At 47.4% G+C, this 45032-nt stretch carries 38 protein-coding genes; 18 read left to right on the forward strand and 20 right to left on the reverse strand.

The window, feature by feature from the left end; all coding sequences use genetic code 11:
* Positions 1-87 precede the first annotated feature (87 nt).
* A complete protein-coding gene (locus tag H4O21_RS20325; protein ID WP_182810733.1) occupies positions 88-339 on the reverse strand; it encodes a hypothetical protein in 252 nt (83 codons plus the stop codon).
* 675 nt (positions 340-1014) lie between these two features.
* On the reverse strand, positions 1015-1875 hold the full coding sequence (locus H4O21_RS20330) for a LysR family transcriptional regulator (protein ID WP_182810734.1): 861 nt from the start codon (positions 1873-1875) through the stop codon (positions 1015-1017).
* A 105-nt stretch (positions 1876-1980) separates the two neighbouring features.
* Between H4O21_RS20330 and H4O21_RS20335 the strand changes: the two genes are divergently transcribed.
* Complete coding sequence (locus tag H4O21_RS20335) at positions 1981-2601, forward strand: LysE family translocator (RefSeq protein WP_182810735.1); 621 nt, start codon at positions 1981-1983, stop codon at positions 2599-2601.
* 159 nt (positions 2602-2760) lie between these two features.
* Here the strand turns inward: H4O21_RS20335 and H4O21_RS20340 are convergent, their stop codons facing one another.
* Positions 2761-3477, reverse strand: a complete 717-nt coding sequence (locus H4O21_RS20340) for a ZIP family metal transporter (protein ID WP_182810736.1) — start codon at positions 3475-3477, stop codon at positions 2761-2763.
* Between the two features lie 300 nt (positions 3478-3777).
* Here H4O21_RS20340 and H4O21_RS20345 point away from each other — a divergent pair, with 300 nt between their 5' ends.
* The 3 genes from H4O21_RS20345 to H4O21_RS20355 all read left to right on the forward strand — a co-directional run bounded on the left by H4O21_RS20345 (position 3778) and on the right by H4O21_RS20355 (position 7615).
* Positions 3778-5112 carry a dihydroorotase gene (locus tag H4O21_RS20345; protein WP_182810737.1) on the forward strand — a complete coding sequence of 445 codons (1335 nt, stop codon included), beginning with the start codon at positions 3778-3780 and terminating at the stop codon, positions 5110-5112.
* A gap of 363 nt (positions 5113-5475) precedes the next feature.
* Entirely contained in the window at positions 5476-6450 is a 975-nt protein-coding gene (locus tag H4O21_RS20350; RefSeq protein ID WP_182810738.1) for a DUF1852 domain-containing protein, read from the forward strand.
* A gap of 136 nt (positions 6451-6586) precedes the next feature.
* Complete coding sequence (locus tag H4O21_RS20355) at positions 6587-7615, forward strand: methionine synthase (protein WP_182810739.1); 1029 nt, start codon at positions 6587-6589, stop codon at positions 7613-7615.
* 222 nt (positions 7616-7837) lie between these two features.
* Here the strand turns inward: H4O21_RS20355 and H4O21_RS20360 are convergent, their stop codons facing one another.
* Complete coding sequence (locus tag H4O21_RS20360) at positions 7838-8728, reverse strand: LysR family transcriptional regulator (protein ID WP_182810740.1); 891 nt, start codon at positions 8726-8728, stop codon at positions 7838-7840.
* Positions 8729-8839: 111 nt separating this feature from the next.
* Between H4O21_RS20360 and H4O21_RS20365 the strand changes: the two genes are divergently transcribed.
* Positions 8840-9574 carry an SDR family oxidoreductase gene (locus tag H4O21_RS20365; protein ID WP_182810741.1) on the forward strand — a complete coding sequence of 245 codons (735 nt, stop codon included), beginning with the start codon at positions 8840-8842 and terminating at the stop codon, positions 9572-9574.
* 161 nt (positions 9575-9735) lie between these two features.
* On the opposite strand, the gene H4O21_RS20370 is transcribed toward H4O21_RS20365, so the two are convergent.
* Both H4O21_RS20370 and H4O21_RS20375 read right to left on the reverse strand, forming a co-directional pair.
* Complete coding sequence (locus H4O21_RS20370; RefSeq protein ID WP_255487393.1) at positions 9736-10794, reverse strand: phosphotransferase enzyme family protein; 1059 nt, start codon at positions 10792-10794, stop codon at positions 9736-9738.
* Entirely contained in the window at positions 10791-12095 is a 1305-nt protein-coding gene (locus H4O21_RS20375; RefSeq protein ID WP_182810742.1) for an aspartate aminotransferase family protein, read from the reverse strand. The genes H4O21_RS20370 and H4O21_RS20375 overlap by 4 nt, the downstream gene beginning before the upstream one ends.
* A 288-nt stretch (positions 12096-12383) precedes the next feature.
* Between H4O21_RS20375 and H4O21_RS20380 the strand changes: the two genes are divergently transcribed.
* A complete protein-coding gene (locus H4O21_RS20380) occupies positions 12384-13127 on the forward strand; it encodes a substrate-binding periplasmic protein (RefSeq protein ID WP_182810743.1) in 744 nt (247 codons plus the stop codon).
* Between the two features lie 192 nt (positions 13128-13319).
* On the opposite strand, the gene H4O21_RS20385 is transcribed toward H4O21_RS20380, so the two are convergent.
* Positions 13320-13859: a carboxymuconolactone decarboxylase family protein gene (locus tag H4O21_RS20385; protein ID WP_182810744.1), complete on the reverse strand. Its 540-nt coding sequence runs from the start codon at positions 13857-13859 to the stop codon at positions 13320-13322.
* A gap of 164 nt (positions 13860-14023) precedes the next feature.
* Here H4O21_RS20385 and H4O21_RS20390 point away from each other — a divergent pair, with 164 nt between their 5' ends.
* The gene (locus H4O21_RS20390) at positions 14024-14905 is read left to right on the forward strand and encodes an AraC family transcriptional regulator (protein ID WP_182810745.1); all 882 of its coding nucleotides are present in this window, start codon (positions 14024-14026) and stop codon (positions 14903-14905) included.
* 187 nt (positions 14906-15092) lie between these two features.
* On the opposite strand, the gene H4O21_RS20395 is transcribed toward H4O21_RS20390, so the two are convergent.
* The gene (locus H4O21_RS20395) at positions 15093-15740 is read right to left on the reverse strand and encodes an HAD family hydrolase (protein ID WP_182810746.1); all 648 of its coding nucleotides are present in this window, start codon (positions 15738-15740) and stop codon (positions 15093-15095) included.
* Positions 15741-16031: 291 nt separating this feature from the next.
* Here H4O21_RS20395 and H4O21_RS20400 point away from each other — a divergent pair, with 291 nt between their 5' ends.
* On the forward strand, positions 16032-16904 hold the full coding sequence (locus H4O21_RS20400; RefSeq protein WP_220495770.1) for a DMT family transporter: 873 nt from the start codon (positions 16032-16034) through the stop codon (positions 16902-16904).
* A gap of 146 nt (positions 16905-17050) precedes the next feature.
* On the opposite strand, the gene H4O21_RS20405 is transcribed toward H4O21_RS20400, so the two are convergent.
* The 5 genes from H4O21_RS20405 to H4O21_RS20425 form a co-directional block, all read right to left on the reverse strand.
* Positions 17051-17587 carry a cysteine hydrolase family protein gene (locus tag H4O21_RS20405; protein ID WP_182810747.1) on the reverse strand — a complete coding sequence of 179 codons (537 nt, stop codon included), beginning with the start codon at positions 17585-17587 and terminating at the stop codon, positions 17051-17053.
* Positions 17588-17806: 219 nt separating this feature from the next.
* Positions 17807-18538, reverse strand: a complete 732-nt coding sequence (locus H4O21_RS20410) for an SDR family oxidoreductase (RefSeq protein ID WP_182810748.1) — start codon at positions 18536-18538, stop codon at positions 17807-17809.
* Positions 18539-18664: 126 nt separating this feature from the next.
* Positions 18665-19621 (reverse strand): response regulator transcription factor, encoded by a 957-nt coding sequence (locus H4O21_RS20415; protein ID WP_255487397.1) that lies wholly within the window; start codon positions 19619-19621, stop codon positions 18665-18667.
* 83 nt (positions 19622-19704) lie between these two features.
* Positions 19705-23370, reverse strand: a complete 3666-nt coding sequence (locus tag H4O21_RS20420; protein WP_182810750.1) for an ATP-binding protein — start codon at positions 23368-23370, stop codon at positions 19705-19707.
* Positions 23371-23710: 340 nt separating this feature from the next.
* Complete coding sequence (locus tag H4O21_RS20425) at positions 23711-25249, reverse strand: serine hydrolase (RefSeq protein ID WP_182810751.1); 1539 nt, start codon at positions 25247-25249, stop codon at positions 23711-23713.
* 133 nt (positions 25250-25382) lie between these two features.
* On the opposite strand from H4O21_RS20425, the gene H4O21_RS20430 reads away from it, so the two are divergent.
* The 5 genes from H4O21_RS20430 (at position 25383) to H4O21_RS20450 (ending at position 28985) form a co-directional block, all read left to right on the forward strand.
* Positions 25383-26279 (forward strand): LysR family transcriptional regulator, encoded by an 897-nt coding sequence (locus H4O21_RS20430; RefSeq protein WP_182810752.1) that lies wholly within the window; start codon positions 25383-25385, stop codon positions 26277-26279.
* A gap of 89 nt (positions 26280-26368) precedes the next feature.
* Positions 26369-26692 carry a DUF7352 domain-containing protein gene (locus H4O21_RS20435; RefSeq protein ID WP_182810753.1) on the forward strand — a complete coding sequence of 108 codons (324 nt, stop codon included), beginning with the start codon at positions 26369-26371 and terminating at the stop codon, positions 26690-26692.
* A gap of 252 nt (positions 26693-26944) precedes the next feature.
* Complete coding sequence (locus tag H4O21_RS20440) at positions 26945-27832, forward strand: phytanoyl-CoA dioxygenase family protein (RefSeq protein WP_182810754.1); 888 nt, start codon at positions 26945-26947, stop codon at positions 27830-27832.
* On the forward strand, positions 27811-28332 hold the full coding sequence (locus tag H4O21_RS20445) for a GNAT family N-acetyltransferase (protein ID WP_182810755.1): 522 nt from the start codon (positions 27811-27813) through the stop codon (positions 28330-28332). The genes H4O21_RS20440 and H4O21_RS20445 overlap by 22 nt, the downstream gene beginning before the upstream one ends.
* Positions 28333-28445: 113 nt before the next feature.
* The gene (locus H4O21_RS20450) at positions 28446-28985 is read left to right on the forward strand and encodes a deoxycytidylate deaminase (protein WP_255487394.1); all 540 of its coding nucleotides are present in this window, start codon (positions 28446-28448) and stop codon (positions 28983-28985) included.
* 121 nt (positions 28986-29106) lie between these two features.
* Here the strand turns inward: H4O21_RS20450 and H4O21_RS20455 are convergent, their stop codons facing one another.
* Together H4O21_RS20455 and H4O21_RS20460 are read right to left on the reverse strand one after the other, a co-directional pair.
* Positions 29107-30432, reverse strand: a complete 1326-nt coding sequence (locus tag H4O21_RS20455; RefSeq protein WP_182810756.1) for a hypothetical protein — start codon at positions 30430-30432, stop codon at positions 29107-29109.
* A 201-nt stretch (positions 30433-30633) separates the two neighbouring features.
* A complete protein-coding gene (locus H4O21_RS20460) occupies positions 30634-31779 on the reverse strand; it encodes a trans-sulfuration enzyme family protein (protein WP_182810757.1) in 1146 nt (381 codons plus the stop codon).
* A 285-nt stretch (positions 31780-32064) separates the two neighbouring features.
* Between H4O21_RS20460 and H4O21_RS20465 the strand changes: the two genes are divergently transcribed.
* Together H4O21_RS20465 and H4O21_RS20470 are read left to right on the forward strand one after the other, a co-directional pair.
* The gene (locus H4O21_RS20465; protein ID WP_182810758.1) at positions 32065-32463 is read left to right on the forward strand and encodes a Fur family transcriptional regulator; all 399 of its coding nucleotides are present in this window, start codon (positions 32065-32067) and stop codon (positions 32461-32463) included.
* A gap of 277 nt (positions 32464-32740) precedes the next feature.
* Positions 32741-33736, forward strand: coding sequence for a cytochrome-c peroxidase (locus H4O21_RS20470; RefSeq protein ID WP_182810759.1), 996 nt, complete (start codon positions 32741-32743; stop codon positions 33734-33736).
* A 103-nt stretch (positions 33737-33839) separates the two neighbouring features.
* On the opposite strand, the gene H4O21_RS20475 is transcribed toward H4O21_RS20470, so the two are convergent.
* Complete coding sequence (locus H4O21_RS20475) at positions 33840-34757, reverse strand: LysR family transcriptional regulator (protein ID WP_182810760.1); 918 nt, start codon at positions 34755-34757, stop codon at positions 33840-33842.
* Between the two features lie 262 nt (positions 34758-35019).
* A complete protein-coding gene (locus H4O21_RS20480) occupies positions 35020-35967 on the reverse strand; it encodes a LysR substrate-binding domain-containing protein (RefSeq protein ID WP_182810761.1) in 948 nt (315 codons plus the stop codon).
* A gap of 65 nt (positions 35968-36032) precedes the next feature.
* Between H4O21_RS20480 and H4O21_RS20485 the strand changes: the two genes are divergently transcribed.
* The 3 genes from H4O21_RS20485 (at position 36033) to H4O21_RS20495 (ending at position 40706) form a co-directional block, all read left to right on the forward strand.
* Complete coding sequence (locus H4O21_RS20485) at positions 36033-37001, forward strand: carbon-nitrogen hydrolase family protein (protein WP_255487395.1); 969 nt, start codon at positions 36033-36035, stop codon at positions 36999-37001.
* Positions 37002-37185: 184 nt separating this feature from the next.
* Entirely contained in the window at positions 37186-39339 is a 2154-nt protein-coding gene (locus H4O21_RS20490; RefSeq protein WP_182810762.1) for a 4Fe-4S binding protein, read from the forward strand.
* A gap of 326 nt (positions 39340-39665) precedes the next feature.
* Positions 39666-40706, forward strand: a complete 1041-nt coding sequence (locus tag H4O21_RS20495; RefSeq protein WP_182810763.1) for an SEL1-like repeat protein — start codon at positions 39666-39668, stop codon at positions 40704-40706.
* Positions 40707-40791: 85 nt separating this feature from the next.
* Here H4O21_RS20495 and H4O21_RS20500 read toward each other — a convergent pair whose 3' ends face one another.
* The 3 genes from H4O21_RS20500 to H4O21_RS20510 form a co-directional block, all read right to left on the reverse strand.
* Entirely contained in the window at positions 40792-42180 is a 1389-nt protein-coding gene (locus H4O21_RS20500; RefSeq protein WP_220495771.1) for a DUF3482 domain-containing protein, read from the reverse strand.
* Between the two features lie 28 nt (positions 42181-42208).
* Positions 42209-43690, reverse strand: coding sequence for a DUF2868 domain-containing protein (locus H4O21_RS20505; protein ID WP_182810765.1), 1482 nt, complete (start codon positions 43688-43690; stop codon positions 42209-42211).
* 214 nt (positions 43691-43904) lie between these two features.
* The gene (locus H4O21_RS20510; RefSeq protein WP_182810766.1) at positions 43905-44585 is read right to left on the reverse strand and encodes a hypothetical protein; all 681 of its coding nucleotides are present in this window, start codon (positions 44583-44585) and stop codon (positions 43905-43907) included.
* Positions 44586-45032: the final 447 nt, after the last annotated feature.

Raw genomic sequence — 45032 nt, forward strand, 5'->3', positions numbered from 1 at the left:
GAGCAGAAAATCAGTTGGCTTTATTTCCTGGAGCAATAAAGCCAACCGATGCTCGGTTAGATAGAAACCTGACTTTTTCAGGGCTGACTACCTACACTGCGATTTAATCACCGCATCCAGCATCGTCTGAATATCCGTCATTTCATTCAGCATATCCTCAACGAAATATGATGCGCCCAGTGCCGCCTCTTTGTTATGAGGCAGTTCATCTTCAAAAGCGATATTTTCCAGTGCAATCATCAAAAAAGCACAGCGATGGCTGAAGCTTTCAAAATGACTGTTCATCTGAGGGGCTTTTGAAGCCGCTATGGATTGCACGGTATCTGTATTCTTTTCCATCGTTCTTTCTCCCTGTGTTCAAGGTTCCTTTCATTGCACGGTATGGGTGCTCTGATCTGTCTGTTCACTATATGACACTGAACTAATCGGATGCCGTGTTCGCCATAGGTGAGCATTAGGAGAGATACGTTTCAGCCAGTAAACAGGCCGGGATAAATGCGGATTGGAGTAACCCGGATTATAAGGTGCCGAACGCTTATCCGGACGATTTCGTCGAATGAAAGGAGGAGAAAATCCTGAATCACAGGCAGAAAAAATCGCGGTGCCAAGTCTATGTTTTTGGACCGTAAGTTGTTGATAAAGATAGATAAAATTTTCTTTTGCCGAGCTAAAGTCTGGCGTATGATCTCTTGTAGCCATCAATTGATACCTTGTATATCGGTTATGGTTAGCTGCCTCTGACGTGTTGCCGCACTCAGGGGTAGCGCTTCGTTTAAAGGTTTAAGTACTTGCGATAAGCAAAACTCCGAATTTTATTTATAAGCAAGTCATAAAACAATAAATACCGGTTCAACGCAACCGGTATTTATTGTGCCTTTGTCCTGCTATTTGTAGCCTCGCTGACTGATATAATGTCTTCTCTTAGTGGTTCCTGCTGATTCTGACTACTGTTAGCCATTTTCTTGCGACGCTATGTTTCTTGTCTGGATCTGTTCATCTTTTTACAGTGCAGGGTTATGAGTTATTTAATGCCTCTTTCAGCCAGTGCACAAAGCTAAGCAGTGTGTCATCTCGCTGAATATCTTTAAGCGATAGCGCTACGTATTCCACATCGGTTTCGACAAAACCAAAAGGAGCTACCAGGTGTCCCATACGAATATCGTCTGCGACCAGTGGTTCTGCTCCTATTGTCATACCAAGTCCGGCAACCGCCGCCTGTAAACTGAAATAAAAGTGGTCAAAGTAGCTTTCTTTCTGGCTTACGATGAATGCTTCTGATTTGTCCTGCCAGTCTTTCCAGGCGGATGGCCGTGTGCGGGTATGCAGCAAGGTCGCTTTTTGCTGCTGCATTGTGCTCAGATAATCCGGGTGGCATACCGGGCCGATGCGTTCTCTGGTCAGTGGGGTTACCCAGTAATCATCCGGCCAGTTAAAGTCTGACCGGCGAATTGCCAGATCCAGTTGTTGAGCCGCCAGGTCAACCGGCCCACCAGCGGTGGATAAGTGGACTTCTGTCGTGTCAGAGAATTGCGTCAATCGGGGCATCAGCCAGCGCATGGCCAGCGAGGGCTCACAGGATACTGCCAGATGTTGTCCACTGGGCTGCTGGCGAATCTGCTCACTGACAGCTTCCAGATCCTTCAGCATGATTGAGGCCTGATTGGCCAGTAGCTGACCTTTTTCTGTCAGGTAAACCCGACGACTCCGACGGTAGAACAGCGGTTGTTCAAAATGTTGCTCCAGTTGCTGCACTGCCCGGCTGATTGCGCCGTGGGTGAGATTCAGTTCCTGCGCTGCTTTGGTAAAACTCTGATGTTCTGCTGCAGCACAAAAGCTGACTAGAGGGCCTAATGGTGGCAGGTTACGGCGCTTCATATCTGTGATTTTTCCTCACAATATATCCCATTAACATTCGATCGTTATTTACCAATACCCCATTAATAATAGCCTCATCATTATTTAATACGAGGTACAGATACGATGGAGTGGTTAACAGTCGTCACAATAGTCAGTATTGTTTTACTGGCGGTGATCAGTCCGGGGCCTGACTTTGCGATTACCACTCGCAACAGTCTGTTATACGGTCGTCGATCAGGGTTACTGACTGCAGCGGGGATCGCATGCGGGGTGTCTGTGCATATTCTGTATACCCTGTCTGGTCTGAGTTATCTGATGGCTCAGTCTCTTTGGCTACTGGAATTACTGCGTTATCTGGGGGCGGCTTATCTGATCTGGCTAGGATGTCAGGCGTTTATATCAAAGAAGACAGATAACATCGCCAGGGAAGAGGCCTATACGTCGACGCTATCTGACGGGAATGCTTTTCGAACCGGCTTTTTATGCAACGCCCTTAACCCTAAAACAGCGCTGTTCTTTATCGCTTTATTTACTCAGGTGGTGACGCCAGGCACAGGGGAAATGACTCAGCTGTTGATTGGTTTATTTATCTCTGCGGCTCATCTTGTCTGGTTTGCTGTGGTCGCTATTTTGCTGTCTCATCCCCGTTTTCAGTCTCGATTTGAAGCCGCTAAACATCGAATTGAGAAGCTGACCGGCCTTTGTCTGATGGGGCTGGGGGCTAAACTGGGGCTGAATTTGTAGGGGAGGGCTATCAGCCTTAAACCCGCTGACGATAGATGTTGTGCCTGACAGGAACGATCAGGCACGACAGAAGATATTATGGTACGCGATAACGGCGGCATTAAATTACGCAGGATTAGCTTATTTCAATGCCGGTGCCAGATACGCTGAGTACCCGAATTAATGCCCTGTCATCATCGCGCCTGCCATCCCCAATAGAAATCCCATCACAGCGCCTAACGATGGTGCCCAGTGTTTATCCAGTTTGGCCTGAGGGGCTATATCCTGAAAAATCAGGTAGAGAATCCCTCCTGCCGCAAACAACATGATGCCTGAGAGTAATGCGGGGTAGCCTGACAGGTAATAAAAACCGATTACGCCACACACAGGTCCCAGCAATGCCATAAGGGTGAAGATACCGACAATATTCCTGGAGCGAAAGTGTGTTGAGCTGCGCAGTTCACGGTACGCATTAAAGCCTTCTGGCAGATTCTGTAATGCGATAATCATAGCAAGTAAAACACCGACAGATGCCGAGGTTGCAAAGGTTGCCCCTAACGCAATCGCTTCAGGAATAAAGTCCGATAGCATGGCAACCAGCTGGCTGGCAGAGGTTTGCTGGCGTGTTAAATAGATATCCAGCCCCATTAAACAGATCGCTCCGGCAGTGAAAGACAGTACGACCATCCCGAGGGACAAGCCTTTCATACCTTCTGGCACCAGCACCAGGGCAACAGCGGCCAGCAACGCGCCGCCGCCAAAAGCAATCACAAAATGCCGGAATTCATTCTCCAGCCAGCGAGGTCTGATATTTTCGATACGGGCTAACAAAGCTCCCAGAGGCATCGCCAGACCCGCCAATAATGTCAGCAACACTATTTCCACTAGTTCAATCATGTTGGTGAGATATCCTTACAATGACATATGACACACATACCCGGTTGAATTATGTCTGATTAAATCACGCCGGATGAATCCAGACTCAGTTAAAAAGGGGCTTGCCCATGCCCTGGATTGTACTCCGATAATTCAATAGATACAGGTCTGTAGAGAGGCCGATAACTTGCCTGTAGGAGACACCGATATGTCAGCAAATGCCGGAGATTAAATTGATTAGCGTTAAAAATGTTATAGTATAACATTAGATGTTTTTCTGGCTTAATATCCACGACTTATCAGACAACTCAGGCGCGCTACATGACCGATACTTTGATCAAAAATGCCGTTATCGTAAACGAAGGCACTATCCAGCAGGCTGACCTGCGTATCAGACAGGCACGGATTGACCAGATCAGTGCTGAGCTGAATGCTCAGCATAATGAGCAGATTATTGATGCCGATGGCTGCTGGTTGGTTCCTGGTATGATTGATGATCAGGTGCATTTCCGTGAACCGGGTTTAGTTCATAAAGGCACCATTGCCAGTGAATCTGCTGCTGCGGTGGCGGGTGGTATTACCAGCTATATGGAGATGCCGAACGTTTCTCCGGCGACAACAACTCAGCAAGCGCTGGATAATAAATACGACATTGCCCGTCAGGGATCTCAGGCTAACTATGCTTTCTATCTGGGAGCGACAGAAGATAACCTGGAACAGATCAAAGCACTGGACCCTGCGTCAGTATGTGGCGTAAAGGTCTTTATGGGAGCATCCACAGGGAATCTGCTGGTGGAAAATCCTGTGGCGCTGGAAGCCATTTTCCGGGATAGCCCGGTACTGATTGCCACTCACTGCGAAAGTGGCCCGGTCATTAAACAGAATTTTCTGCCGTTTGCTGCTCAGAACCGGGAACCGACAATCACGGATCACCCGATTATTCGTGATGCTGAAGCCTGTTATGCCAGTTCTTCTTATGCTGTTGATCTGGCAAAAAAATTCGATAGCCAGCTGCATGTACTGCATATCACCACGGCTAAAGAGTTAAGTCTGTTCGAAGCGGGACCCACGGCCGGTAAGCGTATTACTGCTGAGGCCTGTGTACATCACCTCTGGTTCTGTGACGAAGATTATCCTCGCCTGGGTAATCAGATTAAGTGTAATCCGGCAATTAAGACTGCACACGATCGTGCGGCACTTTTGCAGGCTCTGCAAACTAATCAGATCGACATAGTGGCCACCGATCACGCCCCGCATACCAGGGATGAGAAACAGCAGCCGTATCCAAAAGCACCGGCAGGTCTGCCATTAGTAGAACACGCATTACTCAGCATGGTGGATCAGGTTGTAAACCAGCACCTTAGTATTGAACAGGTTGTGGAAAAAACAGCCCATAACCCGGCGATTCGTTACGGGGTGCAGGAGCGGGGCTTTATTCGTGAGGGGTATTTTGCCGATCTGGTACTGATCGATCCGAATCAATCAACCGATGTCAGTCACGACAACTGCCGTTATCACTGTGGCTGGACACCGTTTAACGATCATCGTTTTTCCAGCAAAATCCTCAGTACCTGGGTGAACGGGTATCAGGTGTTTGACGGTGAAACGATCAGATCAAACCCAGAGGCCGCTATGGCTCTGCGCTTTAAACGTTAATGTGATTCAAAATAGCACTAAAACCTGAACCGATTACCGGGAAAAAACATGCTAAGAAAAAATCCTTCTGGCCATTATCCGCAGGTTTCTGCCAGATTATGCTCTGGCTTACATGTTTTCATGAATTATTTTCAGTTTAAATTAAAATAAAGTCACTTTTATTCAATTAAAGATCGCTGTATAAAATACGCACTGCTCTTAACTTCAGACCAGATTACTGTTGATTGCTGACTGAACCATCAGGCAAAAACCGAATGGCTGTGAAGGCTACTGGCCGGTAAATCAGAAAAGAAAATTGGATCATCCAGAAAGAGCAAGGAACACATTCAGGCTTTATCTCAGATAACAGGACACCGGATCGCCATGACGACAGATTTTACATTTACCATCAAAAGCATTTGTCTCGATGAACACTATCAGCCTTCAGACAATACGCGTATCACCACTAATTTTGCGAACCTGGCGAGAGGAGAAAGCCGTCAGGAGAACTTACGCAATGCGTTAAGAATGATTGATAACCGTTTTAATGCGCTGGCACACTGGGATAACCACAATGGAGATCGCTATTCTGTTCAGCTCGAAATTATTTCGGTGGATATTGATGTCCAGGGCCGTGGCCAGAGTTTTCCATCCATTGAAGTGTTAAAAACCAACATCATCGATCATAAAACCAATGAGCGTATTGAAGGCATTACGGGCAATAACCTGTCTTCTTATGTGCGGGATTATGATTTTAGCGTATTACTGCTGGACCATAATAAAGATCAGGCTCAATTCAGTATTCCGGATAATTTCGGTGATCTGCATGGCAAGCTCTTTAAGTATTTCGTTAACTCAGAGAGTTACAAGCAGCACTTTAATAAACCACCGGTCATCTGCCTGAGTGTGTCAGATAACAAGACCTATCATCGTACCGACAATCAGCATCCGGTATTGGGATTTGAATACCAGCCTGATGAAGCCTCTTTAACGGAACAGTACTTCAGAAAGATGGGCCTGGATGTCCGTTATTTTATGCCACCGAACAGCGTGGCACCGCTGGCGTTCTATTTCTTTGGTGATCTGCTGAATGATTACACCAACCTGGAGCTGATAAGCACCATCAGTACGATGGAAACTTTCCAGAAGATCTATCGACCTGAAATTTATAATGCCAATGCGGTAGCAGGAAAATGCTACCAGCCCAGTTTGAAGAATCTGGATCATTCATTGACTCAGGTGATTTATGACCGCGAAGAACGCAGCAAATTAGCCGTTGAACAGGGAAAGTTTGCTGAAGAACACTTTATAAAACCTTACCAGACGCTTCTGGAGAACTGGTCTGCACTGCGTACCTGAAGCTAAGACATGTAATACATACCAGAACAGAAGTATTTCAGTATTCTCCAGTCAATGACTGGATAATACGGCAACGTTCAGCAGAAAGCTTTTGTTCAGAAACTTAATTAAAAAATAAAAGATTACTGCATTTATTATGAAAACATTATTACCAACGTCCACTGCAGGCAGCTTACCAAAACCATCCTGGCTGGCAGAGCCAGAAGTACTCTGGTCTCCCTGGAAACTGCAGAATGAAGCATTAACTGATGGTAAACAGGATGCTCTGCGGGTGTCATTACACGAGCAGCTACAGGCGGGTATTGATATCGTCAGCGATGGCGAGCAAACACGTCAGCATTTTGTCACTACCTTTATTGAGCATCTTGATGGCGTTGATTTTGAAAACCGTCAAACGGTCAGAATTCGTGATCGTTATGATGCAAGCGTACCGACAGTCGTTAGCGCAGTAAGCCGTCAGAAACCGGTCTTTGTTAAAGATGCTGAGTTCTTGCGCCAGCAAACTGATCGGCCTATTAAATGGGCTTTGCCTGGGCCGATGACAATGATTGATACCCTGTACGATGACCACTATAAAAGTCGTGAAAAACTCGCCTGGGAGTTTGCCGGTATTCTCAATCAGGAAGCCAGAGAACTGGAAGCTGCCGGTGTGGATATTATCCAGTTTGATGAACCGGCGTTTAATGTGTTTTTTGATGAGGTCAACGACTGGGGCATCGCCTGTTTAGAAAGAGCCATTGAAGGCCTGAACTGTGAAACCGTAGTCCATATTTGCTATGGCTATGGGATCAAGGCCAATACCGACTGGAAAAAGACACTGGGCTCTGAGTGGAGACAGTATGAAGAGGTGTTTCCCAGACTGCAGCAATCTGATATCGATATTATCTCTCTGGAATGTCACAACTCCCGTGTTCCGGTTGAATTAATTGAGCTGATTCGGGGCAAAAAGGTGATGGTTGGAGCTATTGATGTGGCTACCGATCGCATAGAAACACCGGAAGAGGTTGCTGACACCCTGCGAAAAGCACTTGAATTTGTGGATGCGGATAAGCTTTACCCTTGTACCAACTGCGGTATGGCACCTTTGTCCCGCCAGGTCGCAAGAGGTAAACTGAATGCTTTAAGTGCTGGTGCGGACATCGTCCGAAGAGAGCTTCTGGCCTGAGACTGGTCGTGATGCATACCTGAGTGAAAGTATTGTGATATTTTTTGGTCATTGTCTGGATAGTATGACCGCTTTTTTGCAGATAGCTTTTGTTCAGGTGTCTGATCATATGTATTAATTTATAAATCAAATTGATCAGGGTTAAATACAGTATCTGATCAGAGTCTTAACCATAATATCTGTTATTGCTTTGACATTTTTTTGCTATGAATCTCAGCGTTCTCAACAGATCGTACTTAAATGGTCAGTCAGCCAATCGATAAATACTCTGGCTCGGGATGTCAGATGCTTTGTTTTTGGATACAAAATAGAGATGGGCATAGGGCTAAGTTCAAAATTATTTAATAACTCGATTAAGTTTCCTTTTTTTATCTCAGATTCAAGGTGATATCTGGGAACCTGAATAATCCCCAGACTACCTAACGCTGCGGCGGTGTACATTTGTGCACTATTCACTGTAACCAATGACGACATAGACACATCGATCTCACCAGCTGTTGTTCTGAATGAAAGTGTTGATGGCCGATGGCTGGTATCAAGGCCATATCCAACAGCAAAGTGCTTTTTAAGATCTTCAGGTTTTTCTGGTCGTCCGTACATTTGAAGGTATTCGGGGCTGGCCAGAGTAACTTGTTTCATTTCTGCGACTTTTCGGGCTATCAGTGTGGAATCTGGGAGAGGACCGGCCCGCAAGACACAATCTATACCTTCTTTCACCAGATCTGCATATCGATCATCTTCGAATATCTGAATATGAATATCAGGGTAGCGATTAATAAAGGTCTTCAGATAAGGCATCACAAAGTGACGGGTAAACGTACCTTGTACGTTAATAACCAGCATCCCTTTAGGTATGGTGTTTGAAAATAGGTGCTCAGCTTCATCTATTTCTGCAAGTAGCTTTAAACAGCGCTCATAGAAAATTTCACCCTCATTGGTCAGGTCAACTTGCCGGGTTGTTCGATTAAATAATTGTACCTTTAATCTTTTCTCTAACTGTTTTACCTGATTTGTAACCGTCGCTCTGGGTAACAGCAGGTCATCAGCTGCTTTCGTAAAACTTTTGCGTTCAGCTACTCTGGCAAATATTTGCATCTGTTTAACTCTGTCCATAGCCTGCTCATTGTTATCAAAAATGGAATAATCAAAACAGATATCAGATCATTATCAAAGATATTTCAGACTCTATACTGCTTTTCGTAATGAATTAGCGTATCGGAGAAGATGATGAATAAGAGAGTTGCATTGGTTACAGGAGCTTCAAGGGGCATTGGAGCATGTATAGCAAAACGTCTTGCAAGAGATGGTTTTGATGTTGCTGTGAATTATTCTCGCAGTGAACAGAGTGCTCTTACCGTTGTACAGGAGATTATTCAGGATGGAGGGCAAGCCATAGCTATTCAGGCTGATGTCTCTGATACCGAATCAGTTCATCAGATGTTCAACGCAATAGAACGTAAAATGGGCACTGTTGATGTTGTTATTAATAATGCAGGGATAATGAAACTGGCGAAGTTAGCCGAAACGACTGATGAACACTTCGATTCCCATATTGATACCAATTTGAGAGGGACATTTAATACTTTGAGAGAGTCGGCTACCAGAATAAATAATGGTGGCAGAATTGTTAACCTCTCCACCAGTGTGGTTGGTCTGAAACTTGAGTCTTACAGTATCTATGCTGCTACTAAATCTGCAGTTGAAACTCTTTCTGCCATTTTTGCGAAAGAGTTAGCAGGACGGAATATTACAGTGAACTGTGTTGCACCGGGACCAACTGCTACTGATTTATTTCTGACAGGAAAGCCAAAGGCTGTTATTGAGAAACTTGCCTCTATGGCCCCGCTTAACCGGCTTGGAGAAACGGATGATATTTCAAGTGTTATAGCATTTTTAACAAGTGAAGATGGCCGATGGATAAATGGTCAGACAATCAGGGCAAATGGAGGAATAATCTGAAATAACTAATTTAACCCTGACCAGAAAAGAGTAACTGTTATGTATAATATAAATAATGATATTACTGTGAATTCAGGCCAGAGCAGAACGGGCCTGTCGTTATTGGCAGACCCGAATGAGCTAAAATAGTTACTTCTTATGTATTGCTGTACCTATAAAACTCAAGGGCAGCTATCCAGTGCCAGGTAACGCTCTGCCTGACGGCAGGCACGGCGAATCAGATCCGGTGTCATCTCTTTTGCCGTTTCGGTTTCCTGGCGACTGCGAATCCAGCCCAGATAGGTAAATCCTCTCAGGGTTAAGAACAGCTCCAGGTGAGCCAGATCTTCCAGCTCAAGCGGTCGTTGCTCATGATACCCCCAGAGCAGTGCGGTTTTAGCGGTATCGTAACAGGGTTCTTCCTGAATAAAATACAGTGCTGTGGCCAGCTCGAACAGGTGCCAGCCAAATCCGGCATCATCAAAGTCCAGCAGCCGAATATTTTCACCGTCTGTCATCAGGTTTTCGGGCACAAAATCAGCATGGATCAGGCCATAATTGAGTGGTGTTTTCTCAAGCTTTGCCAGTGCATCATGAGCTTTTTCCCGCGCCTGTTCTAATAGCTGCTGTTGTTCTGGTGTCAGGCTTTCCAGCTCCCAGAAACGCCCCCAGAAAGGGGTGTCTCCTACCAGGCCTTCAAGATCCCATGCATGACGTTTAAACCCGGTGGGTAAAGGCCATTCACTCGCCTGGTTATGCAGTAGGGCAGCGATAGTGCCAATCGCGTGGTAGATTTTAGCCACCTGAACCGGGTCATGGTTCAGACCCTGTTCTATCGAACCCAATGGCTGACCATCAACCCAGGCAAACAGATCAATCTGGCGAGCCTCTGGTATTTCGGGTACACGGACAGTAACCATCAGTTGCTGATCTGTTGTGGGTATCACTTCTGGTATTTGTACGCCGCTATCAGCCAGGGCGGCCATCCACTGCAGTTCTGAACGTAAAGCATCATCATCGTGATAACCTGGTCGGTGAATGCGCAGGGCATAGCGCTCTCCGTTGCTGGCATGTACACTGAAGACTGCATTTTCCCGGTATTTGATCAGGCTGATGCTGTCAGCGCTTATCTGCCAGTGACTCAGAGCCTGGCGGGCCATCGCCGCCAGCCTCTGGCTCTGCTGATCTGGAGTCAGCTGATAAAAATCTGCTGATAGTTGCGCCGTGTTCAGTGAACTCATCCCAGTGCCTCCAGCTGACAAACCTGTTGAAACACCCGGTCCAGAGTCTCCAGCAACAAGTCGGCATGTTCAGGCTGGAACGGCATTGGCGGGCGTAGCTTCAGAATATTGTCGTAAATACCGATCCGGCTGATCAGTACACCTTGCTGCTTCATCAGGTTCATGATCTGTTCAGCCTGCTCTGGAGCGGGTGTTTTTTGCTGGCGATCACTGACCAGTTCAACGGCAAAGAACATACCCAGGCTGCGAATATCACCAATCAGTTCATATTTGTGCTGCAGCTTTTTCAGCCCCCGGACAACGTAATCTCCGGTGCTGATCGCGTTCTGTAAAAGCTGGTCCTGCTCCAGGCTATCCAGCACCGCCATGCCGACAGCTGCCGATACGGGATTACCACCAAAGGTATTAAAGTACATGGCCTCTCGGGTGAATTCTTCGATCATATCCGGCCGGGCCACAACTCCGGCCAGAGGGTGGCCATTACCCATCGGCTTGCCCATAGTGACAATATCTGGGGTGATATCATATTGTTGATGAGCCCAGAAGTGATGACCACTGCGACCAAACCCGGCCTGAACTTCATCTGCAATCAGTACACCGCCCGCCTGACGCACCATCGCTGTTGCTTTTTCCATAAAGCCTTTGGGCACATTCAGCAGGCCTTCATTGGCAAAATCAGGGCACACCAGCATCCCTGCCAGTTTGATACCTTCCGCTTCAAATTCATCAATGGCCTGTTGCACCTGAGCGGCATACACATCAGCCAGATCATCCTGAGAGACGCCTGCCAGCCCCCGATAGCTATCTGGAATACTGAATACTTTCACCCGCTTACTGTTTTTCGCTTCAGGCATAAAGCCGGTGCCAATCTCAGCCACCGCTGAAGTGTTCCCATGATAAGCCGCCTCAGTCACAATCACGCCTTCACCACCGGTGCAATGACGAGCCATACGCAATGCCAGTTCATTAGCTTCACTGCCTGTACAGGTCAGCATCGCCATTGACAGACCTTCATCGAAGGTTGCTGTCAGACGCTCGATATACTGTACGACATTTTCATTCAGATAACGGGTATGAGTATTCAGAGTGGATGCCTGACGATGCAGGGCTTCGACTACTCGCGGGTTGCAGTGGCCCACATGAGGCACATTGTTGTACACATCCAGATAACGCTGCCCTTCATTGTCGAACAGCCAGACACCTTCTCCCCGTACCAGATGCAAAGGCTGCTTATAAAACAGAGGAGAACTGTGCCCCATAGTCTGGTAGCGACGCTGCAGTAAAGTGTGATTAACAGACATCCGATTACTCCGGAATTTCTTGTGGTTGTAAGATCTCTGCAGTATCAGGGGATGATCTTTTTTTTAAGATCCATCATAGGGTGGAGAATGTGATTTTATCCTGGGAAGTGTTTCTCTATGGTCATGATAGCTTTTTCCTGTGCAGAATACGGAGTGATACATCCTGCTTATTGGTTATTTCCCCTGGATAAGCTATACCAGTGCAAACAGTTAAGGCATTCAGTCCAGCATCTATCTATACTTCGGACAGATAGTTTCGTGTGATGTTTCATGATACAGGTAATTGATTTGAAATTATGGCACTTGCCTTATCTGGCAGTGATAGCATTACTGTCCTCTTCAAAAGCCGTTGCAGAAGAGTATGTAATAGGAACAGACCCCTGGCCTCCGTTTACTATTTCAAAAGACGGTGAACTATCTGGTATTGATGTTGATCTGATCAGAGAAATTGAAAAACGCCTGCCTGATGTTACCTTTCGTTTTAAAGAGATCCCCTGGTCCAGAGCGTTGCATTACATGGCCAATGGCGGTATCGATGCGATTACTGGTCTGGCCAGACGGGAAGAGCGCGAACGTTATATTCTGTACACTGAACCACCTTATTACTCTGATTGCTCGTCCCGGTTTTATATGCGTGCAGGTTTTGGAAAATACATTAAACAGTATGACGACCTGTATCAGTATGAAGTAGGCCATGTGGCTGACTCTGCCTATTTTGCTGCCTTTGATAAAGATAAAGCACTGAATAAATACAGTGTTACTCATGAAGAGCAATTACTGAAAATGCTGAAGAATCGCCGTCTGGATGTCATTATCGGGACCAGTTGTCAGGTAGATTATCATATTAAACTGAAAGGCCTGTCCGGGCGTTTTGAACAGGCTGAATATAAACCAGGTAATAATGTCGATCTGTATCTGGGGTTGTCCAGAAAATCTCCAATCACCCGGATTCAGCCGCAGTTAAATCAGGTGATTGAGCAATTAAAACGTGAAGGTGTGATACAAAAAATTGCGGATAAATATTTCAGATAACCCTGTAAATTTTCTTTCGATCCAATAATTCTAACTGGTTTACTCGATCAATGGATTAGAATAAAGCCTCCCCACCTGTATGCCGGTTCTGAGCCTGTACAAGCGGGAAGTCATCTTCAGAATCTGGTCAGAGAGCAATTCAGAAATTTATCACTGCCTTCTGGCCCAGGGTAGCCTTCATAGTGATCACCATCATGACTGATATTCAGCAAATGCTTCATCTACTGGAGTATTTGCCAGGTGGTTGGTGTAATTGCTGATAGTTTTCTGGGCAATACCTAACAGAATCTCCAGCAATTGCTGGTTACCATAGCCTGCGTCATGAAATGCCTGCACTTCTTCCTGAGACAGCTTCCCTCTGTTACGTACTAATGCCAGCGTCGTATTTCTGAGTGCGTCCAGTTTATTATCAGACAGCGGCTGACCGGTATGTAATGCATCAATAATGCTCTGATCTACTTTCATCATATGAGCAATCGCAGTATGAGCTGGCAGGCAATAATGACACTGGTTTTCGTAGTTAATGACTTGCCATACCACCGTCAGTTCATCATTGTTAAAGCTACTGCGCTGGAAAAGCGTATGCAGTGATTTGTAGGCCTCAAGTACCACTGGAGCTTCTGCCAGAACAGCATGCAGATTTGGAATCCAGCCAAAGCTTTTTTCCGATTGAATCAGTTGGTCTTTTGAAGCATTCGGGGCTGTTTCAGGTGTGTGCAGATTAAAAGCCATAACAGTGTTTCCTTTAAAAAATTATTGTGAGCAATTGTGCTATGGCTTCACTTTAGTCGCTTTGATCTGTACGATGAATGATTTTAAATTCAATTTAAATGCTCATAAGTTCGGTTTTTGATGAGTTCATAAAACTGATCAGCGTATTTTGAAGCGGTGAAAAGATGTCATCACTACTGGATATTATTGAACTGATTAAACTGAATGTAGTGGTTTATCACAATGCCAGAGTCTGTGGTAACTGGGTGATACAGGAGCACTCGGACTATAAAACCTGTTTCCATATGGCCACTCAGGGGTGCTGTGAACTGGAGGTACCCGGACACGGACGCTGGCATCTGGCTGAAGGGGATCTGGTGATCTTTCCCAGAGAATTACCACATACTATTAAACCATCTGTTTCCATGACCGGAGAGCAAGAACATCTGTTGATTGCCGATGCTCAGGATAGACCCGGTACCAGTATGCTGTGTGGTGAAGTACAGTTTCTGCATCAGGGCTATCAGTCATTACTGGATGCTCTGCCTGAAGTGCTGGTCATTCAGCGTGATGATTCCACACCCTGGTTATGTAGTCTGTTGAATCTGCTGACGATGGAAAGTCTGGTCAGCCGTACGCCAACTAATGTCATTATTAACCGGCAGTGTGAACTCTTGTTTGCATATGCACTGCGGCACTTTATTCATCAGGACGAAATAAAAGAAGGTATACTTGCACTGTTTTCTCACCAGCAGATTGCCAGAGTCATTGAAGCGATCCATCGGGCACCGGAGAAAAACTGGCAATTAAGCGAAATGGCCGTTCTGGCTGGTATGTCCCGTACCCGTTTTGCTCAGACATTTAAAAAGATCAGCCACTGGACACCGATGCAATATCTGACCTGGTGGCGTATGCAATTAGCCTGGTCCCTGTTGTATGCCGGTGATAGTGTTGCGGTTGTAGCCGAGAGCGTTGGCTATCAATCTGAAGCGGCTTTCTCCAGAGTCTTCAGTAAAAGCTTTGGAGAAAGTGCCGGAGCGGTCAGACGTTCTGGCATAAGAGGCTGACAGGCAGAGTTACCTGGCCATCTGCGAAGCATAAGCGCTACAGGAATTTTTCGCCTGCAGCGACAACACAAATGCCATCTCAACTTTCAGACCAGCGTTTACTCGGATTAATACGATGAATTTTCATAACTAACCGCCTTTTGTAGCGCAATAAACAGTGAGTAAACGACGGCTAGTGTACTCCTTATCAGCCTGGGTGCAACTTGATAAAAGACAGCGCCTGGCTGACAGACGTCAGATCATCCAGCCTTTCCGGATTGCTGGTACGGTTGCCGACCAGTACAAAGTTATACCCTAACTGACGACAGGACACCTTGTCCCATTCCGCATCACCAAAGTAAGTGACAGTATTATCCAGCGATACTCCGGCTTTCTGTCTGGCCAGTTTCATGATTTCAGTTCTGGCGTAATGATCGTTAGATGATGCGATAGGAATATCGGCAGTATCAATCCCGGCTGATTCCAGCTTTAGCTGAGCTGTTTCCAGCCAGCCACCGGTAGCGATGGATAACGTCACAGCATCAAGATTTTTCAGTTCACGAATAAAACGGGCGGCTCCCATAATCTCTTTCAGCGGATGCTTTTGCAGATACGCTTTTATCCGCCGAACAAAGGCCTGACGGACCTGATGATGAATATCATCTCTGTTGGCCATTAAGCCGGTCAGTCTCAGGTGGTGATCCAGGATACCGGCATCGGTGATATGAACATAGTTATCCCAGTCAGGATCAACCGGGGCTTTAAGCACTTCAGACACGGCTCCGATAAAACAGGTTGCATCCATTTTGCAGGACTGTACCAGGGTGCCATCAACATCAAACATTATATGGTGCACATTCACTCCCCAGGGACTGGCTATCGGTATCAGTTCTCTGTATTTCATTGTGGATAACAGGTGTTAGTCATTCTGATCGATCAATCCCGGTCAACATTCAGGAAAACACAGAGCAGTGCAGCAATGCACGGGGAAATACAAAGTGATACTTCCCTGATTGTGTTGTTAGCGCTGATTCTCTGTCTTCCCTTTTCATGGGGCATGTTATCCCGCTCCGAATCAGTTATCCTCTGGTTTCTTATCTGTGCCTTATTTTGGATGTTTTTTAAAAATTTACAGGATAATAAAACTATGGAACAGAACCGTAAGTGGTTACTGGTACCGATGATTCTGACCGGAATGGCATTAATTCCTGTTGGTGATTCTGCTGGAAAGTTACTGACTGAAGCCGGTTTGTCACCCATCTTTGTCGCCTGGAGCCGCTTGTTAGTGGGCTTTATCTGTATTTTGCCATTCAGTGGTATCAAAGCATCAGAAGTGAAAAGCCTTCTGGACTGGCGTCTGTTGTTCCGGGCAGGACTGTTTACCGGTGCCATCTTCTGTATGATCACTGCATTGAAAACAGAATCCATAGCCAATGTGTTTGGTATCTTTTTTATCGGTCCGATTATCGCTTACTTCCTGTCGGCACTGGTGCTGAAAGAGCAGATCACAACGCTCAGATCGATTCTGCTGATGATTGGTTTTCTGGGCGTGCTACTGGTGGTCAAACCTGGTTTTGGTGTCAGCTCTGGCCTGCTCTTTGCGCTGATCGCTGGCACTCTGTATGGCTGTATGCTGGTTGCTAATCGCTGGTTATCGGCTTTCTTCCGTCCCCGGTTGATCCTGCTATCGACACTACTGGCCGGAGGTGTAGCGCTGACGCCTATAGGTATAGAGACACTGCCTGAAAGTGTTGATGGCTGGCTGGTTGCTATGGTGCTGATCAGCTCCATAGCATCTGCGTTAGGTAACCTGATTATTATTGAAGCAAACCGCCGCCTGGATGCTAACGTCGTTGCACCTTTTGTTTATTCCCAGCTGGTCGCTGCCGCTATTCTGGGTGTAGTGCTGTTTAATGACTGGCCGGATGTTTACAGTCTGATCGGTCTGGTGATTATCTTCAGTTCGGGCATTCTGTCTTTTGTGCTGGCCAATCGAAAAAAAGCCAGACAAACCGCCTGACTTATCAATAAAGAGTCGGGAAGCCTGTTTGAACAGGTATTTCCCGTTTCTTCGGGGCACTTCTGCGATACTAAACGAGGATGAGTACGTAATAACCGGGCATGGCTTTACCTCTCTGAATAATCAAGCATCAGAAGATCTGTTGTTTACAGATTAACCAGCTCCTTAGTCGTTATCGCATTCAATGCCACACCAAAGCTGCTGATATCCATCAGTGTTGCCGTGTGGTGCTTGCGAATCGCTTCTCCTGACATATGTTCTTTGTCATGGGTCGTATGAGCATCAGCAACCAGTGTGATGTTATAACCGAGTCCTGCAGCACGGCGTACTGTGCTATCGATACAGAATTCAGAGGCATAACCGCACACAATCAACTCGTTAATTTCCAGTTCCTGTAATACTTTCTGTAAACGGGTTCTGAGAAAGGAGTCCGGTGTTGTTTTTGCCACGATGAGATCTTCCGGCTGAACCTCAAGATCTTTTTGTAATTGCCAGCCTTCGCTTCCGGCGGCAATAGGCGTATCAGCCTGTTCATGCTGAATAAAAATCACCGGACAGGATTGTTCACGGGCCCATTGGGTCACATGGTTGATCCGGGCAACCACTTCTGTCCCCTCAAAAGGTGCAGGTGTGGTATCAAATAGCAGGCTCTGAACATCAATTACCAATACTGCCTTTGTCATCGTTAATCCTTATCACTTCCGGAATATACACAGACCTGTGTTCAGATAATGATTACACGGTATGAATCATCGTTGCTCTGAAATATCAGTAGCATCTGAACACCTGTCGTCTCTGAATCAGGCGTAAACCCGATAGGCCTGAAGGTTGCCACGGGTAATATGACTGTTCGAACAATTTTCTGTTCGGTTCTGTAAGCTGCCTGGCAACAATCTATACAATCAGCGACCACCGGCCAGATCGATGAAGGTACCTGTAGCATAAGAGGCTTCATCGGATAGCAACCAGGCAATCGCATTGGCTACTTCTTCAGGAGTGCCGCCTCGTTTCATTGGAATCATCGGAGCCAGTCGATCAACCCGGCCTGGCTCACCGCCGTCAGCATGAATGTCAGTATAAATAAGGCCGGGGCGGACACCGTTAACACGAATATTCTGATCCGCCACTTCCAGTGACAGCCCTGTGGTTAAAGTATCCACTGCTCCTTTAGATGCCGCATAGTCCACATATTCATTGGGAGACCCGGTTCTTGAGGCAACGGAGGAAACATTCACAATGGCGCCTCCGTTTGTCATACGGCGCACCGCTTCCCGACAGCATAAAAAACAGCCAACCACATTGGTCATAAGCACTTGCTGGATACGGGCGACATCCAGATCCTGAACTCTGGATTGCCGGAACAGTATACCAGCGTTATTAACCAGGTGTGTGACGGCACCTAGCTGAGTTTCTGTCTGATCAAATAAGCGGATAACATCGGCTTCTTGTGCAACATCTGCCTGGCAGCTGATTGCCTCGCCGCTCATAGCAACAATATCTGCCACCAGGGCTTCAGCCTGTTCTGACTGGCTTCGGTAATTGATACAGACTTTATAGCCCTGTCTGGCCAGCAGCAGAGAGGTCGCTGCTCCGATGCCCCGACTGCCCCCGGTGACAATAACGATGTTGTTCATAGTCAGGAATCCTGTGTTGCAGAAATGATAATTCAGGTAATAAAGTCTGTCTTCTCCGGGCCTTATTATCAATCGGTTGCATGTGATATTCCATTTCATACACCTGCGGATTCAGTCAGTAGGTAGCTACTCTACAGCCAGCAGCCGCAATGCAATACCTGCTGCGGCAGTCCGGTTTTCAACGCCCAGCTTCGGAAAAATCTGTTCCAGATGCTTATTAACCGTTCTGGGACTCATGGTCAGGATTTCAGCCGCTTCCCGGTTCGTTTTGCCATTAGCGATCCAGTACAACACTTCTGATTCTCTTTCTGTCAGGTTCAGTTTCTCTTTCAGCATGGCAGCACCGGTCGGGCGCAGGCCATCAATCAGCTTAAGTAATTTCTCGCCATTTTCCTGATGACTGATCAGTTTGATTTCCAGGGGATAGTGCTGAACAGGATCGGAATAAGAGTTATTGCCTGGGGGCATCGTTGCTGCGGGCGCTGAACCTGAAATAAGGGGAGGGCCTTTCAGCTTCAGCTGTTGATTCAGCTCCGGTCTATGGATCAGCCATTGTGCAATTTGCGGTGCCAGTTGTGTGCTTTGCCAGTGTTCATTCGCACCAGATCGCGCCAGAAGAGCATAAGTTTGTGGTGTGGCCCATCGAATATGGCCTGTGTCGTTCACGGTTATCAGATGCTGACCGGTGCTGTCCAGTGCAGATTGGGCGCTATTGGTTAATCTGGCATTGGTCAGATGCACCTTCATCCGGGCCAGTAGTTCATTGGGATTAATTGGTTTCGTCAGATAATCAACACCACCGGCTTCCAGGCCGCGCACAATATCATTGGTCTCGGTCAGCCCGGTCATAAAGATTACCGGAATAGCGGCCAGCTCAGGATCGGCTTTTAGCTGCTGGCAAGTTTCAAAACCGTCCATATTAGGCATGATGGCATCCAGCAGGATCATATCGGGTCGTACTTTGCGGGCAATCGTCAATGCCTGTCTACCCTCCAGAGCAACCAGCACATTGATGCCTGCATTCTCCAGAGTATCGTTAATCAGACTCAGGGCATCCGGGGAATCATCCACTACCAGTACCATATCGCATAATGGTGTCTTATCTGATGACGAGTCTGTCGCTTGATCTGCGGTAGATGATCCTGCAGATGTCAGGTCCGATAAACTCATAACGATGACTCCTTTTTTATGGAATGTCTGGCAATATAATCCGCCATAGCAGCCAGTTGGAAACCACTGGCCATCTGTTGCAGCGCTTCAAGGTGCTTAGCTGGTACGACAGTGCTTGTAGCCTGAGAGTGATCAGATTCGGGATAGGCGGGTAGATTTTGTTGCTCGTCCTGATCTTTTTGCCCGGATTGATCTTGTTGATGCTGCTCCTGACATAGATGGTACTCTTGCCAGAGCTGATCCAGCACCTGTCGCACACCCTTTGCAAAACCGGTATCTGCGTAGGCAATAAGCTCGGCGATTAAAGGATTATCCGGAATGAGTTCAGGGACTGATTGGCCGCTTGATTCAAGGGGGGACTCAGAGGCTGATTTCAGGGGGCGCTCTGAAACTGGCTCCAGAGCAGACTCTGATACAGCTTCAGGTGTAGTGATTGATTGCTCATCGGTTTCACGCCAGCTCCATTGCAGATTCAGCTGCTCTGCCAGTTTATCCAGTAACTTATGATTAGCGATGGGTTTAACCAGATAATCGTTGTATGCCTCTTGATCTTCAGCCGCTCGATAGTGCTCCTGGGCATCAGCAGATAGCATCAGAACAGGTTCTCTGATTTGACGTTCCCGCAGCCTGCGAGCCAGCTCAAGGCCATTCATTCCCGGCATAGAGACATCCAGCAGGAATAGATCAGGTGAGCGCTGACTATCCAGTTGATCCAGCAGTTTAAGGCAACTGTCACCATCATGGGCTTCCAGGGTAATAAAACCCAGTGGCGTTAGCAAATCTGATAACAGCCCCCGTAATACCGGATCATCATCCACCAGACACAGTGTGCGCTGATAGCCCTCATAACCGACAAGGGTTTTCTGCTCGGTCACCTCAGTACTGTCCTGATCACCCTGACTGACCCAGGGCAGCATAAGCACCACGGTAAACTCACTGCCTTGATTCACCTGGCTGTTGACCTGCAGATCACCGCCCATAATTTCTGTCAGCAGACGCACAATGGTTAAACCCAGGCCTGTACCACTCTGGCTGGCGGTATCGCGATTTCTGACCCGCTCAAACGGATCAAAAATACGCTGCAGGTAATCATCATCAATGCCAGGGCCAGTATCTTTAATGGTAAATTCAGCCACCTGATTGCGGTAGCGTACGGAGAACTCAACCTCACCTTGAATCGTATACTTCACCGCATTGGACAACAGGTTAATCAGTATCTGACGCAGACGTTTTTCATCGGTCATCACAAACTGAGGCAGTGGACTGTGGATCTGGCAGTTGAACTGAATCCCTTTCTGACCGGCCTGCATGGCAAACATGCTACTGAGCTGATCCAGTAACTGAGGCAGATCCACCTGAGTGCGGTACAGATCCAGTCGGCCCGCTTCAATACGGGAAATATCCAGTAAGCCTTCGATCAGATCGGTCAGATATTGCCCGCTACGCTGGATAATATCTAAACCATTCTTATGCCCTTGTGGCGTATCCGGTTTATCATTCAGCAGCTGAGCATAGCCCAGAATAGACTGCAGCGGTGTTCTCAGTTCATGACTGATACCGGTCAGATAGCGACTTTTGGCCGCATTGGCCCGTTCTGCAAGTTCTTTGGCTTGCTGTAATGCCAGATCGGTTTCTTTGTGGGCTTCAATCTCATTGATCAGTTTGCGGGTCTGACGATTGGATTCTTTCTGTGCCACCACCCGACTTTCGTGCGCAAGCAGAAATAGCCAGGAGACGACACCGGATGCGATCAATAGGGTAAAAAACAGGCTCCAGATCACCTGCTCCAGCAGTAAGGTTTCTGCGGCGGTTTCTGGCTGCATCTGTCGATAGACCACTGCTAATAGCGCCGCGTTCAACAGATTGACCAATAATAATAAGCCTCCAAAACGGGCCAGACGGGAGTTCATTCTATGGCTCCAGCGCTGGGGTAAAAACAAAGAAAAGAACTGTATTGCTTGGCGGGATACTCGGCCTTCCGGTTTGCAGCTGTCCATGCAGCGCACATCCAGTGAGCAGCACAGGGAGCAGATCGGCAGGTCATAAGCCGGGCAGAAACTCATATCTTCCGCCTCAAAGGCATTTTCACAGATGCCGCATTTCAATACCGTATGAGCGCCGACAGCGTGGGGGGGAGGTGCCGGTTTAAAGGTCGAAAATGTTTTTTCCCGTTCTGCCTCAATTAAGGGCAGCAGCTCCGGGGACTGACGGGCAATATAAAAGCGTCCTTGAGTGAGCCAGGCGATCAGAGGAACACAGATAAAACACACAGCCAGACTAAGAAAGTGGCTCAGGTTTTTACTGACTTCACCAAATACTCCGAGATAACTCAATACACCAAGGCCGGTGGCCAGTAACATAGAGCCTGTGCCTACCGGGTTGATGTCGTACAGGTGGGCCCGTTTAAACTCCACATAATCGGGACTTAACCCCAGAGGTTTATTGATCATCAGATCAGCCGCTAAAGAACCAAGCCAACTGACCGCTACAATGGCAAAGATCCCCAGAATCGCTTCCAGTGCCTGATAAATACCCAGCTCCATCAGCAGCAATGCGATGGTGACATTAAATACCAGCCAGACCACACGTCCGGGGTGAGAGTGAGTCAGACGAGAGAAGAAATTTGACCAGGCAATGGAGCCTGCATAGGCATTGGTGACGTTGATCTTCATCTGAGACAGAATCACCATCAGTGCGGCTAATAGCAGGGCAATACCCGGTGACTGGGTCAGATAATAAAATACGCGTTGGTACATCTGTGTCGGGTCGGTGGCCAGCTCAAAACTCATGCCCTGAGAGATTGCCAGATAAGCCAGAAAAGAGCCCAGCAGCATCTTAATGACGCCAGGAAGCACCCAGCCTGGCCCGGCCAGAATCAGCCAGAACCACCAGCGCTTTTTATTCTGCTCGGTTTTCTCCGGCATAAATCTCAGGTAATCCACCTGTTCACCAATCTGGGCTACCAGAGCAAAAAATACCGATGCGGCGGCACCAAACAGCAGAATATTAAACTCGCCGGAATCCGGCAGATGCTGAGGTGTGAACTGTGTCCAGTCTCCCAGCTTGTCGGACTCATACACGATCACGACAAACAGTGCGGCCAGTTGTAGCACCAGCCAGATATTCTGTGTGCCGACTTGAAAGCGACTGATGGTAGCGATGCCATGGGTCACAATGGGAATCACCGCCACCGCACACAGGAAATATCCCAGTGCCAGCGGAATACCCAGTAACGCATTTAAGGCTGAGGCCAGAATCACAGCCTCAATAGCAAAAAAGATAAAGGTAAAGGAGGCGTAAATCAGTGAGGTAATGGTTGATCCCAGGTAGCCAAAGCCCGCACCACGGGTGAGCAGATCAATATCTAAACCATGGCGGGCTGAGTAGTAACTGATGGGCAGACCGGTAATAAAAAACAGCAAACATACCGTTAACATCGCCCATACGGTATTCGTAAAACCGTAGTTCAGCGTCACAGTAGCGGCAATACCTTCCAGTGCCAGAAATGCCGTAGCGCCCAGTGCTGTTTTAGCCACACGTTCAATGCTCATATGTCGGGCAGAATGCGCGGTAAAGCGTAGAGCAAAGTCTTCTAATGTCTGGTCCGCTACCCATTTATTGTAGTAGCGACGTACCCTGAAAATCCGCTGTGACGCAGGCATAAATTTATGTCTCTGGCTGACCTGTCTGAAAACATCCGGATTGGCATACCTGGCTGAAAGGAGACTGGAAATAAAGTGTTGTCTGCACAATAGTAGTGCGGGAAACAAACAGGCAGCACCTATCGTGCACCGGGCTGGCGCATTATCAGGATTGTGAATCCATTTTTGTTATCAATAGAAGAAATTGCAGGCTTTGTGCCAGAACGGATGATCAATATCTGATATGAATATGCTGCATATTTAAAAAGAACGGGCAAAGCTTTGAGGGAGTAGAACAGGTCAATAAAGGACCTGTTCTTTTCAGAGGCTGTACATCTGTTTAATTAAGCCAGCTATCTGCTTAATTAAGTCGGGCGTTACCCTGTCTATGTACCTGATGTTTCAGACCATTCCAGCCCACCATTCTTAAACGGGCTGCAGGTTCATTATCAGAGCGGATACCAACCAGATAACGACTGGTTAAATAGACAATTTCACCATCGGGCTGATCAGGCAAAAAGGTAAAGACCATCTCCTGTCCGGCTAGCTGAGTCAGGAAAGAATCACCGCCTATATGCATTAACTGAGGTACATAAGGTACGTTATTGTTATCCAGGAAAGGAACGCTGAAGGTTAGCTGGCCATCCTGCTCTGTGACATAGACCCATTCTCCCTCTATTTCATAACGACCGGCAAAACGTGACAGGGCTGCTGAATCAACTGGTGTCACTGGCATTGTCTCTGCTTCTGGCAACTCTGCCACCATATCTAATGCAGCAAACATTGTTGGCGTAAAGTCGTTATAAGGGCCGCTGCTGAGAATAGAAACCGCTGCTTTCTGCTCTGGCAGAATCCAGAACATACTGGTGTATTCATAAGTATTGCCACCGTGTTCCCATAGTTTCACCGGATACCACTGCTCCTGGTAGAAGAAACCATCCGAAACCATAATGCCGTAACCGTAATCCAGCGGAAGACCGGCGAAGTTCTGACTGACATGGGGTTGAGTGATTTGCTGACGGAGTTCATCCGATAGCACCTGCTCATTACCTTCCAGCAGAAAATCGGCCATTTTCAGCACTTCTGTGGGTGTGGACCAGGTGTAACTGCCTGCAGGAATCGCTACCGGAATATCATCAATGTCACTTAATTCATTGACTGGCACCACAGGCACCAGCGCACTACCCAGTGTCACTCCTAATGCGTAATCGCCATCCTGGCGCACGGTGTTCTGATTCATGGTGGTACGTCCCATCCCCAGAGGCTGGAACACGGATTGTTCCATATATTCAGCGTAAGGCAGAGTCGTCTGATATTCTGTCACTGCTCCCAGATAAGACCAGGCCGGATTGCTGTAATTATAGAAACGCCCCGGTGGGTTAATCATTGGGTTTTCAGTGGGATAACGATCCCGCATATAGCCTGTCAGCTCATCTCCTTCTGTCATTCCCTCGTAAGTATCCGGCAGGCCGGTCTGGTGAGTCAGCAGATGATGCAGATTGATCTGCTGCCAGTTTTCAGACTGAGCATCAGGGTACAAAAGGCCGGGTAACGCTTCTGTTAATGTCTGATTCAGCTGAAGTTTGCCTTGCTCCACCTGTTGTAATACCGACATGGCCGTGAACATTTTGGTGGTTGAACCAATCTGAAACAGAGTCGTGGCCGTAGGGCTTTCCCCTGCGCTGTTTTTACTGCCAAAGGCTTCGGCAAACACCACTTCACCATCTTTGTATACTGCAACAGATACGGCGCTGGCCGGGTTTGCCGACAAATCCTGCTGAGCCACTGTCCTGAGGTGCTGAGTTTTACCCTCTGTCGTGTTGGCCGGATCATTATTATTCGAGCCATTACACGCGCTAAGCAGAACAGCCAGTATGGTGACCGGAAGAGTCCTTATCATCGAAATACATCCATCTGTAAGTTGATCGTTATGACTGTGGTGCATACTAAAGAATATTGCCGTTTAAAGCTGTACGTCCTTGTATACATATGCAAGGCTGACATACAAACTAATGAGCCGATAAGGAGTAAAGATGCTGAAAGATCTGAATATGAAGCACCTGTATTATTTCTGGGTCATTGCCGAAACCGGATCTATTGCCCGTGCCAGTGAATATCTTGATCTGACACCGCAGACACTCAGTGGTCAGCTCAGTGCGTTTGAAGCCTGCTACGGTACTTTGTTTACCCGTAATGGTCGCAACCTGAAACTGAACTCCACTGGTGAGCAGGTACGACAATACGCCAGTCAGATTTTTACCATGGCCGGAGAGCTGGATCAGTTTCTGAACCGTCCCAGAGAAGCGCTGCCGCTGAACCTGAATATCGGAATTTGCTCATCTGTTCATAAGCTGATTGCTTATCGCCTGATTGCTCCGGCAACAGAGCATTCAACCGAAGTGCATCTGAAAGTGGTCAGCGGTCATCAGCCTGATCTGATACGCAGTCTGCAGAGTCAGCAACTGGATATTATCATCAGTGATCGCCTGCCAGAGGAGCAGAATCAATCTCTGTTTTTTACTCCGTTACTCAGCTCTGCGCTATCGTTATTTGCCACTCGGGAGCTGGCGGATCAGCTGACAGATAACTTTCCTAAATCATTGAATGATCAGCCCTTATTGGCTAATGATACTGATACGCCCTGGTTTTATGAGCTGATGAACTGGCTGAAAAAGCACAATATCCGCACCCAGGTTTGCGCCGAGATCAGCGACAGCGCGCTGATAAAGATTTTTGCTCAGCAGGGTAAGGGGATTTTTGCAGCGCCCACAGCGATAAGAGATGAGGTATGCCATCAGTACGGCGTGCAGGAGATTGGTGAAACCTGTGAAGTGTTTACCCAGCACTATGCTATTACCCGTACGCCAGACCCGATCCATCCAGCGATACAATGCATTCTGAAGCAGGCTCGCACCGAGCCCTATACGTAAAAACCTGATAGAAGAATCGGAAAAAGCTGTTTTTCTCGAACTATGATTTCAGGCAATCTGTACTCGAAACAGGAAATGAGGTACAGGTTATGAAAACAATACTGAAATACAAAGTTAACACCGATCAGCCTCAACTGAACCTGACACTGCGTCCCGGCTTCAGAGTGGTTCGTTTTGACTATCTGCTGACAGAAAAATCGCTTTATCTGTGGATTGAGCAAACCCTGCGTCCGGATGTTCCGGAAGAAACCGTCGCGTTTAAAGTGGCGCGCACAGCAGAACCCGTACTCGATCATCTGGAGTATATCAGTACCGCTCTCGATCCTATGGGTAGTGGTGAGTGGCACTTGTACTATCAGTCAGAACAGTATCCGGAGATTACTTCTCTGAAACCGATCTCTATTGCCGCCTGATTACTCATTGTGTAACAGGTAACTGGAAGCAATCGCTTTCAGCAGGAATAACAGAGACAGAAAGCCCTGGCCTGCTGTTCACGCAGGCTGGGGCTTTTTATCGCCACCTGTTCTTCTAACAGGCTGATCCCATTAAATATCCACTTTTGACAGTATCTTCTCAGGCAAGCGTCGCATTGCATCAGGTAATTATGCGCTGAATCCGGTACAGTGCTCAGAGTCTGACTCTTAAAACCGATGACCTGAACCGATATGAAACTCTCTTATTTAACCCAGCCAATGTGTGACCAGGAACGCTCTGAGCGACTTTTCAGTGGTGAGCTGCTGATTTATCGCCAGATTCCAGCCATGCTGGAACTGATTGAACAGGCCGATGCCCGGCTGAGAACTGCCCTGGGTGGTCTGGAACCCGATACTGCCCAGCATCATTTGGGCCGGGATGAATTTCTGGATCGGACAGGCCAGGTGCAAACAGCATTTCGTAAAGATCCGGCGATGCGCGCTTTGTTTTTTGATGTGCTGAAACAGTGTGGCGTAGATATCAGCCGAACCAGCTATGATCATTTTCCTATGCGTATTGTGCCCTTTGCCAATAGTCATGATGGTGCTCAAAGAGCGGCTATTGGTCATCATAGAGACAGCTGGGGCAGTAATATTCATTGCCAGCAAAACTGGTGGGCACCGTTGTACACCCTGGAGCCACAACGCAGCATCACTTTTTACCCGGCATACTGGCATCAGCCGCTGGCCAATAATACGGCACAGTGGCGTTTCTCTGATTATCTGGCTTCCAGAAAACAAAGTGAGTCGGAACGGGCTGTCGAATATCCTTCAGCCCCCGGTCCTGCTGAACCCGTTGATGAAAGTGAAGCTGTTCAGATTATGCTGAACCCTGGTGATGTACTGAATTTTGCCAGCGCCCATCTTCATGCCAGTGCTGTTAACACCACGGATAAAACCCGTTTCAGTGTTGAAATGCGCACCATTAGTGACCATGATTTGCAGTCGGAGCGCTTTGCTCCTAACGTGGATAATCTGGGTGAGCCACCTATGTACGCCTGGTTTAAATCCATCACTACATTGCAACCCTTAGTTGTGACAGAAGCCAGGGAGCCGGTATGTCAGATCGAACCGCATTAACTCAATCCGATATCTCCCCAACTCAATCTGATACTTGCCCATTTAGCATCCGGGCAATCACCCGGGATGATCTGAGTGAGGTCAACCAGATCTGTATGGCCGCTTTTATGGGGACCGTAGCATCAGGTTTATCTGAAGAAGGTATCGGAACCTTCAAAGGCATTGCCGCAGCAGATAGTTTTGCTAAGCGCATGGATGGAGACAATGTCATTCTGGTTGCCTGTAGTGGGGCTCAGGTACAGGGCGTGATCGAACTGAAAGAAGGCCGTCATATTGCCATGCTGTTTGTCCGGCCTGATGCTCAGGGCAAGGGCATCGGACGAAAGCTGATGGCTGCTGTGCGCCCCTGGTGCCGGACAGCAATAGTGACTGTCAGCGCCTCTCTGACATCCGTATCCGCGTATGAACAATTTGGCTTTCAATGTACCGGTGAGCCCGGAGAAATTGCTGGTCTGAAGTACCAGCCGATGGAATGGCAGCTGACAGAAACAGTATTATGACAGATATCCCTGTCAGATGAATGAGTTACGCTACTCGGTGCCTGATATTTACGGTATGATGCAGAGCATATAAAAAGAATATGTAACTGTGTGCTTAGTCAGGCTTAAATTCTATGACTCACTCTGAAAATAATACCGGAATGAAAACAGACTATCTGTCGTGGCCCACTTATTTTATGTCGATCGCCTTGCTGTCTTCCTTTCGCTCTAAAGACCGGAAGACCCAGAATGGCGCCTGTATTGTCACGCCGGATAACAAGATCGTAGGTATTGGCTATAACGGCCTGCCCAATGGTTGTGATGATAAAGATCCTGACTTCTGGTCCGATGACGACGAAGATGTTTTAAGATCCAAACATACCTATGTTGTGCATGCTGAGCAGAATGCCATCTATAACAGTACGCCTTTTGACCTGAAAGGCACGGCCATTTACGCCACCCAGTTTCCCTGTCATATCTGTGCTCAGGCCATTATTCAGGTCGGGATTAAAGACGTGTTTTACCTGAGAAGAAAAAACGGTAAACACCACGAGGATTCATTTAAAGCGGTGGCAAAAATGTTTAATGCCTCGGGTGTCAGCTATACCGATATTGCTGATATTCCAGGATACGACAGTGACTATCTGGATAAAATGTCAGAGCTGGCTCCCTGATCCTTTACACCTGATTTCCTCTGACTCAATTAAGCTCACTATTCAGGATATCTCTTCTGTCAGTCAGAAGAGATATCCATTCAGTAAGATCCGTTACTTACCGTTCTGACCAGATCTTTTCTTATTGCACACCCATCAGTTCCATCAGCCAGAGCGCTGTACAGCCAATCGCCAGCATGGTCAGAGTAAAGACGGAATTCACCCTGACAATATCCCGTGCCGGAGTGTGATAACGGGCCTGCATAATAAAATTCAGTCCACTGAATGTGCTGCCTGCCATCGACAGTGCCGTGGCCAGTACGTAAGCCACTGCCATCAAGGTTGGTGTTGTGGTGACATCGGCCAGTAAACCGGCAAAAATGGCGACCACGGCCAGCTGATGCAAGCCAGCATGGGCCAGCAGCACAATTGAGCACAATACAACCGAGGCTACCAGGGCATTGGTTTCTGTAAATGGCAGAGCAATCAGTCCTGCACCGATACAGGCTTTTACTCCACCAGCCAACACACCTGCAGCCAGAAACAGAGAAATTTCAGAGCGGGCATCAGGCAGTTTTGTCCTGATATGGGTCTGAGTCATGCGAATTCCTGTGATAACCGGGTTACGCAGACACACCAGAATAAAAGGCGTCAGCATAGCAATACCGGATACAATTGCCACAGTGGGTATCTCTGGATACATCGCTGTCAGCCCCAGTACACCAACTATCATTATTGCAGGCAAGCTCAGGGCAGACGTTTTCAGCGGATAGCCATCATACTGATTCAAGTCCTGTGGATAACGTAAACGGGCATCCAGCAAACAAAGCCCTAAACCAATTACGGCCAGAGAAACAGAGTAAGGATAGATCTCATACAGTTCAGCGCCGGGCACTTGCTCCAGTACCAGCGCCAGGATACTCAGAAACGGTGACCACAATACTGCCAGACCAAATCCTCGTGACAGAATCAGCTGAGACAAAGCATCCAGCCGGTCTTTTCGTTTTACCTGATCTCCTACCATGATGACGGCAGAGAAGTTCGCAATTGCCGAAAACAGGTGCATGCCTCCCAGAGTAAAGCCAAAGCTTTTCACTCCAGTCATATCTCCACTGCGTTCCAGCCGGGTTGCCATACTGATAAAGTTAACGGCTGTTAACAGCATCACCAGTTTCAGATGTTCTCCCATCAACTCCAACAGCTTCAGTGTACTGCCCTGCCACCAGGCCCAGCTAGCAAAGGCAAAACCGATACCTGCCAGAGTAAGAATCTGCTTTCTCTGACGGGCAGGTAAACGGGGTAATTCAGCCATAACAAACAGGCAGGCCAGAACCGTCGCCTGCTGTGCGGTTTCAGCTAGTTTTAACGTATCTGCCAGAGCCAGCAGACACATCAGAAACAGTACACCGCCCGTCAGTTCAACAGATGGCCAGAACGCTCTGCCATGAGTGCTCAGTGTTGATAACATAAATAAAACACCTGTTTAGTTAATATGTTAATTAATAATATTAGCTTATTCTGGACGAAAATGACCACTGATGCTGCGGTATATTTGTTCAAAAGATTGCAGGTAGCAGGAGAGCCATGTATTGCTTGTCTGTCAGATGCAATACATGGCAAAAAAAATCATTACGGAAATGTTTTAACTGTTTGTAAATGAATAGAAAAATCAGGCCGACTCTATCGCCTGCTCCAGATCCTGAATCAGATCTTCAACATTTTCGATACCCATCGAGAAACGTAACAGGTCATCCGGCACCGGGCTATCCGGCCCTTCAATCAGGGCACGGTGTTCAACCAGACTTTCTACGCCACCCAGAGACGTTGCGCGCAGGAAGTACTTCAGTCCGCCAATAATCTTCGCTGTACGCTCAACTCCACCTTCAAAACGGATGGACAGCATACCGCCAAAACCACCTTGCATCTGCCGGGCTGCAATCTCATGCTGAGGATGTGAAGCCAGTCCGGGGTAGATCACTTCCGCCACACCTGGAAAACCTTCAAAGTGCTGTGCGAAAGCCAATGCATTTTCACAGGCTCGTTCAACACGGACGTGCATAGTCCGCATGCCTCTCAATAATAACCAGCTTTCGAACGGTCCCAGAATTCCACCATGCTGAGCCCGAATACTGCAGGCTTTTTCCCAGCGGCTGTCTTCTTTGGCCGTGATTAAAGCACCAGCGACAACATCGCTATGGCCATTGATATATTTCGTGGCGGAGTGGAAAACATAGTCAGCGCCCAGTTCAATCGGGCGAGTCAGTAAAGGCGTTGCCACAGTAGAGTCCACGACCAGCTGAGCGCCTGCGCTGTGAGCCAGCTCAGCTGCACGGGCGATATCCACCACCTGCCAGGTCGGATTTGCCGGAGTCTCAACCCAGAGCATCTGAATCGGGGCTTTGTTTACCACCCGAACCAGATCAGCCTCATCGGCCGGGTCATAAAAAGAGATCTCAATACCCCAGTCTTCACAGAAAGAGATCAGCCAGGCCCGTAAAGACCAGTACATCACGGAAGGGGCTACCAGGCGATTGCCCGGACGTAATGTCTGCACTAATGCCGTGGCTGCTGCCATACCCGACGCAAATAATTTACAGGATGCCCCTGACTCCATTTCGCAGAGTACCGCTTCTGCCATTTCAGCATTAACACTCTGATCTCTGGCATAAATGCGGCTGCTGTCGTACAGATTCCCCTGTTCATCACGGGCAAAGGTTGTGGAAGGTTGAATGGGCGGAACCACAGCCCCTGTTTTCTGATCAAGGTAATGACCGGCCTGTGCCAGAAGGGTCTCTGTTTTTATTTTACCGCCCATAAAATACTCCTGATTCTTTTATAAAGTCAGAAGCTTAGCGTGAACACTTGCTAATGAACAAGCGTTAAGAATGTTCTGTCTCTGGGACTTTACAGAACCGAGGCCACGAAGTTGACGTTATCGGATCGTCTGCGCAAATGCAGAGAATGTGATTATCCAGGATGGAATAAACAAATATATATCACCTGGTGCTTCAGGAAGCGTTTTCAATGGGCGCTGTTGCATAGTTTTTAACAGTGAAATCTTCTACAATGCTTTGATATATGACAGTCAATGAATAAAAAAATGACATCTACTCATGCCTTAAAACTGAAAAACTCGGGTGTTTACCCTACTGCCCAACGTTTAGCCATAGCTGATATGCTGTTTGATCGGCACCAGCACTTTACTGCTGATTCACTGCAGGAAGCCCTGATATTCAATGGCATTAAAGTGTCTAAAGCGACTGTATATAACACTCTGAAGCTTTTTGTCGAAAAAGGTCTGGTTAATGAATTGGTGATTGATAGCCAGAAGTGCTTTTACGACACTAATACCAGCCATCACCATCATTTCTATAATATTGATACTGGCGAACTGACTGATATAGAGAGTATCACTCCTAAGATGCTGGAGAGCCTGAGTATTCCGGAAGGCACTACTATTGATAATATTGATCTGGTTGTTCGGCTTCGTAATCATTAGATCTTTGTCTGGAATGATCAAATCATAGGTGGAGACTGTCTTATCGACAATTCATTATTTTTTCCTTTCATATAGTTAAGATTAATAAATATTAATACTACCTTATATTTTTTGATGTATATCATCTTTTTATAGTTAGACTTAGTCTAAATTTAAACCTTGTATTGAAGGGGGCTTAATTGATCAGTAAGCCCCCGATAAAGATGAGGATCTGCCGCCAGTGCTAGCCTGGTTATCAGCTCTGTTTGATTAACGTTGTATCTGTAAGGTGAGAGCCATGTTAGTAAAGAAGAAAGCAGGATGTCTTCTGGCAGGAATGATGCTATTTCCCATGATAAGCTATGCTAGTGAACCTGTGGAGCCAATTAAACCTGTAACGAATGTCAATCTGGACGAAGTGGAGTTAGGCAAAAAACTGTACTTTGATCCTCGTCTGTCAAAATCTGGATTTATATCCTGTAATTCATGCCATAACCTCAGTATGGGAGGCACGGATAACCTGAAAACGTCAATTGGTCATAATTGGCAACAAGGCCCTATTAATTCCCCGACCGTACTGAACTCAAGTCTGAATCTGGCACAATTCTGGGATGGCAGGGCTGCAGATTTAAAAGAGCAGGCCGGAGGCCCTATTGCGAATCCTAAGGAGATGGCATTCACGCATATGCTGGCTGTCGATGTCCTTAAATCTATACCTGAATATGCCAGCGAGTTTAAGCGGGTCTTTGGTTCCGATCAGATTGACATCGATAATGTAACCCAGGCTATTGCCGAATTTGAAAAAACACTAGTCACGCCTAACTCTCGTTTTGACCAGTGGCTGCTGGGCGATCAGCAGGCGATTACCAGCTACGAACACGAGGGGTACCAAATTTTTAAAACATCAGGATGTGTAGCCTGTCACAATGGTGAAGCGCTGGGTGGTAACTCGTTCCAGAAAATGGGGCTGGTTCAACCATATAAAACCAGCAACTCAGCTGAAGGACTCGCTGGCGTAACTGGAAAAGATGCCGATCGTTTTAAATTTAAAGTACCTACTCTGCGTAATGTTGAGCTGACCTACCCATATTTCCACGATGGTGAGGCTGAAACTCTTCAGGAGGCTGTCGATCTGATGGCAAAACTCCAGCTTGGACGGACATTTTCTACCGATGAAAACGCTAAGGTGGTTGCATTTCTAAGAACTCTGACCGGAGATCAGCCCAGCTTTGTGTTGCCTCAGCTACCACCCTCAACCAGTAAAACCCCTCGTCCAGAGCCTTTTGATAACTAAATCAGTCTGGTCGGGTAACGTCTGAGAATACAAGCAGGGCTTCTGTATTTCTTCTGTAAAGTAACAATGCAGAATAATAGATCACGGCAGCTCCCCAGGTAACTCAGGGCTCAGCAAAATGTGCTGTCAGTCTGGTCATTACGGTATCAAACCGGGCTGGCAGTATACGATGACGTTTAGTCACCAGATATAAAGGCTCACTCACCGGGTTGGCAGGTTGGAACAATTCCAGCTTTTCTGGCTCTGCAAAACTATCCACAGCGCTTTCAGGTAGTACAGTAAATCCCAGACCCTTAGCAACAGGCAGCAAAATCTGACTGAGTTGATTGATATAACCTGCCACTGGCAGCTGATCCGGGTTAAGTTCATTCAGTGCTGGAATACCAGCCTGATGACAATACAGTGACAGATAATGCAGTACATCAGGGTGGTGAATCATACCCAGAGTTTTCAACTTGTGCGTAATCCCATCAGATATCTGCTCATTCACAACTGCTGACTTTCTATGGCTGGCCGGAAGAATAAGACACAGAGGCTCATGCCCGATCTCCCGGACGCTTAGTAAGCCTGTTGCTGGTAACTGAGTCACAATACCCAGATCAATAGTTCCCTGTTGAACATCAGTGATAATTCGATAGTTAGGGGCGACTTCCAGCTGGACCGTTAATCCGGGGTAACGGCACTGCAAGTCCAGCAATACCGGATATAACTGGAGAGCCATAGCACCGGAGCAGGCCAGGCGATAGCTGCCTGATTCGGGATCATCAAAGTTCAGCTGTTCCAATAAATCCTCTTCATTACGTTCCAGTTGCCCGGCGTACAGATACACCTGATGTCCCTGCTCTGTCAGTTCAAAGCTTTTTTTATCACGACGAATCAATGAGTGACCACAGGCCTCTTCCAGTTTGCGTACATGCTGACTGACACCAGGCTGTGTCATACAGAGTTGCTCTGCGGTACGGGTAAAGTGGCCTGTTTCAATCAGGGTACGAAATGTTTTAAGCCAGACAGGGTTCAGCATAAGATTCTTCTGTATCAGCCTTCATCGGATAAATTCTTCTCAGACCCGGATTATATTGCAGCCAAAGAGCAATACTTCGAATCATCGGTGCGTTACACTACCATCATTGCCGGGTATGAAAAGCAGAGCTGACAGCCATGTAAATAGTTCTGAGGATATTGCCGTATCTATCTGATTCTGAAAGATAATATATGGCCTGACCTGGTTTTATATATACTGGTTCTGTAAGCCTGTCTGTCATTCTGATATGTCATATCAAAGACTATTTCTGAAAATAATCACTCAGATAGCCTGCAACAATATCTCTGACCAGCATCAGGGCGGGATCCCTTACTGCATCATAGTGCCAGCATAAATCTACGGAAAACTCAGCCATACGTACAGGACAGGGCGATAAACTCAGAGAACTTTTTTCTGCCACAGCGCGTGCTGCAAAATCAGGAATAGTACATAACGCATCTGTGCCTTTTAACAGGAAAGGAACGGCTGCGAAATGACTGCTGGACATTTGTACAGTTCGCTTCAGATTCATCTCCTCCAGCGCATCATCTACAGCTCCGGTAAGGCCAGAAAATGAGATCAGCAGGTGCTTTCGTGCGACAAACTCTTCCAGTCGAATCACTTCTGAACCCTGACGGTAATCCGGATCATACAGGCAAAGATAGCCTGCCTGCCCCAGAGTCTGACGACGAATCCGGCTGTCTTTGATACTACCACCGGTAATTGCCAGATCCACCTGATGCGTCATGATCGACTGTTCAACCCGTTCACGATTTGTCTGCTGAAACACAACGTGAAATCCGGGAGCCTGCTGCTGAATCAGTTGTACCAGCTGACGACCAAAGGCAATTTCATAATCATCGGATAGCCCCAGGGTAATCGTTCTGACCTGCTGGCGTATATCGCTTTCCAGACGCGGAGACAGAGAAAGCTCTATTTTATCCAGTGCATCCTGTATTACCGGGCGCAGTAACACTGCCCGTGCCGTGGGCTTCATGCCAGCCTGGGTACGCTCAAACAGCGGGTCATCGTATACCTGACGCAAACGTTTCAATGCGGCACTAACCGCCGGTTGTCCAAGGCACAGCTTTTCTGCTGCACGGGTCACATTCTGCTCCTGGTACAGCATCAGAAATACCTTCAGCAGGTTCAGATCGATATTTGCCAGATTAAAATGATTAATAACTGAAACCTCTGCTATCAATTTCATTGCTTTTGTCTGGCTCAGTATAGTGTTTTCAGATAAAGAAAACAGACAACACAGAGGTCTCTATCATGTCGAATAAGAAAAAGATGGATAAACGTCAGGAGAAAATGACCGCTAATACGCTGACCGTTGCTGCATTGCAGCTGGGTTCAGACAATCGCGGCACTCAGGCGACACTGGAAAATATCCTGAGCTATAAAGATCAGATTCGTGATACCGGTTGCAAACTGGTGGTCATGCCTGAAGCATTACTGGGAGGGTATCCTAAAGGGCAGGATTTTGGTGCTCGAATAGGCTATCGCACTCAGCAAGGGCGGGATGATTATCTGGCTTACTGGCAGCAGGCGATCACAACCGACGGCCCGGAAGTGAAAGCATTGTGTGCTCTGGCAAAAGACACCTGTTGTAATCTGGTCGTAGGCGCCATTGAAAAGGCTGGCACCAGCTTGTATTGCTCTGTTTTATATCTGTCAGATCAGGGGGAGTTAGTCGGCAAACATCGAAAACTGATGCCTACGGCCAGTGAGCGTCTGGTCTGGGCTCAGGGAGATGGTTCGACATTGCCGGTACTGGATACCAGTGCCGGACGTATCAGTGGTGCTATCTGCTGGGAAAACTATATGCCTGCTTTGCGTCAGTCACTTTATGCTCAGGGGGTAGAGATCTGGTGTGTATCGACAGTGGATGATAGAGAGATCTGGCAGGCCAGTATGCGTCATATTGCTTACGAAGGGCGTATGTTTCTGATCAGTGCCTGCCAGTATCAGCCTTCACCGGAAGAACAGGGCATCAATACGGAATGGCCGGATCAGCAAACTCTGATTCGTGGTGGCAGTGTGATCATCTCACCTATGGGCGATATTCTGGCTGGACCTGTCTGTGAACAGGAAGGGCTGATCACCGCAGAAATTAATCTGAATGAGATTGTCAAAGCCCGTTATGACCTGGATGTATCAGGACATTATGCTCGCAACGATATTTTTCAGCTGACAGTAGATGCCCGAAGTAAGCCCGGAGTCAGCTTCAATGAACAGTAGTACTTTCTCAATCAGATCCAGATGATTAAACCGCCTTAATGGTATTGAATTTACGATATAAGAATGGATCAATTCTTCATATCAATTAAGACTAAAGTACAGTTAAAGTTGCTCCTTTACGGCTATATAGCCGCTACTCCCTGCTGCGTGATACTCAGGTGACATCTATCAGGGAGTAGCACTTATGCAAGTGTTCAGAGTTCTGGCGCTGTTTTTTTTATGTCTTGCGCCATGGTTACCGGTTAAAGCTGAACAGGCTCAGCCCGCTCCAGCGGAGATGAGAGGCCTGATCAAACAGCTTTTCCCGGAAGCTACCGAAATTAAAGCACCGACTGATGAAGTCGCTGTCTGGCAGGTTTATCAGGTGACAGAAGTCATTGGGTACGCCTATCTGTCCGGGGATTATATTAAGTTACCCGGTTTTTCCGGTGCACCTTATCAACTGCTGATCGGTATTGAGCACAATGGTCTGTACAGAGGGGTTCATGTCGTTGAGCAGCATGAACCTATTTTTCTGCATGGTTTAGGTACAGGGCCGATGAATGACTTTGCCGCCCAGTATCCGACACTGGATATCCGGCGCACTATCAAAATTACCAGTGCCACAGTACGTAATAAGACCTCAGGGGCCAACCAGTATATTGATGGTATTACCAAAGCCACGGTATCGGCTATTGTGTTGAACGAAACCGTTATGCTGTCAGCGCAGAAGGTAGCGCAGGATATCGGTATTATTCCGTTACTCCGGCCTCCCGCTACAGTTAAAACAGAACACTTTGAAGCGCTGAACTGGCAGAAATTACTGGATCAGGGCATGATCCAGCGTCTGCAATTAAGTTATGACCAGCTGGAGCAGGCCTTTTCTGATACCAGTGCCGATGGTCTGGGCGACGAACCGGTCGGTGATAATGATCAGGTTGCGGATCTGTATTTTGCCTACCTGAATGTACCCAGTATTGGTCGTTATCTCTTAGGTGATGCCGGTTATCAGCGCCTGATGCAGGAAGAGCTGAAAACTGGCGAACATGCCATTGCTGTGATATCTGTTGGCCCTTACTCCGTATTGGGTGATGAGTTTGTTCCTGGTACACCTCCAGACCGTTTAGCTGTTTATCAGAATGATCAGCAAATTGGCTTACGGGATATCGACTTCTTACGGGACCCGGATCGTCTGCTGGAGATTGAAGGCCAGTTATCAGCTGAAGTACCGGAGTTTGAAGAGTACCAGGTGTTTCGTATTAAAGCCGCTGCACCATTTGATCCGGCTTCCCAGTGGAAACTGGCGTTGATGGTCACTCGTTCTCCGGGTTATCTGCGCGATGATGTGGTCAAAGAGTTTCATGGTCAGTATCAGCTACCGGAGCGCTTTTTTGATATCCCGGATATGAGTGCTTCACAGCCAGAACCTTTGTGGAAGCAGATCTGGCGGGATCGTCAGGAGCGCATTATTGCTCTGCTGGCGGGGCTGGTGGTTCTGACATCAATTATCTTTGCTCATCGCTGGCTGACAGCTCAGCCAAAACTATTTCAGGCAGTACGCTGGGGCTTTCTGGTCTACACTCTGGTGTTTATCGGTTATATCACTCAAGGCCAGCTATCCATTACCAACGTATTTACTATCGCTCAGGTCATTACCGGCAGTGCCAATAGCGATATTCTACTGCTTGATCCGGTGATCTTTATCCTGTGGTGTTATGTACTGGTTACCCTGGTGATCTGGGGGAGGGGTTACTTCTGTGGCTGGTTATGCCCGTTTGGAGTACTGCAGGAAATGGCCGCCTGGCTGGGAGAGAAAAAGCTGCGCCTGAAACAGAAACGGGTGCCATTTGCCCTGCATCAGAAGCTCTGGAAACTGAAATATCTGATCTTCACAGCCCTGGTCGTCACCAGCTTAACCTCAGTTGGCACCGCTGAGCAGGCAGCTGAAGTGGAGCCATTCAAAACCGCCATTACTATGGGGTTCGTCCGGGAATGGCCGTTTGTCATTTATGCGATGCTCTTGCTGATTGCCGGATTGTATCTGCATAAGCCTTTCTGCCGCTATCTGTGCCCTCTGGGAGCGGGTTTTGCCATCTTTGGGCGTTTCCACCTGCTACGCTGGCTGCCTCGTCGGAAGGCCTGCGGTTCTCCCTGTAAACTCTGTAATCATCGTTGTGGTATTAAAGCGATCCATCCGGATGGCCAGATTGATTATAACGAGTGTATCCAGTGTCTGGAGTGTGAAGTGATCTATCATGATGATAAGCAATGCGTTCCTTTGATTACTGCCAGCCGTAAGACAAAAGCCGTCCATAAAAGCAAACCGGATCAGGTGATTGCCCGTTCCGTCAGTGAGTAATTGCTGTCATCTTCTCTATCTCAGGCAAAATTATTCTTAAGGCCGGAGCCCGCTGTATATACAGTGGGCTTTTAATCAGTACATATCATTGATAATTCCCTTGTAAATGTTGGGTTTCTTCGAAAATTAGTTGAAATGAAACCTGTATTGTGACCAGATGTAATTCAGCATCAGTCATCCGGATTTTGCCGAAATAAGCCATGTCAGAGAACATCGCCGTCATATACAGTCCGGAGTTTTGTCTATACTTATCTATTGAATGAAACACCGGATTAAATCAAATCGTTTTTGTGTCTCGTTCTGATTATTCTGACAGGTTGAGTCTTATGTTACGCCCTCTATTAGTAAGCTGTTTATGTCTGACCGGGCTGCCTCTTTTTGCCAGTACCAGTGACAGTACCCCTTATAAGGAGTTGCCTCCCCAGACATTGCATATGGATCGGGAGTCCGCGGGCAAAGGGAATGCTGAATCGATGGCTAAGATGGGCTGGATCTATCAGAAAGGCATTGGTGTTTTACCGGATGATATGACCGCCATTGATTGGTATAGCCGGGCTGCGGCAAAAGGAAATGCTGATGCAATGACCAACATGGGATGGATGTATGCTCAGGGCAATGGCGTCGATAAGAATGACCAGAAAGCTCTGTACTGGTATGAGCAGGCTGCAGGTCTTGGTAATGCCGGAGCAATGCGTAATCTGGGATGGATGTATTTTGTCGGTCAGGGTACTGAGCAGAGCCATCATTTAGCTGCTCACTGGTATTATAGAGCAGCAGAGCAAGGTTCAGCTTCAGCTATGACAGATCTGGGCTGGATGTTTTTTGATGGCAATGGGTTTGATGCCAGTACTGATAAAGCGTTGCAATGGTTTCGTCTGGCGGCTGACAGGGGGTATGGCCGGGCGATGGCCGACCTGGGCTGGATGTACCTGATGGGGCATGGTGTTGAACAAAATGATGATATGGCTGCTTACTGGTACAGACAAGCTGCTGAGAGGGATGATGCCAGAGGCATGACCGATCTGGCCTGGATGTATGCCAATGGACGTGGTGTTGAGCAGAATGATGTGGCTGCGGTTCAATGGTATCGTAAGGCCGCTGACCAGGGCTTCACCCGAGCCATGACTAATCTGGGCTGGATGTATTATCAGGGTAAAGGTGTTGCACCCAGTTCTGTTCAGGGACTACGCTGGTTAAATCAGGCGGCAGAACAGGGCGATATTCATGCGATGACGCTATTAGGAAAAATGTACTACCAGGGCAAAGGTGTTGCGAAAAGCGAAAGCGTAGGTCTGCTCTGGTTGAATAAAGCTGCCCGTTCCGGAAGCGATGATGCTCAGGAAACGCTTGAGCAACTGGGTGGTTAACGGAGATTTATTCCAAAAACAACTGAGTTCTGTGGCGATATAAAAACCGTTTCAGAACTCAGTGCCATATTGCTCTATCCTTCACCTATTCATCAACCAGGCGTAATGCCCGAATCAGATCTGCCAGCAGCGTCATCTCTTTCTGGCTGAGTCCCTTCTGCCCTTTCAGTAATAACCGGGTGAGTTGAACTTGCTGAGTTTTACTGAGCAACTTTGTCCGGTGCGTCATGCCCCGCTCCTGCACATTAAGAAGCTGCCGCTGAGCATGATTTCTGCTACCCACGGCATCCGCAAAGTCCAGTAAACGACCCAGAATAACAAAGGCAAAACCGGTATCTTTAACTGGTCCGGCTGTCAGCATTTTTCCGGCCAGAGGAACCCCTTTAATATTAAGTGCATCTGTTTTTCGGGTGGCTGCCAGTGATGCCAGCCCGGTAACTATGCCACCGGTCAGAGCACCGGTCATCAGAGAGGCGCCACCTACTCCTGCATCAATGATCGCTCCGGACGCTGCTCCTGCAGCGGCAGATAAGGCGATCAGTTTTTTTCGATCCAGTCCGAAAATATACCAGGTGGACTGGTCGAACATATCTGGAAAATCTGCCTGTAATTGCCCTGCATCAGTCTGTAGTTGCGTCAGGGCGTACATCGCTTGTATCTGCTGACGAAAGTGCTCTTCATGCTCTCTTAATGTTTTCTGATATTGCGTAGCCAGTTGCTGTTTTAACAGGCTTTCGGTGAACTGTACGGGCACTTTAATCTGGCGTGTTTCGGACAGGATGCGCCCCAGGCTTTCTGCAATCAGATAAGCACTCTGCGCTTCCAGCTTGTTGCTATGGTCTTCTAAGTGTTGCAGGGCCTGCTCCAGTTGATGGCGCCAGGGTTCATACAGTTCCGCAAAGGCTGATAATACTGCCCGCTTTTTTTCATCATTCGCGCTCATGGGATCAAACACCCGCACGATACTGAAAAACTGCGACAGGGCGGATTGCCACTGGGGAACATAATCCGCACCGCTAATAGGATTGATCAGCGCCATACGGGGTTGCCCGGTCCATTGTAACACCGACATTTCAGCTTCATATTCTGGCGAATATGGCAAAGACCCGTCCACGACATAAATAATACCTGCACCCTGCATGACTGGAGTCAAAAGCTCAGTTTCATCCTGAAACCGGTTGCTTTCCTGAGAAGCCTGTTCAGCCAGAAAAGCCTTTACCGTTTCAGCGCGTTGAGAAGCATTGTCGGCATGCTGTTCCAGCCAGGCCAGCACCTGACGTGGTCTTTGAAAGCCCGGAGTGTCAATCAGGTGGTACAAAGGCTGACCATCAACCGAGCAGGTAAAGGATTGCGAACGAGTTGTCGTGCCTGAGATTTCCGAGATACTGACGTCATCCTGACGAGTCAGTGTCGAGACAATACTGGATTTGCCCTTATTCGGATGCCCCACTACGGCAAATTCTGGCAGATTCATTGAGTGTTTCCCACGATTAAATCGCTGATCATCCGTTTTTCCCCTCAGAACGTTCAGTATCATGCGTTAATGAAGCCATCAGGTCATGTTTGCTGGATTGCTCCAGAGGCAGTTGATGCCGGTCTGCAAAAAACTGCCAGGTTTTTAGCTGAACATCTGTGCGTTCAGCCGCAATATTCTGAGCATTAATCAGAATTAGTCTCAGCGTAACGCCTTTATCCCGAAGCTGTTCTGCTATATCTGCCAGTTCACCGGTAGGGATTTGCCAGAGATCTGCAATCAGAGCAATAGCTTCCGTTTCAACAGTGGAAAGCTGATTCAACCAGTCCTCATCAGCCTGCCATGACGCCAGTCCCAGATTATGGCGGACAGGTATCTCTGTTTCACTTAAACGCCAGCCAACCTGATAACCTGTTAATGCTGGTTCTTGAATCCGGGGCTGAGATTTGATCTCAGTTTCAGTCTGAGGCTCTTGCTGGTCAGGGCGCTTTGTTGCTTTTTCTTCTGTTTCTGTTTTAGTGGCAACAGGCATAGTGTCTTGCGGTTGATCTTCTGGTGCTTCCTCTTGCTGCAACGGATCAATAGAAACCGTATGCTGCTGATGGTTCAGAAATTGCTCCGGTACAACCGATGTTTGTATAGCCCGGCCCAGTCGGGATTTCAGCTGATAATTAAACAGTGCCATGAGTAGTAAGCGGGGTAGCAGGCCATAGGTCAGTACCGCTGCTACCACAAAAGACCAGAGTTCGGAGCTTTGTTCGGTTTGTCCTGGCTCCGCAAAAGGCTGTACGCTGAACTGGCTGGCTTCTACCACGGAAAGAGCCGGTGCCTCCAGCCATAACTGCCAGGGTAGGGCAATCCAGTGAAAGATTGCTGCCATCGTTTCATAATTCTGAATAAAGGTTGAAGACCAGTAAAAACGTATTTCCTGAAAAGTCGCAAAGACAAAAAAAGCGATAAGCCCACCCAGCACCATCAGACTGGCGCCTTGCTGAAGCTGTCGAGCCAGCCAGGGGCGAAGTAACAAGTGATTTGGCTGAAAGTCTGGCAACTGGTAACGCTCTGCGAGCCAGTGATATCCCAGTGGTGGATGACGAGGTTTTTCCGGGCTGGATGCTGCCGAGACCGCCGTTAACAATGATAATAAGCAGGGGAAAAAAGCAAATAGAAACAGGGGGAGCCAGATATTAATTATGCCTCCTGCCTGTACTGCCAGCACCCCTGACATCGTCACAGCCCCTGTAATAAGACATACCCCCCATAACCACCAGGGCAAACGTATAAGGTGCTGAGGCCTGAAAGCTTGTTGCTGCCATAATGTCAGCCATTGTTGCAGAGAAGTCGGCGTTCCAGACACTGAGGATGAGATGTCTGAACAGGCCTGTGAGTTCAGGGACAATACTTTACCCTGCTCAACAAAACGACAAAAACTTAACCAGAGAAATAAGCTAAAACTTGCGGAACGTTTCAGGAAAAATTCAGAGGCTTCTGAATCAGGAAGATGACTCATGCAGAGTAAACCTTTCAATACAGAGAAGTGTGTAAAATAACAGGGCTATTGTTTCCTTATTTTCCTGATAAAATCAAAAGGAAAATAGCCCTTTTCTGTATGGATTCAATGTGTGGCTCCTGCTGAGGTGTAAAGAGATAAAGTCGGACTACGCTGACAGCAGTAATTTAGTTGACTGATAAACGTATCAGGTCAGGATTAACACAGCTCACAATCAATACAGACGATTCAGCACAGAAAGATACCCATTGACTTTACTATTGGTCATCGCAGTGGGATTCAGGCGGTCAGCGATACGCATAGATAGCTCCAGTTTTTGCAGAGAGCTTTTGTTTTCATCGCTCATAATTTCTCCCTCTTCTGAGCGACTATAGCGGCTCAGCTCTTCAGCAATCAAACGGATATTAGCATTGGAGGAAGATGGCTGAGCACCGTTGAAGTTGCTCAGAACAGATTTAGCCTTATCCAGTGTATCCAGCAATGCATGTTCTTCATCCTGCTCTTTTAACTCCTTACTGAAACGATCCGCAAATTCCATCAGTTCTTTCAGAGTACCCTTATCTTCTCTGTCAGAGTCAGACGTTGATGCTTCTGTTGCCAGAGGTGTCAGTCTTCTGGCTTCAGCATTATTAATCAGACCGTACTCTTCCAAACGTGAAATAAATGTCGGCGTAATGCGCAGACTGCCAGGCCCATCGGCAAAAAACTCTTCATTCAGCTTCTGTATTCTCAATGCCCGGTCAGATAAGGTCACTCCCTGATTAGCAACTCTGGTTGCTGTAGCGCTGGTCTCCTGGGATTTCGCTGAGGTATCCTGAGCAGGTTTAGCCTCAACTTTCTGATGATTATCCTGCTTAATTAAGGTTTCACTACGTGTTGAATTGATGCTCAGCATTTTCCATAACCTCAGTCGAGAAATTTAAAACTGATTTTGGTTATGAAAAATATATGCCATATTTTTTAACTCATTGTTTTAATAAAAATAAGGTATGGTTCTCGCCGCATGATCAAACTCTGTCGGCGGAAAACAGATCATGTAATCAATATAATCCCTGGCAATGTCGTGCCGCAGGTATTAAGAAACGCTGTTAGTCGTCGATAAAGTGAAAAGAAACATTTCTATAAAAAGCATGTTTTTCGTTGCACTGGTTTAATCTGCGAGGTAGGTAAAGGGATATAAAGCGTCACAGTGCCTTTTGTATTTAATGGAATAGTCGCCCTGCTATGAAACAGGCCTGGCATATAGCTTTGTCGTGCTTTTGCTAACCCTCTGATTTCCCTGCTTTTGCTGCTCGTTTCAGAGCTGCTGTAACTTTTTTACAAAAAATGCACTTATTTTTGC

The sequence above is a fragment of the Oceanospirillum sediminis genome, from assembly GCF_014164585.1.
Taxonomy (GTDB): Bacteria; Pseudomonadota; Gammaproteobacteria; order Pseudomonadales; family Halomonadaceae; genus Oceanospirillum; species Oceanospirillum sediminis.

What these genes read in the sequence shown, in the direction of transcription:
- H4O21_RS20325 (WP_182810733.1), bottom strand. Translation starts at nt 339, where the DNA reads ATGGAAAAGAATACAGATACCGTGCAATCCATAGCGGCTTCAAAAGCC.
- H4O21_RS20330 (WP_182810734.1), bottom strand. Translation starts at nt 1,875, where the DNA reads ATGAAGCGCCGTAACCTGCCACCATTAGGCCCTCTAGTCAGCTTTTGT.
- H4O21_RS20335 (WP_182810735.1), top strand. Translation starts at nt 1,981, where the DNA reads ATGGAGTGGTTAACAGTCGTCACAATAGTCAGTATTGTTTTACTGGCG.
- H4O21_RS20340 (WP_182810736.1), bottom strand. Translation starts at nt 3,477, where the DNA reads ATGATTGAACTAGTGGAAATAGTGTTGCTGACATTATTGGCGGGTCTG.
- H4O21_RS20345 (WP_182810737.1), top strand. Translation starts at nt 3,778, where the DNA reads ATGACCGATACTTTGATCAAAAATGCCGTTATCGTAAACGAAGGCACT.
- H4O21_RS20350 (WP_182810738.1), top strand. Translation starts at nt 5,476, where the DNA reads ATGACGACAGATTTTACATTTACCATCAAAAGCATTTGTCTCGATGAA.
- H4O21_RS20355 (WP_182810739.1), top strand. Translation starts at nt 6,587, where the DNA reads ATGAAAACATTATTACCAACGTCCACTGCAGGCAGCTTACCAAAACCA.
- H4O21_RS20360 (WP_182810740.1), bottom strand. Translation starts at nt 8,728, where the DNA reads ATGGACAGAGTTAAACAGATGCAAATATTTGCCAGAGTAGCTGAACGC.
- H4O21_RS20365 (WP_182810741.1), top strand. Translation starts at nt 8,840, where the DNA reads ATGATGAATAAGAGAGTTGCATTGGTTACAGGAGCTTCAAGGGGCATT.
- H4O21_RS20370 (WP_255487393.1), bottom strand. Translation starts at nt 10,794, where the DNA reads ATGAGTTCACTGAACACGGCGCAACTATCAGCAGATTTTTATCAGCTG.
- H4O21_RS20375 (WP_182810742.1), bottom strand. Translation starts at nt 12,095, where the DNA reads ATGTCTGTTAATCACACTTTACTGCAGCGTCGCTACCAGACTATGGGG.
- H4O21_RS20385 (WP_182810744.1), bottom strand. Translation starts at nt 13,859, where the DNA reads ATGGCTTTTAATCTGCACACACCTGAAACAGCCCCGAATGCTTCAAAA.
- H4O21_RS20390 (WP_182810745.1), top strand. Translation starts at nt 14,024, where the DNA reads ATGTCATCACTACTGGATATTATTGAACTGATTAAACTGAATGTAGTG.
- H4O21_RS20400 (WP_220495770.1), top strand. Translation starts at nt 16,032, where the DNA reads ATGGAACAGAACCGTAAGTGGTTACTGGTACCGATGATTCTGACCGGA.
- H4O21_RS20405 (WP_182810747.1), bottom strand. Translation starts at nt 17,587, where the DNA reads ATGACAAAGGCAGTATTGGTAATTGATGTTCAGAGCCTGCTATTTGAT.
- H4O21_RS20410 (WP_182810748.1), bottom strand. Translation starts at nt 18,538, where the DNA reads ATGAACAACATCGTTATTGTCACCGGGGGCAGTCGGGGCATCGGAGCA.
- H4O21_RS20415 (WP_255487397.1), bottom strand. Translation starts at nt 19,621, where the DNA reads ATGGTACTGGTAGTGGATGATTCCCCGGATGCCCTGAGTCTGATTAAC.
- H4O21_RS20420 (WP_182810750.1), bottom strand. Translation starts at nt 23,370, where the DNA reads ATGCCTGCGTCACAGCGGATTTTCAGGGTACGTCGCTACTACAATAAA.
- H4O21_RS20425 (WP_182810751.1), bottom strand. Translation starts at nt 25,249, where the DNA reads ATGATAAGGACTCTTCCGGTCACCATACTGGCTGTTCTGCTTAGCGCG.
- H4O21_RS20430 (WP_182810752.1), top strand. Translation starts at nt 25,383, where the DNA reads ATGCTGAAAGATCTGAATATGAAGCACCTGTATTATTTCTGGGTCATT.
- H4O21_RS20435 (WP_182810753.1), top strand. Translation starts at nt 26,369, where the DNA reads ATGAAAACAATACTGAAATACAAAGTTAACACCGATCAGCCTCAACTG.
- H4O21_RS20440 (WP_182810754.1), top strand. Translation starts at nt 26,945, where the DNA reads ATGAAACTCTCTTATTTAACCCAGCCAATGTGTGACCAGGAACGCTCT.
- H4O21_RS20445 (WP_182810755.1), top strand. Translation starts at nt 27,811, where the DNA reads ATGTCAGATCGAACCGCATTAACTCAATCCGATATCTCCCCAACTCAA.
- H4O21_RS20450 (WP_255487394.1), top strand. Translation starts at nt 28,446, where the DNA reads ATGACTCACTCTGAAAATAATACCGGAATGAAAACAGACTATCTGTCG.
- H4O21_RS20455 (WP_182810756.1), bottom strand. Translation starts at nt 30,432, where the DNA reads ATGTTATCAACACTGAGCACTCATGGCAGAGCGTTCTGGCCATCTGTT.
- H4O21_RS20460 (WP_182810757.1), bottom strand. Translation starts at nt 31,779, where the DNA reads ATGGGCGGTAAAATAAAAACAGAGACCCTTCTGGCACAGGCCGGTCAT.
- H4O21_RS20465 (WP_182810758.1), top strand. Translation starts at nt 32,065, where the DNA reads ATGACATCTACTCATGCCTTAAAACTGAAAAACTCGGGTGTTTACCCT.
- H4O21_RS20470 (WP_182810759.1), top strand. Translation starts at nt 32,741, where the DNA reads ATGTTAGTAAAGAAGAAAGCAGGATGTCTTCTGGCAGGAATGATGCTA.
- H4O21_RS20475 (WP_182810760.1), bottom strand. Translation starts at nt 34,757, where the DNA reads ATGCTGAACCCTGTCTGGCTTAAAACATTTCGTACCCTGATTGAAACA.
- H4O21_RS20480 (WP_182810761.1), bottom strand. Translation starts at nt 35,967, where the DNA reads ATGAAATTGATAGCAGAGGTTTCAGTTATTAATCATTTTAATCTGGCA.
- H4O21_RS20485 (WP_255487395.1), top strand. Translation starts at nt 36,033, where the DNA reads ATGTCGAATAAGAAAAAGATGGATAAACGTCAGGAGAAAATGACCGCT.
- H4O21_RS20490 (WP_182810762.1), top strand. Translation starts at nt 37,186, where the DNA reads ATGCAAGTGTTCAGAGTTCTGGCGCTGTTTTTTTTATGTCTTGCGCCA.
- H4O21_RS20495 (WP_182810763.1), top strand. Translation starts at nt 39,666, where the DNA reads ATGTTACGCCCTCTATTAGTAAGCTGTTTATGTCTGACCGGGCTGCCT.
- H4O21_RS20500 (WP_220495771.1), bottom strand. Translation starts at nt 42,180, where the DNA reads ATGAATCTGCCAGAATTTGCCGTAGTGGGGCATCCGAATAAGGGCAAA.
- H4O21_RS20505 (WP_182810765.1), bottom strand. Translation starts at nt 43,690, where the DNA reads ATGAGTCATCTTCCTGATTCAGAAGCCTCTGAATTTTTCCTGAAACGT.
- H4O21_RS20510 (WP_182810766.1), bottom strand. Translation starts at nt 44,585, where the DNA reads ATGCTGAGCATCAATTCAACACGTAGTGAAACCTTAATTAAGCAGGAT.